This window comes from Yoonia maritima, from assembly GCF_002933395.1.
GTDB lineage: Bacteria > Pseudomonadota > Alphaproteobacteria > Rhodobacterales > Rhodobacteraceae > Yoonia > Yoonia maritima_A.
This window is the reverse complement of the sequence record NZ_PKFN01000010.1, coordinates 1-57,671: the sequence shown is the minus strand read 5'-3', so window position 1 is coordinate 57,671 and position 57,671 is coordinate 1. Positions and strand designations below refer to the sequence as shown.

Annotated in this window: 52 protein-coding genes (1 of these 52 running past the window's edge); 33 read left to right on the top strand and 19 right to left on the bottom strand. The window is 54.0% G+C overall.

Annotated elements, in window-relative coordinates; translation table 11 throughout:
* From CYQ09_RS13505 to CYQ09_RS13450, 12 genes are all read left to right on the top strand, one after another.
* Nucleotides 1-453: the 3' portion of a 3-keto-5-aminohexanoate cleavage protein gene (locus tag CYQ09_RS13505; protein ID WP_106745946.1), read on the top strand. Its footprint begins 387 nt before the window's first position; 453 of the gene's 840 nt are visible here — the last part of the coding sequence; its start codon lies off the left edge, out of view; it ends in the stop codon at nt 451-453.
* 11 nt (nt 454-464) lie between these two features.
* Nucleotides 465-1,247: a 3-oxoadipate enol-lactonase gene (gene pcaD, locus CYQ09_RS13500; protein WP_106745945.1), complete on the top strand. Its 783-nt coding sequence runs from the start codon at nt 465-467 to the stop codon at nt 1,245-1,247.
* Nucleotides 1,240-2,298 carry a 3-carboxy-cis,cis-muconate cycloisomerase gene (locus tag CYQ09_RS13495; protein ID WP_106745944.1) on the top strand — a complete coding sequence of 353 codons (1,059 nt, stop codon included), beginning with the start codon at nt 1,240-1,242 and terminating at the stop codon, nt 2,296-2,298. The genes pcaD and CYQ09_RS13495 overlap by 8 nt, the downstream gene beginning before the upstream one ends.
* 294 nt (nt 2,299-2,592) lie before the next feature.
* A complete protein-coding gene (locus CYQ09_RS13490) occupies nt 2,593-3,357 on the top strand; it encodes an SDR family NAD(P)-dependent oxidoreductase (protein ID WP_106745943.1) in 765 nt (254 codons plus the stop codon).
* A gap of 9 nt (nt 3,358-3,366) precedes the next feature.
* Complete coding sequence (locus tag CYQ09_RS13485; protein WP_275425372.1) at nt 3,367-4,146, top strand: crotonase/enoyl-CoA hydratase family protein; 780 nt, start codon at nt 3,367-3,369, stop codon at nt 4,144-4,146.
* Between the two features lie 45 nt (nt 4,147-4,191).
* Nucleotides 4,192-5,232 (top strand): TRAP transporter substrate-binding protein, encoded by a 1,041-nt coding sequence (locus tag CYQ09_RS13480; RefSeq protein ID WP_239495953.1) that lies wholly within the window; start codon nt 4,192-4,194, stop codon nt 5,230-5,232.
* A gap of 7 nt (nt 5,233-5,239) precedes the next feature.
* Nucleotides 5,240-5,776, top strand: a complete 537-nt coding sequence (locus CYQ09_RS13475; RefSeq protein WP_106745942.1) for a TRAP transporter small permease — start codon at nt 5,240-5,242, stop codon at nt 5,774-5,776.
* On the top strand, nt 5,776-7,098 hold the full coding sequence (locus tag CYQ09_RS13470) for a TRAP transporter large permease (protein WP_106745941.1): 1,323 nt from the start codon (nt 5,776-5,778) through the stop codon (nt 7,096-7,098). The genes CYQ09_RS13475 and CYQ09_RS13470 overlap by 1 nt, the downstream gene beginning before the upstream one ends.
* 9 nt (nt 7,099-7,107) lie before the next feature.
* Nucleotides 7,108-7,587 (top strand): MarR family winged helix-turn-helix transcriptional regulator, encoded by a 480-nt coding sequence (locus tag CYQ09_RS13465; RefSeq protein ID WP_106745940.1) that lies wholly within the window; start codon nt 7,108-7,110, stop codon nt 7,585-7,587.
* 5 nt (nt 7,588-7,592) lie between these two features.
* Nucleotides 7,593-9,407 (top strand): feruloyl-CoA synthase, encoded by a 1,815-nt coding sequence (locus CYQ09_RS13460; protein ID WP_106745939.1) that lies wholly within the window; start codon nt 7,593-7,595, stop codon nt 9,405-9,407.
* Nucleotides 9,408-9,419: 12 nt separating this feature from the next.
* On the top strand, nt 9,420-10,295 hold the full coding sequence (locus CYQ09_RS13455) for an amidohydrolase family protein (RefSeq protein WP_106358441.1): 876 nt from the start codon (nt 9,420-9,422) through the stop codon (nt 10,293-10,295).
* Nucleotides 10,292-11,848: an acyl-CoA dehydrogenase family protein gene (locus tag CYQ09_RS13450; protein ID WP_106745938.1), complete on the top strand. Its 1,557-nt coding sequence runs from the start codon at nt 10,292-10,294 to the stop codon at nt 11,846-11,848. The genes CYQ09_RS13455 and CYQ09_RS13450 overlap by 4 nt, the downstream gene beginning before the upstream one ends.
* Here CYQ09_RS13450 and pcaQ read toward each other — a convergent pair.
* On the bottom strand, nt 11,845-12,753 hold the full coding sequence (gene pcaQ / locus CYQ09_RS13445; RefSeq protein ID WP_106745937.1) for a pca operon transcription factor PcaQ: 909 nt from the start codon (nt 12,751-12,753) through the stop codon (nt 11,845-11,847). The genes CYQ09_RS13450 and pcaQ overlap by 4 nt on opposite strands.
* A 94-nt stretch (nt 12,754-12,847) precedes the next feature.
* On the opposite strand from pcaQ, the gene pobA reads away from it, so the two are divergent.
* The 5 genes from pobA to CYQ09_RS13420 all read left to right on the top strand — a co-directional run bounded on the left by pobA (nt 12,848) and on the right by CYQ09_RS13420 (nt 16,953).
* Entirely contained in the window at nt 12,848-14,017 is a 1,170-nt protein-coding gene (gene pobA / locus CYQ09_RS13440) for a 4-hydroxybenzoate 3-monooxygenase (RefSeq protein WP_106745936.1), read from the top strand.
* A 19-nt stretch (nt 14,018-14,036) separates the two neighbouring features.
* Nucleotides 14,037-14,417, top strand: a complete 381-nt coding sequence (pcaC, locus tag CYQ09_RS13435; RefSeq protein ID WP_106745935.1) for a 4-carboxymuconolactone decarboxylase — start codon at nt 14,037-14,039, stop codon at nt 14,415-14,417.
* On the top strand, nt 14,414-15,151 hold the full coding sequence (gene pcaH, locus CYQ09_RS13430) for a protocatechuate 3,4-dioxygenase subunit beta (RefSeq protein ID WP_106358446.1): 738 nt from the start codon (nt 14,414-14,416) through the stop codon (nt 15,149-15,151). The genes pcaC and pcaH overlap by 4 nt, the downstream gene beginning before the upstream one ends.
* Nucleotides 15,152-15,153: 2 nt before the next feature.
* Complete coding sequence (gene pcaG, locus CYQ09_RS13425) at nt 15,154-15,771, top strand: protocatechuate 3,4-dioxygenase subunit alpha (protein WP_106745934.1); 618 nt, start codon at nt 15,154-15,156, stop codon at nt 15,769-15,771.
* A 129-nt stretch (nt 15,772-15,900) separates the two neighbouring features.
* On the top strand, nt 15,901-16,953 hold the full coding sequence (locus CYQ09_RS13420; protein ID WP_106745933.1) for an NAD(P)-dependent alcohol dehydrogenase: 1,053 nt from the start codon (nt 15,901-15,903) through the stop codon (nt 16,951-16,953).
* 43 nt (nt 16,954-16,996) lie between these two features.
* Here CYQ09_RS13420 and ygiD read toward each other — a convergent pair whose 3' ends face one another.
* Nucleotides 16,997-17,821: a 4,5-DOPA dioxygenase extradiol gene (gene ygiD, locus CYQ09_RS13415; RefSeq protein ID WP_106746172.1), complete on the bottom strand. Its 825-nt coding sequence runs from the start codon at nt 17,819-17,821 to the stop codon at nt 16,997-16,999.
* Between the two features lie 109 nt (nt 17,822-17,930).
* Here ygiD and CYQ09_RS13410 point away from each other — a divergent pair, with 109 nt between their 5' ends.
* From CYQ09_RS13410 to CYQ09_RS13375, 8 genes are all read left to right on the top strand, one after another.
* Nucleotides 17,931-18,833, top strand: coding sequence for a LysR family transcriptional regulator (locus CYQ09_RS13410; RefSeq protein ID WP_106745932.1), 903 nt, complete (start codon nt 17,931-17,933; stop codon nt 18,831-18,833).
* Nucleotides 18,834-18,927: 94 nt separating this feature from the next.
* On the top strand, nt 18,928-19,890 hold the full coding sequence (locus tag CYQ09_RS13405; protein WP_204353960.1) for a GAF domain-containing protein: 963 nt from the start codon (nt 18,928-18,930) through the stop codon (nt 19,888-19,890).
* 73 nt (nt 19,891-19,963) lie between these two features.
* The gene (locus tag CYQ09_RS13400) at nt 19,964-20,719 is read left to right on the top strand and encodes a DeoR/GlpR family DNA-binding transcription regulator (RefSeq protein ID WP_106745931.1); all 756 of its coding nucleotides are present in this window, start codon (nt 19,964-19,966) and stop codon (nt 20,717-20,719) included.
* Nucleotides 20,720-20,754: 35 nt separating this feature from the next.
* Nucleotides 20,755-21,888, top strand: a complete 1,134-nt coding sequence (locus CYQ09_RS13395) for an MFS transporter (protein WP_106745930.1) — start codon at nt 20,755-20,757, stop codon at nt 21,886-21,888.
* A gap of 136 nt (nt 21,889-22,024) precedes the next feature.
* On the top strand, nt 22,025-23,545 hold the full coding sequence (gene adh / locus CYQ09_RS13390; RefSeq protein WP_106745929.1) for an aldehyde dehydrogenase: 1,521 nt from the start codon (nt 22,025-22,027) through the stop codon (nt 23,543-23,545).
* Between the two features lie 125 nt (nt 23,546-23,670).
* Nucleotides 23,671-25,860, top strand: a complete 2,190-nt coding sequence (locus CYQ09_RS13385; protein ID WP_106745928.1) for an NADP-dependent isocitrate dehydrogenase — start codon at nt 23,671-23,673, stop codon at nt 25,858-25,860.
* Nucleotides 25,861-25,997: 137 nt separating this feature from the next.
* Entirely contained in the window at nt 25,998-26,483 is a 486-nt protein-coding gene (locus CYQ09_RS13380) for a GbsR/MarR family transcriptional regulator (RefSeq protein ID WP_106745927.1), read from the top strand.
* Nucleotides 26,484-26,818: 335 nt separating this feature from the next.
* Nucleotides 26,819-27,142, top strand: a complete 324-nt coding sequence (locus tag CYQ09_RS13375; protein WP_204353959.1) for a hypothetical protein — start codon at nt 26,819-26,821, stop codon at nt 27,140-27,142.
* Here the strand turns inward: CYQ09_RS13375 and CYQ09_RS13370 are convergent.
* The 9 genes from CYQ09_RS13370 to CYQ09_RS13330 form a co-directional block, all read right to left on the bottom strand.
* Complete coding sequence (locus CYQ09_RS13370) at nt 27,135-29,030, bottom strand: beta-galactosidase (protein WP_106745926.1); 1,896 nt, start codon at nt 29,028-29,030, stop codon at nt 27,135-27,137. The genes CYQ09_RS13375 and CYQ09_RS13370 overlap by 8 nt on opposite strands.
* Before the next feature lie 18 nt (nt 29,031-29,048).
* On the bottom strand, nt 29,049-29,657 hold the full coding sequence (locus tag CYQ09_RS13365) for a 2-dehydro-3-deoxy-6-phosphogalactonate aldolase (RefSeq protein WP_106745925.1): 609 nt from the start codon (nt 29,655-29,657) through the stop codon (nt 29,049-29,051).
* A complete protein-coding gene (locus tag CYQ09_RS13360; protein WP_106745924.1) occupies nt 29,654-30,562 on the bottom strand; it encodes a 2-dehydro-3-deoxygalactonokinase in 909 nt (302 codons plus the stop codon). The genes CYQ09_RS13365 and CYQ09_RS13360 overlap by 4 nt, the downstream gene beginning before the upstream one ends.
* A complete protein-coding gene (locus tag CYQ09_RS13355) occupies nt 30,559-31,326 on the bottom strand; it encodes an SDR family NAD(P)-dependent oxidoreductase (RefSeq protein WP_106745923.1) in 768 nt (255 codons plus the stop codon). The genes CYQ09_RS13360 and CYQ09_RS13355 overlap by 4 nt, the downstream gene beginning before the upstream one ends.
* Entirely contained in the window at nt 31,326-33,035 is a 1,710-nt protein-coding gene (locus CYQ09_RS13350) for an IlvD/Edd family dehydratase (protein ID WP_106745922.1), read from the bottom strand. The genes CYQ09_RS13355 and CYQ09_RS13350 overlap by 1 nt, the downstream gene beginning before the upstream one ends.
* The gene (locus CYQ09_RS13345; protein ID WP_106745921.1) at nt 33,032-35,116 is read right to left on the bottom strand and encodes an alpha-galactosidase; all 2,085 of its coding nucleotides are present in this window, start codon (nt 35,114-35,116) and stop codon (nt 33,032-33,034) included. Before CYQ09_RS13345 ends, CYQ09_RS13350 begins: the two co-directional genes overlap by 4 nt.
* Nucleotides 35,113-35,961 (bottom strand): carbohydrate ABC transporter permease, encoded by an 849-nt coding sequence (locus tag CYQ09_RS13340; protein WP_106745920.1) that lies wholly within the window; start codon nt 35,959-35,961, stop codon nt 35,113-35,115. Before CYQ09_RS13340 ends, CYQ09_RS13345 begins: the two co-directional genes overlap by 4 nt.
* Before the next feature lies 1 nt (nt 35,962).
* A complete protein-coding gene (locus tag CYQ09_RS13335; RefSeq protein WP_106745919.1) occupies nt 35,963-36,877 on the bottom strand; it encodes a carbohydrate ABC transporter permease in 915 nt (304 codons plus the stop codon).
* Between the two features lie 100 nt (nt 36,878-36,977).
* Entirely contained in the window at nt 36,978-38,231 is a 1,254-nt protein-coding gene (locus CYQ09_RS13330) for an ABC transporter substrate-binding protein (protein ID WP_106745918.1), read from the bottom strand.
* A 148-nt stretch (nt 38,232-38,379) separates the two neighbouring features.
* Between CYQ09_RS13330 and CYQ09_RS13325 the strand changes: the two genes are divergently transcribed.
* Both CYQ09_RS13325 and CYQ09_RS13320 read left to right on the top strand, forming a co-directional pair.
* Entirely contained in the window at nt 38,380-39,168 is a 789-nt protein-coding gene (locus CYQ09_RS13325; protein ID WP_106745917.1) for an IclR family transcriptional regulator, read from the top strand.
* A gap of 10 nt (nt 39,169-39,178) precedes the next feature.
* Nucleotides 39,179-40,234 carry an ABC transporter ATP-binding protein gene (locus CYQ09_RS13320; RefSeq protein WP_106745916.1) on the top strand — a complete coding sequence of 352 codons (1,056 nt, stop codon included), beginning with the start codon at nt 39,179-39,181 and terminating at the stop codon, nt 40,232-40,234.
* Between the two features lie 50 nt (nt 40,235-40,284).
* Here CYQ09_RS13320 and CYQ09_RS13315 read toward each other — a convergent pair whose 3' ends face one another.
* The 5 genes from CYQ09_RS13315 to CYQ09_RS13295 are packed head-to-tail and all read right to left on the bottom strand — an operon-like array spanning nt 40,285 to nt 44,642.
* On the bottom strand, nt 40,285-40,683 hold the full coding sequence (locus tag CYQ09_RS13315; protein WP_106745915.1) for a DUF2177 family protein: 399 nt from the start codon (nt 40,681-40,683) through the stop codon (nt 40,285-40,287).
* Nucleotides 40,684-40,728: 45 nt separating this feature from the next.
* The gene (locus tag CYQ09_RS13310) at nt 40,729-41,460 is read right to left on the bottom strand and encodes an SDR family NAD(P)-dependent oxidoreductase (RefSeq protein ID WP_106745914.1); all 732 of its coding nucleotides are present in this window, start codon (nt 41,458-41,460) and stop codon (nt 40,729-40,731) included.
* Complete coding sequence (locus tag CYQ09_RS13305; RefSeq protein ID WP_106745913.1) at nt 41,453-42,610, bottom strand: SAM-dependent methyltransferase; 1,158 nt, start codon at nt 42,608-42,610, stop codon at nt 41,453-41,455. Before CYQ09_RS13305 ends, CYQ09_RS13310 begins: the two co-directional genes overlap by 8 nt.
* Nucleotides 42,610-43,365, bottom strand: a complete 756-nt coding sequence (locus CYQ09_RS13300; RefSeq protein WP_106745912.1) for a DUF1365 domain-containing protein — start codon at nt 43,363-43,365, stop codon at nt 42,610-42,612. The genes CYQ09_RS13305 and CYQ09_RS13300 overlap by 1 nt, the downstream gene beginning before the upstream one ends.
* A complete protein-coding gene (locus CYQ09_RS13295; RefSeq protein ID WP_106745911.1) occupies nt 43,362-44,642 on the bottom strand; it encodes an NAD(P)/FAD-dependent oxidoreductase in 1,281 nt (426 codons plus the stop codon). The genes CYQ09_RS13300 and CYQ09_RS13295 overlap by 4 nt, the downstream gene beginning before the upstream one ends.
* 213 nt (nt 44,643-44,855) lie before the next feature.
* Here CYQ09_RS13295 and CYQ09_RS13290 point away from each other — a divergent pair, with 213 nt between their 5' ends.
* Nucleotides 44,856-45,371 carry a sigma-70 family RNA polymerase sigma factor gene (locus tag CYQ09_RS13290; RefSeq protein WP_239495961.1) on the top strand — a complete coding sequence of 172 codons (516 nt, stop codon included), beginning with the start codon at nt 44,856-44,858 and terminating at the stop codon, nt 45,369-45,371.
* Between the two features lies 1 nt (nt 45,372).
* Nucleotides 45,373-46,008 (top strand): ChrR family anti-sigma-E factor, encoded by a 636-nt coding sequence (locus tag CYQ09_RS13285; RefSeq protein ID WP_106745909.1) that lies wholly within the window; start codon nt 45,373-45,375, stop codon nt 46,006-46,008.
* A gap of 57 nt (nt 46,009-46,065) precedes the next feature.
* Here CYQ09_RS13285 and CYQ09_RS13280 read toward each other — a convergent pair whose 3' ends face one another.
* From CYQ09_RS13280 to CYQ09_RS13270, 3 genes are all read right to left on the bottom strand, one after another.
* Nucleotides 46,066-47,022, bottom strand: coding sequence for a substrate-binding domain-containing protein (locus CYQ09_RS13280; protein WP_106358478.1), 957 nt, complete (start codon nt 47,020-47,022; stop codon nt 46,066-46,068).
* A gap of 96 nt (nt 47,023-47,118) precedes the next feature.
* Complete coding sequence (locus CYQ09_RS13275; RefSeq protein ID WP_106745908.1) at nt 47,119-48,129, bottom strand: ABC transporter permease; 1,011 nt, start codon at nt 48,127-48,129, stop codon at nt 47,119-47,121.
* Nucleotides 48,122-49,651: a sugar ABC transporter ATP-binding protein gene (locus CYQ09_RS13270; protein WP_106745907.1), complete on the bottom strand. Its 1,530-nt coding sequence runs from the start codon at nt 49,649-49,651 to the stop codon at nt 48,122-48,124. The genes CYQ09_RS13275 and CYQ09_RS13270 overlap by 8 nt, the downstream gene beginning before the upstream one ends.
* A gap of 179 nt (nt 49,652-49,830) precedes the next feature.
* On the opposite strand from CYQ09_RS13270, the gene CYQ09_RS13265 reads away from it, so the two are divergent.
* The 4 genes from CYQ09_RS13265 to CYQ09_RS13245 all read left to right on the top strand — a co-directional run.
* Nucleotides 49,831-50,856 carry a LacI family DNA-binding transcriptional regulator gene (locus tag CYQ09_RS13265; RefSeq protein WP_106745906.1) on the top strand — a complete coding sequence of 342 codons (1,026 nt, stop codon included), beginning with the start codon at nt 49,831-49,833 and terminating at the stop codon, nt 50,854-50,856.
* A 299-nt stretch (nt 50,857-51,155) separates the two neighbouring features.
* Complete coding sequence (locus tag CYQ09_RS13260) at nt 51,156-53,324, top strand: dynamin family protein (protein WP_162617677.1); 2,169 nt, start codon at nt 51,156-51,158, stop codon at nt 53,322-53,324.
* A 58-nt stretch (nt 53,325-53,382) separates the two neighbouring features.
* Nucleotides 53,383-53,739 (top strand): hypothetical protein, encoded by a 357-nt coding sequence (locus CYQ09_RS13255; protein ID WP_106745904.1) that lies wholly within the window; start codon nt 53,383-53,385, stop codon nt 53,737-53,739.
* A gap of 975 nt (nt 53,740-54,714) precedes the next feature.
* On the top strand, nt 54,715-57,671 hold a 2,957-nt coding region (locus CYQ09_RS13245), incomplete at its 3' end, for a DUF7507 domain-containing protein (protein ID WP_430383350.1).

Genomic DNA, 57,671 nt, shown 5'->3' with positions numbered 1-57,671 from the left:
GCGTCTGAAATGCAAACCTATGACGTCAAGCCAGAGATCGAAGCATTCGACCTAAGCCACATCGTGCAGGCGACCCGCATGGCGGCCGATGGGCGGCTCAAGTCGCCATTGTACGTGCAGTTCGTGATGGGCGTGAAGAACGCGATGCCAGCGGACGAGCGGATCTTTGATTTCTATATCGAAACGCTTAAGCGCCTTGCGCCAGACGCGCAGTGGTGTGCTGCAGGGATCGGACAAGCGCAGCTTACGATCAATGAATGGTCTATTGCTAAAGGCGGACATACGCGAACTGGATTGGAAGACAACGTGCGCCTGGATCGCAACACGCTGGCATCGTCCAATGCAGCCTTGGTGCAGCGGGCCGTGGACCTGTGCGAAAAATATGCACGCCCGGTTGCGACCTGGCAGCAAGCCCGCGACATATTGGGTCTGCGCAAAGTCGAAACAGCCTGAGGATCGAACGAATGCCATTCGCTAATGTAAACGATTTGACGCTACACTATCGGTTTCGGGAGGGTTCGGGCCTGCCGGTGGTGTTCCTAAATTCACTCGGAACGGATTTCCGCATTTGGGACGAAGTCATCGCCGATATGGATCCCGACACACCAGTGCTTTGCATGGATAAACGCGGTCATGGCCTTAGCGACGACGCAGAGATCACCATGAATCTTTTGGTCGCTGATGTTGCCGCGTTGATGGACCAGTTGGAGATTAAAAATGCTCTGATTTGTGGGGATTCAGTCGGCGGAATTATCGCGCAGGGATTGGCCGCAACGCGTGCGGATTTGGTCTCGGGGCTGGTTTTGTGCTGCACAGGGGCAAAGATCGGCGATGCCGACGGTTGGAACGCCCGGATCAACGCCGTGCAGTCCGATGGTATCGCGCCCATCGCGGACGCGATCATGGAACGCTGGTTTTCGCCGGGCTATTTTTCGACGCAGCCAGCGGCGCTTGCCGGGTATCGCAACATGTTAGTGCGCACTTCGGCTGCGGGATATGCTGGTGTGTGTACTGCAATCCGCGACACGGACTACCGTGAACAAACCGCTCAGCTTACTGTACCGACCCATTGTGTTGCGGGGACAGCGGATATGTCGACGCCTGTTCCATTGTTGCAAGAGCTTGCCACGATGATCAAAGGTGCCACGCTGGAAGTGATCGAAGGCGTTGGGCATCTGCCGTGTATCGAGGTCCCAACACGGGTGGCGGCAACTGTCACTAACATGCGAGGCGCGCTCAATGACTGACGTTTTTAACCACCCGTGGCTTAGCGGCCTGTTGGGCGACGCAGAGGCAAGCGCGATCTTTGGCCCTGACCGTCAGTTGGCACATATGATGGCCTTCGAAGTCGCGTTTACGCGCGCGCTGGGTCGTGCTGGGGTCGTAGCCGAAGACGTTGCTACAACAGTCGCGGATCAGTTAGCGGACTTTACGCCCGACATTGCTGATCTACAGGTCGGATCAGGCCGCGATGGTTTGCCTGTCCCAGCATTGGTTGCGCAACTGAAAGCACTGGCAGGTGATAACGCCAAGGCGGTGCATAGCGGTGCGACCTCGCAAGACGTGATCGATACTGCGCTGGCCCTTTCAGTGCTGGAATTCAACGCGCTATTGCACGAACGTTTGACTGGTTTGGTCGCTGCGCTGCGCAAATTGATTACCCAGTTTGGTGAAAACCAAATGATGGGCCGTACGCGTATGCAGGCGGCTGTCCCGATCACGGTGGCGGACCGCTTGGAAACATGGGTGCAGCCGCTTGAAGCGCATATCGAGCGACTTGCGCAGATCCAACCGCGTGTTGAGTGTTTGCAGCTTGGCGGTGCCGCCGGAAACCGTGCTGCTTTGGCTGACAATGCGACTGCGATTGCCGCTGATATGGCGCAGCAGTTAGGTCTGCAAAACCCAAAGCGCGCATGGCATGCGATGCGCGATGGCATCGCCGAATACGCGGGGCTTTTGTCACTGATCAGCGGTAGCTTAGGCAAGATGGGTCAAGACGTTTGTCTGATGGCCCAGCAAGGCATCGGCGAGATTGGGATGGATGGCGGCGGCGGTTCATCTGCGATGCCACATAAACAGAACCCGGTACTCGCTGAATTGCTGGTCACGCTCGCGCGCTTTAATACAACCCAAGTCGCCGGAATGCACAATGCGATGGTCCATGAACAAGAACGGTCAGGCGCTGCGTGGACCCTTGAATGGATGATTCTACCGCAGATGGCGCAGGCAACCGCCCGCAGTTTGTCGGCTGCGCAGACACTAAGCGACCAGATCACACGGATCGGTACAGCCGCCTAAGCGGAATCGTGCTGATCAAAGTTGCCGGTGAGTGAGTACCTTTGATCCGCAATTGACGGTTGCATTTTTAGAGGGCGTTGGTCGTTTCTGCACCTGCAATAACCTTTGCTGCACTGCAAAATTTATAATATTTTTGTTGACCTATGCTGAGCGTAAGTTCTTTATAGGAATAGTAAAAATGTGTTTTGCGCTTAGGGGTTGTATCGCTCGCGCTGCCGCGGTCAAAGTATCGAGTTCAATTGTTCATTGACATAACAATTCGGATGATGAAGCTTTCCGGCAGGGAGGACGATAATGACATTAGTGGACACTTGCGTTGTAGTGACCGGTGCGGGCAGCGGCCTAGGCGCTGCGACTGCAAAACGTTTCTCACAACTTGGCGCGAAAGTAGCCTGTCTTGATCTAAGCGGCGACGCGGCCAATGAAATTGCGTCCCAAATTGATGGTGTTGGGTATTCCGTGGATGTTTCCGATAGCGCCGCAGTAGAGGCCGTTTTTGAAAAAATCGGTGTTGAGATCGGCGTGCCGCGCGTCGTCGTCTCCTGTGCCGGGATTGGCACCGCTAGCCGTATTTTGCCGCGCGATGGTAGTCTGACAATTGATAGTTTTGAAAAGACCTTGCGCGTTAATTTATTGGGGACCTACGCGGTAATGAATATCGCAGCGCGCGCGATGGCCGCCGCTGACCCGATCAATGCGGACGGGCAACGGGGCGTGATTATCAATACCGCGTCAGTTGCCTTCGAAGATGGTCAAATCGGCCAAGCCGCCTATTCCGCGTCAAAGGGTGGCATCGCGTCGATGACCTTGCCTGCCGCGCGTGAACTTGCGCGATTTGGTATTCGGGTCATGACGATTGCACCCGGCCTGTTCGAGACCTCAATGAGTGCAGGTTTGCCCGACGACGTGCGTGCCGAAATCCTAAAAGCGGTGCCGTTTCCATCACGGATGGGCGACGCCGATGAATATGCCCGACTGGTGCAAAGCATCGTCGAGAACCCCATGCTCAACGGTACGGTGATCCGTCTTGATGCCGCTGCGCGTATGCCGATTAAGTAAGGAAAGACAGTGTCCAACACGCCTACAGAACCTGTTCTATTGATTGACGTTGATGGCCCGATTGCCACATTGACGATGAACCGTCCCGCCAAGCGGAACGCGATGTGCGATGAATTGCTTGATGACATCGATGCGTTCTTTGCAAAGCCGCCCGAAGGTGTGCGTGTTGTGATTATGGTCGGGACTGCGGGGCACTATTGTTCTGGTCTGGACCTTTCTGAACATGTTGCGCGCGACGCCGAAGGCACGATGCGCCATTCGCGTAACTGGCACCGGGTCATGGATACGATCCAGTTCTCGGGCTTGCCAGTTGTGTCGGCCATGTTTGGTGCTGTGATTGGTGGCGGGCTTGAGATGGCTGCCTCGACGCATGTGCGTATTGCTGAACCGTCTACCATTTTCCAGCTGCCCGAAGGGCGGCGTGGCATTTACGTTGGTGGCGGAGCTTCGGTTCGGATCGGTCGCATTCTGGGTGCTGACCGGATGTGTGAAATGATGCTGACTGGGCGTAAATATAACGCCCAAGAAGGTCTAGCGATGGGTCTGACCCATTATGCCGTAGGTGAGGGCGAGGCGCTGCCTTTGGCCCGTGAACTTGCTGGAAAGATCGCGCGAAATGCGCAACTTTCAAATTATATGATGATTCAGGCGATTAGCCGGATTTCAGATATGTCTCGTAGTGATGGATTGTTTACCGAAAGTCTTGCTGCAGCGGTCTCTCAGACCAGTGCGGATGCCGAAGAAGGGCTCAAGGCGTTCTTAGAAAAAAGAAAACCTGTTTTCCGGTAATCCGGGAAACCAAGAAGCTATCTTTTCCAAAACAGGGGAATCTAAATGACAACAATGACACGCCGTACGGCACTTGCTTCGATGGGGGCCGCGCTTGCGACACCCGCGCTTGTTTCTAATCTGAACGCCGCCGAAGTGACGCTGCGCCTGCACCACTTTCTGCCACCGGTCGCACCCATGCAAAAACAGTTCTTCGAGGTTTGGTCTTCTGAACTGTCCGAAGCCACAAACGGCGCTGTAGAAGTACAGATTTTCCCAGCGATGCAGTTGGGTGGTAAGCCGCCACAGCTTGCTGATCAGGTTCGTCAGGGCATCTGCGATATCGCATGGACACTGCCAGTTTACACGCCTGACCGTTTCCCAATCGCTGAAACAATGTCGAACCCATTCATGGTGACCAACGCTGAAAAGTCTTCAGTTGCGATGCACACATTGATGGATGAATTCGGCCAAGGCGAATACCGCGGCATCAAGCCGCTTGCGTTCCACACACACGATGGCGGCAAGCTGCACACACGTAACGCCCCTGTACTTAGCAAAGCGGACCTGCAAGGTCTGAAACTGCGCGCACCGAACCAATCTACTGGTGACATGCTGACTGCACTTGGTGCAGAGGTCGTGTTCTTCCCGGTCACTGACATGGTTGTTGGTCTGTCCAACGGCGTGATCGACGGTTGCTGCCTACCATACGAAGTTGTGCCTGCGTTCAAGTTACAGGAACTGACATCTTACACCGCTGCTCCGGCACCTGCGTCGCGCGGTCTGTATTCGAACACCTTTGCATTCATCATGAACGAAGCAAAATACGAAGGCATGTCTGACGATATCCGTGCGGCGGTTGATGCTGCATCTGGTATCCAGTTGTCACAGCGTTTGGGCGCCCAGTTCGACGTATTCGAAGCTGGCGGTAAAGCTGCTGTCGAAGCACAGGGCAACGAAATCGTTGAAATTCCAGCCGAAGAAATCGCGTCTTGGCAGGAAGAAGCAGTACCAGTTCACGAAGCGTGGATCGAAAAGCTGAACGGCATGGGCCACGATGGTGCTGCTGTGATGGCACGCGCAAACGAACTGCTGGACGCAGGCTGATCTGATCATGTCTGAACCGATTGTTCACCAGACAGGAGAGAGTAACTCTCTCCTGTACCGGCTTTTGCATGCCGTCTGCATCTCTAGCGCTGCGATTGGCGGGCTGGTGATTTTCGGAGCGGCGTTTGTTGTTACGTATTCGGTGCTGTCTAGCACCGTTGGATTCGGCGCTGTGCGCGGCGAATTCGAACTTGTTGAATTGGCCTGTGCCGCGAGCGCATCACTGTTTTTGCCGTTGTGCCAACTGACAAAAGGGCACGTCATGGTCGACGTGTTCACAAGCAAACTACCGGGGGCAATCAACACGACCGTTGATGCCGTCTGGACGCTGTTTTTCGCTTTGGGCTGGGCTTATCTTGCTTGGCGGTTAAGCGTCGGGCTCGAAGAAATCCACGGTTACGGTGACAAGACCATGCTTTTGCGTGCGCCTGTTTGGTGGGTTTACGTTCCGGCCGTATTTGGCACCGGACTATCCGCAATCGTTGCCGCACTTATGGGCCTGTCGGTGTTCATGCCGCGCCTTATCCCGATGGAGGCCGAATAATGGACCCGTTTACACTTGCCCTTCTTCTTGTTGTTGGGTTGTTCATTCTTATCTTCTTGCGGGTTCCAATTGCGCTCGCGATGGCGCTGGTCGGTGTCTTTGGCTATATACAGCTTAGTTCGCTCGCAGGGCTAAAGGCCTATCTCAGTACGGCGTGGGTCGACAAATTCATGTCATATGATCTGTCGGTTGTGCCGCTGTTCATCTTGATGGGGCACTTGGCAACCAACTCTGGAATTTCCGCATCGATCTTTAACGCCGCACGGGCGTGGATCGGCCATCTTCGTGGCGGTTTGGCCATGGCTGCGGTCGCGGGTTGCGCCTTGTTTGGGTCTATTTCAGGTTCTTCACTGGCAACTGCTTCTACGATGACGCGGGTTGCGATGCCTGAAATGCGCAAGCACGGGTTCTCTGGTGCGCTTTCGTCTGGTTCGCTGGCTGCGGGTGGTACCTTGGGTATTCTGATCCCGCCATCTGTGGTGTTGATCATCTACGCGCTGTTGACCGAACAAAACATCGTCAAACTGTTCCTTGCAGCCACGGTGCCAGGCATTTTGGCTGTCGTTGGCTTTATCATCGCAATTTCTATTTACGTCCACCTGTTCCCTGAAGAGGGTCCAACAAGCGAACGGTCAAACATGAAGGAACGCTTTCGTGCGCTTGCCGATATCTGGCACGTGATGGTGATCTTTGTTGTGGTTTTAGGCGGTATCTATGGCGGGTTCTTTACACCTGCACAGGGTGCTGCAGTTGGCGTTGTTCTGACGCTGGTGCTGGGCACAATCAAAGGCGGCCTGACGCCAAAGACGATACTGAACAGTCTGATCGACACGGCAGGTTCAACCGCAATGATCTTTGCGATTGTGTTTGGGGCCGACCTATTCAACGTCGCGCTAGCGCTTAGCCGGATGCCGATGGAAGTCGCGCAATACTTTGCGACCTCGGACATCGCCCCGATGGTGGTCTTGTTGGGTATCGTCGTGTTCTATCTGGTCATGGGGTGTCTGATGGACAGCCTTTCGATGATCTTGCTGACTGTGCCGGTGTTCTTTCCGACCGTCATGGCGCTTGATTTCGGGATGACCTTTGAGCAGCAGGCGATGTGGTTCGGAATCATCTCGCTTGTGGTGGTGGAAATGGGGCTGATTACGCCGCCGGTGGGGATGAACCTATTCGTCATTTCCGCGATGGCCAAAGACATCCCAATGACGCAAATTTTCCGCGGTACAATTCCATTCATCATGGCCGAATTTATCCGCATAGCCATCCTTATCGCCTTCCCAGTGCTCAGTTACTGGCTGGTCGATTTGGTCGCCAATTAAGGGGGAAAGATGTCCGATACGCCTAAGGACCAAGTTTCCGGAGATACTGCTGCAGATCGGTTTCTGCAGCAGTTTACCGGATACCGGATCAAACGTGCGTTGTTGGTTGTACATGAAGACATGACCGAAACTCTTGTGCCGCTTGGGCTTCGGGTTGGTACATTTGCACCGTTGGCAGTTGTGGCTGCTAACCCCGGTATATCGCAAACAAAGCTATCGGACGTGTTGAAAATCAAACGATCCGGCGTTGTTGCTGTCGTGGATGAGCTGGAACGGATCGGTGCGATTGAACGCAAGCCAGTCGCGGGGGATCGCCGCACCAATGCGCTGTTTATGACGACAGCCGGCGGCAAGCTTTGGCAGCAGGCCGAGGCTGCAATTCAAGCACACGAAGACCGCCTTTTTACTGATTTAACTGACGAAGAGAATGATCAAATTCGTGATCTCCTATCTCGGGTCATACTGCGCGCCGAACGGGCCAAGGAGTAAACACCATGACGGACAAGATAACTGGCCTGAATTTACGCGCTCATGCGGTGGAAATGACGCAGGCGGGTGATAACCTGATCTTAACGTCAAAAATTCCGTTGGATCCAGTCGTGGATCGGACAGCCGATTGGCTGCACAAGTGGGCGAGTGAGACCCCCGACGTGGTATTTTTAGCCGAACGTACAGGCGACGCGTGGCGCGAAGTCACCTATGCGCAGGCACTTACCGCGGTCCGCGCGATTGCCACGTCGCTGGCGGGTCGTGGCATGGGACAGGAAACCCCAATTGTGATCATGTCCGGTAACTCGATTGATCACGCACTGCTATCTTTCGGTGCGCAATATGCGGGTGTTCCGACCGTACCACTGGCCGAGCAATATTCGCTGATCCCCGAGGCGCACGGCCGCTTGATCTATGTTTTGGACAAGGTCAAACCGGCGATGGCATTCGTCGATGATGCAGGACGATATGCTGCTGCATTGGCATTGTCTCAGCTGGACGAGGTTGAGATTGTTGCGTCAAAAACTGACGGGGCGCCGGGCAAAGTTACTAGCTTTGACGCACTGCTTGCAGGGGATGACAGTCACGACGCCGATGCGCTGTTGGCGACGACTGGGCCCGATACGGTAGCAAAAATTCTGTTTACGTCTGGGTCGTCCTCTGACCCCAAAGGTGTTTTGACCACGCAGCGTATGATGTGTGCAAACCAATCGCAGATGGCCTCGGTTCTGCCGTTTATCAAAGAACGTGCACCGCGCATCTGTGACTGGCTGCCGTGGAACCATGTGTTCGGCGGATCGCATAACGTAAACATGATGCTTGCCCATGGTGGTACGCTGACCATCGATGCTGGCAAGCCGACCAAAAAACTGTTCGCCGAGACCGCGCGCAGCATCATCGAGCGCCCCGGCACGTTGTCGTTCAACGTCCCTGTTGGCTTTGCGATGCTGGTTGCCGAAATGGAAACCAACCACGCCCTGCGCGAGGCATATTTCAAAGACCTCGACATGATTTTCTATGCGGGCGCATCGCTGCCCCAAGATGTCTGGACCCGGCTCGAGGAAATGGCGTTAGAGGTACGTGGTAAGTTGCCTTTGATGATTTCCAGCTGGGGCATGACCGAAACTGCGCCTGCCACGATCATGCTGCACGAACCCATCGGGCGTTCGGGTGTTGTTGGCGTCCCGCTGCCGGGCACCGAAGTAAAACTGCTGCCGGATGATGAAATGCGCTGCGAGGTGCGCGTCAAAGGGCAGAACATTATGCCAGGTTATTTCGCGGATAATGTCAAAACAGCGGAGGCATTTGACGAAGATGGTTTCTTGCTGACTGGCGACGCGATGCGCTTTGTCGACAATGACGATCCTGAACGCGGTCTAAAATTTGACGGTCGCGTGTCCGAGGATTTCAAACTGCTGACAGGTACATGGGTGCAGGCGGGTAAGCTGCGGCTGGATGCACTTGATGGGCTTCGCGGTCTTGTCCAAGATGTTGTCATTTGCGGCCACGACCGCGATGCGATTGGGCTGTTCATTTTCCCGCGTCCCGATCAAGTACATGGCGACAATACGTCCGATGGTGCGGTCATTGATCCAGCCTTGCAGGCGCAGATCGAGGAACGTTTGCGCAACATGGCAAAGGCCGCGACGGGGTCCGCGAAACGGATCAGCCGCGCGATGATCTTGGCCGAACCACCATCATTGAAGGACGCCGAAGTCACCGACAAAGGGTCGCTGAACGTCCGCAAAATCATGACGCGCCGTGCGACCTTGCTTGAGCGTTTGTACGATAACGAAGACCCCGCGCTGATCCGCGTTTAAAGGAGCAAACAGATGGTCGATTTTTCCAAAGTCCGCGCGATTGATTTTCATACCCACGCAGAAGAATCCTGCGGCTGCCACGATGATGATGGCTATGACGAACTACAATCGACGATGGCGAAATACTTTGGTGCGCCTTGGGCACATCCGCCAACGATTGATGAAACCGCGGCGCACTACCGTGAAAAGAACATCGCCGCCGTGATCTTTCCTGTCGATGCAGAGCGCGAGACTGGCTACCGCCGTTACGACAACTACGAAGTTGCCGATGCCTGCGCTAAAAATGACGATATCCTGATCCCGTTCGCTTCGATTGACCCGGCAAAGGGTAAGATCGGCGCACGCGAGGCGCGTGATCTGGTTGAAAACCACGGCATTCAGGGGTTCAAATTTCATCCCACGATGCAGGGTTTTTATCCCAATGATCGCAGCGCCTATGTGCTGTACGAGGCGATCGCGGAATCGGGTAAGCCTGCATTGTTTCATACCGGGCAAACCGGTGTTGGATCAGGGATGCGCGGCGGCAACGGGATGCGGCTGAAATATTCCAACCCGATGTATATGGATGATATCGCCGTGGATTTCCCTGACATGCCAATCATCCTCGCGCACCCGTCATTCCCGTGGCAGGAAGAGGCGCTTTCGGTCGCGACCCACAAGCCTAACGTTTACATCGATCTGTCTGGCTGGTCGCCCAAGTACTTTCCTCCGATCCTTGTTCGCTATGCCAATACGCTTTTGAAAAAGAAGATGTTGTTCGGGTCGGATTGGCCAATGATTGCCCCGGAAAAATGGCTTGATGCCTTTGATAAGGCAGAGTTCAAAGACGAGGTTCGCCCCTTGATCTTAAAAGAAAACGCGATGCGGCTGCTTGGGGTGTCAAAATGACCCCATTCTCTGCGCCAGTTGATGACATCTTGTTTTCGCTGCGCAGTGTTGCTGGCGCTGCCAGCGTTGCTGATTGGGATGATGGACTTGCCGAAGGGATCATCACCCATTTCGCGTCTTTCGCCGAAGGTGTGATCGCCCCGCTTAACGAAAGCGGCGACCGTCAGGGTTGTCGGTTTGATAACGGCCGGGTGACGATGCCCGATGGATTTGTCGCAGCGTTCGCGGAATTGGCCGAAGGCGGCTGGCAGGGCCTAAGCGCCCCCGAGGAATTCGGCGGAATGGCGCAAAACCATCTGATTGCCGCTGCGGTGTCAGAGGTGTTTTCCGGTGCGAACCACGCCATGCAAATGGTCTGTAATCTGGTGCCCGGCGCAATTGCGACGTTGATGCGGTTTGGAACGGACGATCAAAAATCGACATGGGTTCCAAAGCTTGCAAGTGGCGAGGCACTATCGACGATGTGCCTCACGGAACCGGGAGCGGGGTCTGACCTGTCGCGGATCCGGACCAAGGCGACCCGCGACGGCAACAGCTGGCGTATTGATGGCGAAAAGATATTCATCTCGGGCGGCGATCAGGACATGTCGGATGACATCCTGCATCTGATCCTTGCCCGGACGGGGGATGCCAATTCGGGCGTAAAGGGTTTGTCGCTATTCATCGCCAACAAAGCTGCTGCACGCAATACGATCAAAGTTACACGGATCGAAGACAAGTTGGGGCTGCATGCATCGCCCACCTGTCAGATGGTGTTTGAGGGTGCGTTCGCCGAATTGGTTGGGCAAGAAGGTACCGGGCTGGCCGCGATGTTCACCCTGATGAACCACGCACGGATTGATGTCGCGCTTCAAGGCGTAGCCCATGCTAGTCGCGCCCATGCGATTGCCGCTGCATATGCCGCCGAACGAAAACAGGGGCGGCGTCGTGACACGTCAGATGCCGTTCTGGCCGATCATGCCGACGTGCAGCGCATGCTGGATGACCAACGCGCCCTGACGATGGGCGCACGCGTGATGGCGCATCTTGCCTTGGTGGAACTTGAAAAGGGCGACCGTCCTGGCCTCGTCGATTTTCTGACGCCTCTTTGCAAAGTGTTTTGCACCGAAGCGGGGATTACCTCGGCTGATCTAGGTATGCAGGTTTTGGGTGGATACGGTTATCTGACCGAATACCGAGTATCGCAAACATGGCGCGATGCGCGGATCACGTCGATCTACGAAGGGGCGAATGGCATTCATTCTCTGGCGACCGCGACACGTGGTTTGCGCCTTGGTGACGGCGCGGATGCGTTTGATGCCTTGATCGGCGAATTGACAGACCATCCTGCCGTTATGACATTGCGCGATACTTGGCGTGCCGCACGCACTCACGTGACGCATTCCTACGACCCAGCTGCACTTGCTCATGATTTCATGCAGCTGACGATGCAGCTATATTACCGTGCTGTTTGGTGCCGGATTGCTGAGTGTGATGCGCAATACACTCGGCTGCGTGATGTGGTGTTGTCACGTCCAATCCCCGTGGCACCTGCCATGATGGCATTGGGCTAAGGGCACTGCACGTAGTCTAACAGGCTTTGCCGGAATAGATGGGCGATTGCGCTGGGGACTTCTTCGGACCTTGCCATGACCCCGATGGCGCCTGTCGTGGCCGACATGTCGATATCGATTGCCACCAATCGCCCGCTTTCCAGATCATTGGCGACGACGCCGCGTGAGATGAACCATATTGCTTGCGCCTTGCCCAAGGCCATTGCACGTCCGAATTCGCCGGATGCGCTTTCGATCCGGTTGTTGAACAGCGGAAGGCCCGAGGCGATCAGTTTGCCTGCTACCAAGGGTCGGATCGCCGCTGCTTGCGGTGGATAGATGATTGGGAATCCATCAAGCTGTTCAAGCTGCGTTGCACCGGCCAACGGATGGTTTGGGGCAACAACAATCGCGACTTCTTCGGAATAGAGTTGTGTGAAGGATAGGCCGACCATACTTTCGGGCCGTCCCAAACGCCCAACCGCGAGATCAAGAGCGCCCGCGCGCAGGCGGTCAGTCATATATTCGTGGGGTCCTTCAAGCAATTGCACGACCGTACCCGGTGACTTTTGCCGAAAATCCTGAACCGCCCACGGAAGCAGTTGGCTTGCCACACTGGGCAGGGCGCCCACGGTCAATGTGGGATTGCCGCCAGCCCCAATGCTGGCCACGCTGCTTAATCCAGTTTGCAGCGCTTGCATGCTTTGTTCGGCAAAGGTCAAGAATACTTCGCCCTCGGGCGTCAGCCGCACACCAGCACGGCCGCGATCCATCAGCTGCTTGCCGATGATCACCTCAAGGTCCTTGAGCGTTTTTGAAATCGCGGGTTGCGTCAGATGTAGCTGCTCAGCCGCGCGTTTCAGGCTTTTGGCCCGAGCAATGTGGGTGAACGCCTCTAGGTGACGAAATTTAATTCTGCGGTCCACAGTTGCCTATTTGGAAAGTAAAACGATCTAAATGTCATTTTACATATCTAAAAATGATAGGCAAATTGCATAGGTAAGAGAGTCGGAGACACACATGAAAACGCAAGTCCTCATCATTGGGGGCGGGCCATCGGGCCTGCTTTTGTCGCAGCTATTGTACACACGTGGGATCGACAGTGTCGTTCTGGAACGCAAGACAAAGGACTATGTTCTGGGTCGTATCCGGGCGGGCGTGTTGGAACGCGGGCTGCTTGATCTGATGCGCGAGGCAGGTGTTTCCGAACGGATGGATAAAGAAGGATATCTGCACGATGGCACGCTGATTTCATATGACGACGAAATTTTCCGCGTCGATTTCAGCGAACACACTGGGCACGCGGTGATGGTTTACGGCCAAACCGAGGTTACCCGCGATCTGTACGAGGCCCGTGAAAAGGCCAACGGTAAGATCGAATTTAATGTTGAAAACGTCGTTATCCACGATGCTGACAGCGACGCGCCTTATGTGACCTATGATGTCGCAGGCGAGGCCCGTCGCGTTGATTGCGATTTCATTGCGGGCTGTGACGGTTTTCATGGCGTCAGCCGTCAGGCAATTCCGTTGGACGTGCGCAAAGAATACGAAAAGATTTATCCGTTTGGTTGGCTTGGCATTTTGTCAGAAACACCGCCAGTGAACCACGAACTGATCTATGCGAATTCATCACGTGGCTTTGCACTGTGTTCGATGCGGAACGAAAAACTAAGCCGCTATTACATCCAGTGTTCGCTGTCAGACAGCCCAGACGATTGGACCGACGATGCATTCTGGGAAGAACTAAAGCGCCGCATCCCTGCGGATCAGGCCGAACAGCTGGTCACAGGGCCGTCGATTGAAAAATCCATTGCGCCGCTGCGGTCATTTGTGACCGAACCTATGCGTTGGGGCCGGTTGTTCCTTTGCGGTGATGCCGCCCATATCGTGCCGCCAACAGGTGCCAAGGGGCTGAACACCGCCGCGTCTGATGTGCATTACCTATATAACGGTCTGCGTGATTTTTATGAGAACAACAGTTCCGAAGGTATCGATACCTATTCACAAAAGGCGCTTGCCCGCGTTTGGAAAGCGGAACGGTTTAGCTGGTGGTTCTCGTCCCTAATGCACCGTTTCCCGGACCAGACGGATTTCGACTATAAAATCCAACTCGCAGAGCTTGAGTTCCTGCGCGAAAATAAAGCCGCGCAGCAAGCGATGGCCGAAAACTATGTGGGCTTGCCCTATTGATTGCTGAAAGGCCAAACAGATGACCAACCGATACGACACAGGCATGAAAACCCGCCGAGAGGTTCTGGGAGACGCGCATGTCGACCGTGCAGAGGCGAACAAATCGACCTTTGACGTGCCGTTCCAGTCGATGATCACCGAAGGCGCATGGGGCACCTTGTGGTCTGACGACACGATCAGCCGCCGCGAACGGTCTATGTTGACGCTTGCCTTACTGGCCGCGACTGGGAATTTCGAAGAAATCCCGATGCATATCCGCGCCAGTCAGAACACGGGCGCAAGCCCCGAAGATATTCTTCAGGCCTTTATGCATGTGGCGGTTTATGCCGGGGTGCCTAAGGCCAATCATGCGATCAAACTTGCTAAACAAACCTTCGCCGAATTGGGAGTCGAGGTATGACAATCATCAAAAACACAGGGGGCTTTGTTCCTCGTGACCGCAATTGGCAGCCCGCCGCGCTGACGCCGCAATATAAGACTTCGGTCAAGCGCAGCCCGCAAGCCGCCCTGCTTTCATTCCCAACGACCCTTAGCGAAGAAACCAACCCGGTTTTTGGCCACAACATGCTGGGCGATTTGGATAACGACCTGATCCACAACTACGCCGCCTCGGGTGAAAGCGCGATTGGTCCGCGTATCATCGTGCATGGCCGTGTGTTGGATGAAATGGGCCGTCCTGTTCCCGGTGCGCTGCTGGAATTCTGGCAGGCCAACGCGGGTGGCCGTTACCGCCACAAGAAAGAAAGCTATCTTGCGCCGCTTGACCCCAACTTTGGTGGTTGCGGGCGTACGATCACGGGCGAAGACGGATCATATGAATTCCGCACCATTCAGCCCGGTCCGTACCCATGGCCCAATGGCATGAATGATTGGCGCCCTGCGCATATCCACTTTAGCGTCTTTGGTCATGGTTTTGCCCAGCGCCTGATTACGCAGATGTATTTCGAAGGTGACCCGCATATCTGGCTGTGCCCCATCGTTGATACCATCGACGACAAAGCTGCTGTTGAATCGCTGATCGCACCTTTGGATATGCACCGCACTGTGCCAATGGATTCACGTGCCTATAAGTTTGACATCGTCCTGCGCGGCCGTCGTCAGACGTTCTTTGAAAACCGTGTTGAGGGAATGTAATTATGGTTCAGAAACTTGATGAATACCTCAAAGAAAGCCCCAGCCAGACGGCTGGCCCATATGTTCATATCGGATGCACCCCGAAATTCACGGGAATCGATATTTACGGCGAAGACCTAGGCGCGTCCATGAAGACCGGCCCGGTCAAAGGTCAGGAAATCATGATCAAAGGGACAGTGTTTGACGGCACTGGAACGCCACTGCGCGATGCTATGATCGAAATCTGGCAGCCAGACGGTGAGGGCCTGTTCAATTCTGCCAATGAAACGCGCGGACAGGCAGACCCAAACTTTACGGGGTGGGGCCGGTCACCAGGTGATATGAATACGGGTGAATTTACCTTTGACACCGTGAAGCCGGGCACGGTCCCGTTCCCTGATGGCCGGATGCAGGCCCCGCATGTGACCTTTTGGGTTGTTGCGCGCGGGATCAACATCGGTCTGCACACACGCATGTATTTCGAAGACGAGGCGGACGCGAACGCGGCCGACCCGATCCTAACTCGGATCGAACACCAAAACCGGGTGCCGACACTGCTGGCCAAGAAAGAAGCCGACGGTGTTTACCGGTTCGACATCCGCCTGCAAGGCGAAGGCGAGACGATCTTTTTCGATATTTGATCTGACATCATACAGACAATTTGAAAGGGGCGCGGCAACATGCTTGCGCCCCTTTTTGTGACTGGCGCTTGATCTTTGGCGGCGGATGGGCACTGGTGTTGCACAATGACAAGTGTGGAGGCATGTCTCATGAAATCGCTGGTTCTTGAACGTCAAGACGAACTGTCGCTGCGCGACTTTCCCGAAATATCAAAAGCAGAAGAAACGCTTGGGCCGCGCGATGTACGGATAAAATTGCATACTGTGGGAATCTGTGGGTCGGATGTGCATTACTATACGCATGGTCGCATTGGTCCCTTTGTCGTGAACGCGCCGATGGTACTTGGGCACGAGGCTTCCGGCACAGTGATTGAGCTGGGAGCAGAGGTAACGAACCTTTCAATCGGTGATCGTGTGTGCATGGAACCCGGCATCCCGGACCCTACATCAAAAGCTGCACGGTTGGGGATGTATAACATCGATCCGGCGGTTCGGTTTTGGGCGACCCCACCAGTGCATGGAATTTTACGACCGACCTGCGTGCACCCCGCTGATTTTACGTTTCGCTTGCCTGATAACGTTAGCTTTGCTGAGGCGGCGATGGTTGAACCATTGGCGGTCGGCGTGCATGCCGCGACTAAGGCGCGGATCAAACCTGGCGACGTTGCCGTCGTTATGGGTGCTGGGCCAATCGGATTGGTCACGGCGCTGTCGGCAATCGCAGCAGGCTGCGCGCGCGTGTTTGTCAGTGACTTAGCTGAGAAAAAACTGGAAATTGCGGCTGGGCTGTCGCAAGCGATCACACCGGTAAACGTATCACAGCAAAACCTTGTCGATATTGTTCTTACCGCAACTGATTGTTGGGGGGCCGACGTTGTGTTCGAGGCAACAGGATCACCCCAAGCCGCCGCGCAGGTTTTTCAACCACTTGCCCCAGGCGGTTGTGTCGTCATGATCGGTGGCCAGCCAGAGCCGATTTCATACGATGCAGGCGCTGCAATGGTCCGCGAGGCGCGTGTCGAAAATATTTTCCGCTATGCCCATGTTTTCCCGCGCTGTGTTGGAATGCTGAGTTCCGGTGCGATTGATGTAAAGCCACTTATCACGCGCACATTTGCGTTCGAAGATAGCGTCCACGCGTTCGATGTTGCTGCGTCTGCTTCGCCAGAGGATGTGAAGCTGCAAATCGAACTGCCACAGTAACTTACAAAGGGTCAGCGGTATTTAACCACTGACCCTTTAGGGTTTAGCTGTCGTGAAAGACAAACGATCGCATCGATACAGACCCCAGATCGATGGCATCGGTCATGAACGTTAACTGGTCTTTTTCTGTCGATGCCCCTGCAATTGTGAGGGCAGGTAGATAGTGATCGACGGACGGGTGTGCCATTTGCAGTAACGACCCCAATGATTGACGATCCGCGAGCGCGCTAAAATCTCTTTCCGTTAAACGATTTGCTACAAGGCTGTCGAACTCTAATGCAAAATCTTGTGGTTTACCGCCATGTTGTACCGCACGTAAATTGTGCACCACATTGCCAGAACCAAGGATCAGTACGCCGCGATCACGCAATTCTGACAGGGTTTTCCCGATCTCAAGCTGATAGCTAAGGTCACGTGTCATATCTATTGAGATTTGAAAGACCGGAACATCGGCATTCGGATACAGGAACTTTAGAACGGTCCATGCGCCGTGGTCTAAACCCCATGTGTCGTCCTCTTGGGCGTGGTGGCTTGCTAGGATCGATACGACTTCGCGTGCAAGATTGGGCGCGCCGGGGGCCGGGTATTGCTGCGCGAACAGGGCGTCGGGGAAGCCGCGAAAATCGTGTATTGTGCGGGGTAGGGCTGATACATCGACCAATGTGGTTCCTTGCGTCATCCAATGTGCCGAAACCACAAGAATCGCATTCGGTCGCGGTAGCGCGTGTCCTAATTTGGTCCATGCTTGGCTGTATTCCGTGTCTTCGATGGCGTTCATTGGGCTTCCGTGACCCAAAAAGACCAGAGGCATACGTTCGCTTGGTGCTAGGCTTTCGCGCAAATTGCGCAGGGAATGTGCAGTGCTCATTTTCAGGGTCCTTTCATGGATTGAGGTGAACATAAGTCTTGATTGGCATCCACGAAATGGCGAAGCTATGGATTGAATTACCACAATTTGTTCTTAATTGGATTTTGCTATGGATATGCTTGATCAACTGCGCGCATTTGTTGCGACGGCGCAGAGCGGGTCGTTCACGGCGGCCGCAGAACAGTTAGGCGTATCAAATCGTCTGACCTCAAAATATGTGGGAGAGCTTGAAACACAGTTGGGGGTGCGCTTGTTTCAGCGCACGACGCGGCGCGTGGGTATGACCCCCGCAGGCGAGGATCTGTTGGCAAGGGCGCCAGCATTACTGGAAGAACTAGATGATCTGCTTGGGGACGTGTCAGAAGGTTCGCGTGGGTTTTCTGGGGTTATTCGTGTGTCAGCACCCGTCACATTCGGAGAATCCTATATTGCCCCAATGCTGGGTCGTTTTGCCATGCAGCATCCGAACCTGACATTTGATATGCGGCTTAGCGATCATTACGTCGATTTGGCCTCAGAAGGGATTGATGTCGCATTTCGTTTGGGTGCGACGGATATGTTGTCAATAAAAACGCGCAAACTGGGTATGATCCGTAGTGTGGTCGCCGCTAGCCCTGCGTATCTTGCAAAATACGGCATGCCACAATCCGTTGCAGCGCTGTCCGACCATGCCTGTATTGTCGACACCAACCGTCGCAATGCGCGCCGCTGGACGTTCCAAAACGAAACGAAAGAAACTGCCGTGACGGTAGCCGGACGGTTTCATGTGAACTCTGCTCGGGCGGCGTGTGATTTGGCGGTTGCTGGGCAGGGTATCGTGTATTCGCCGCATTTCGCTGTGGTTGACGCGCTTAAGTCGGGTGCCCTAGTCCCGCTGTTTCCGGACTTCACATGCGAAGAGATCCCGCTTAGAGCAGTGTACCTTGAGGGGCGTGCTCTCCCACGGAAAATCCGAACGCTGATCGACTTTTCTGTGCAGGATATTCGCAGTTCCCAAAACGCCCAAAGTTGAAGACTTGCCTGTGATGAACACAAGCCGAGACATTTGCACTGTCTCAGGCTATTGTGCCCGACGGGAGGAAGATCAGTAACCACGGGAGGGGGGAATGGTCATTTCGGAAAAGAAGCTGCACATTGATAAAATCATGGGTGCCGTGAACTCGGGATCCGCCGCTGCGCGTTCGTCGCTTGCGGCGTCTTGGCGACGGTCTGTCGAACGCCATGGGTTAGACCCGGCCGATGATATCACGGTCAACCTTGTTAATGCGTCTGAACTTCATGATCGGCGCAATAAACACGACCGTTTTATGATGGTTGCTGCGCCTAAACTGGACCACCTTTTTGGACTGGTTGGGAATTCTGGGTGCGGCGTTTTGCTGACGGACGAAGTTGGGATTGTGCTAGATCAACGCTGTACTGACGCTGATACTGATACCTTTCAGGAATGGGGGCTGTGTCTGGGTGCAGATTGGAGCGAGGCTGCCGAAGGCACAAATGGTATTGGCACCTGCCTGACTGAAAAGCGCCAAGTGACGATCCATCGCAATGACCATTTTCTTGCCCGAAATATTGGAATGAGCTGCATGGACGCCCCGATTTTTGGGATCGATGGCCGTTTGCTTGCGGCACTAGATGTCTCATCCGCGCGTGCGGATCAAACCGAAAGCTATAATCAGTTGATCGGGGCTATGGTCGCGCAAACGGCGAAGTCCATTGAATCCGATTTTTTCCGCGCATCATTCCCGAAGGCGCGCATCGTTGTTGCAGATAGCGGGGATGCCGACATTGCAACATTGCTGGCCATAGATGCCGATGACATCGTAATTGGCGCAACGCGGAATGCGCGCAAAGTGTTTGATTTGGAACTGTTGGGCGCAATCAAGCCACGCCCAGCCTCTGATATCTTTGGCCGCGAAGATGGCCCGACAGGGTTTGTCAAAGCAGAACGGGCCGCCGTGGTGCGAGCATTGGCCCGTGCTAGCGGCAACGTGTCCGAAGCCGCCCGTGCGCTGGGCGTCGGACGCGCTACGCTATACCGGCGCATGAAGCGTCTTGGGCTTGGTGACTAGGCACAATCCACGACATTGACGGTTTCGGGAAATCAACATATGCATGATTCTGCAATAATTTGCAGGATTATGCATGAACTTAAATATACCCGATACACGCCAACGTATTCTTGCTCGACGATTGGACGATGGTTTAGAAATTGTCGCTGCCGATGCTGCAACGGAATTTGATGTGTCCTTGGATACCATTCGCCGTGATATTCTTGCGCTTGAGGCAGAGGGAAAGGCGCACCGCGTTCGTGGTGGCGCGGTGCCTATTTCGAAACCGGTTGCTCCGCTCCACTCGCGTTTGGCTGGCGCAGGCGGGATCAACCCAAACATCGCCCACGCGACGATTTCTCAAATTGGCGATGCTTCTACGTTGTTGGTTGACGGTGGATCGACCACGCTCGGGCTCATTGCGCATCTTTCCAACTTCACAGGTCGGCTGGTGATGACGCCGTCACCGTGGGTCGCGATTGCCTGTCAAGAAAATGATATCGACGTTTTTTTGTTAGGTGGAAAACTAAGCGCGCGTGGTGGAATTGCGGTCGGTGGTCTTGCATTGGGTAAGGTTGCTGATGTGACCGCGGATATCGCAATTCTAGGAGCCTGTGGTATCGACGCCGAATTCGGTCTTAGCACAGACGACTATGAAGAAGCCCAGATGAAAGCTGCAATGCATTCGGCGGCTGCCCGGACCTTTGTTGTAACTGGGGCTGAAAAGATCGGGAAACGCGCGCGGCACCACACGCTTCACATGAATCAAATTGATCTGTTGATCACTGATGCCGACCAAGGCGCGACTGAACTGTTAACGCGGTCTGGCGACAGGGTCATCACGGTCTGACCTAATTTCGAAACTTAACAAAGCAAGGGAAGCCTTTGACCGATTTTTCTACGACTGCACCAGCGCGTCTTGCGACGCGGTTGGCATTTTTTGCGGCTGGTTTTTCAATGGCGTGTTGTGCGCCGCTTTTTCCATTTATCAAAACGAATATCGAAGCAGATGAAGGTCAATTTGGTTTAGTTTTGCTGTGTCTTGGGCTGGGGTCTATTGTCGCGATGCCCGTGACTGGGATCATTGCTGCGCGCCGGGGTGCTCGGCCGATGGTTTTACTCGGGGGGATTGGGTTGGTTGCATTCTTGCCGGTGTTGGCGTTTGCTACGACGCCACTCGCGCTTGGTGTTGCACTGTTCATGTTTGGCGCGTCGTTAGGCACGATTGATGTGGCAATGAATGTTCACGGCGCTGAAGTTGAGAGCAAAGAAGGCCGTGCATTGATGTCTAACTTTCATGCACAGTTTAGCATTGGCGGTTTCTTCGGTGCTGGGCTGATGACCATACTTTTATCGTTGGGGGTGTCAGCTGTGATTTCAGCGCTGATCGGTGCAACTGTTGCACTTGTGGCGATACTCTTGGCTGGGTCGCGGCTGCTAGCGGTGAGCGGCAGTGACCCCGAACCTTATGTCATTCCGCATGGGATTGTGTTGTTGCTTGCGATTATTGCGGGGGTGACGTTTCTGGTCGAAGGCGCAATTTTGGACTGGGGGGCGCTACTGATTATTGATCGTCAGATCACGGCCGCCCAGACAGCAGGTATCGGATACATTTTGTTTTCGGTCGCGATGGTGGCTGCGCGGCTGGCGGGTGATCGGATCGTTATGGCTTTGGGCGAATTCCGCGTTTTGGTATTTGGTGGGATTGCTGCCATAGTTGGTATCGCAGTTGTGCTTGTGTCGCCTTGGCCAACCGTGGCGTTGTCAGGGTTCATACTGGTCGGTCTTGGTGCTGCGAATTTGGTACCGATCGTGTTTAGCGCGGCAGGGCGTCAAACGATCATGCCACCCAGCCTTGCAGTCGCTTCGGTTACAACGACTGGATATGCAGGGGTTCTGCTGGGGCCTGCGTTGGTTGGGTTTGTTGCAGATGCGACCAGTCTAACAGTAGCATTTGCCACACTGGCATTTCTTATGGCGTTGGTGCCTCTGACGGCAGGCCTTGTTGTCCGCGCTTGATGGGTTTTTGGCGCGGCGTGTCTCACTTCTGAGACAGATCAAGTCGCGCTTTTTTGTGGGGGCATTTACGGCATGAACTGAAGATCGCTAGCCTCTTCTAACCCGGGTGGAGGACCTGGTCAGGAGGAGAATAATTATGAATGAGATGACACAAACGGAGCAGCAATTTAGCTCTCCGTTCAAAAGCCGCTATGATAACTTTATTGGCGGAAAATTCGTTGCCCCAGTCGGTGGGCGCTATTTCGATAATATCACCCCAATCAACGGCAGCGTGGTTTGCGAGGTCGCCCGCTCCGACGCGGCAGATGTTGAACTGGCACTGGATGCCGCCCACGCTGCCAAAGATGCTTGGGGAAAGACATCCGCGACAGAGCGGTCTAACATTTTGCTGAAAATCGCAGATGTGATCGAGGCAAACCTTGAACTGATCGCGACAGCGGAAACATGGGATAACGGCAAACCAATCCGCGAAACCATGGCTGCGGATATCCCGCTGTCGGCTGACCATTTTCGGTATTTCGCGGGGGTTCTACGTGGCCAAGAAGGGTCGATGTCCGAAATCGACGCGGATACCGTTGCCTACCACTATCATGAACCGCTTGGTGTGGTTGGTCAGATCATCCCTTGGAACTTCTCTGTTCTGATGGCGGCTTGGAAACTGGCACCGGCGCTTGCGGCTGGGAACTGCGTGGTTCTGAAACCTGCCGAACAGACACCAGCTGCGATCATGGTGTTTGCTGAATTGATCGCTGACCTGCTTCCTGCTGGGACGTTGAACATCGTAAACGGCTATGGTGCAGAAGTCGGCGCGGCGCTGGCGACATCTTCGCGGATCGCGAAAATTGCCTTTACAGGGTCTACTGCGACTGGTCGCAAGATCATGCAAGCTGCGACCGAAAACCTGATCCCAGTTACGCTGGAATTGGGCGGCAAGTCACCGAACATCTTCTTTTCCGATGTGATGGCAAAGGATGATGCGTTCCTAGACAAAGCTGTCGAAGGCTTTGTGCTGTTTGCCTTTAACCAAGGCGAGGTCTGCACCTGCCCAAGCCGCGCACTGATCCAAGAAGATATCTATGAAGAGTTCATCGCACGCGCGATTGCACGGGTAAAAGCCATCAAGCAGGGTGATCCGCGTCTGCCTGACACGATGGTTGGCGCACAAGCAAGCCGTGAACAGCAGGATAAGATTCTGTCCTATCTTCAGATCGGTGTTGAAGAAGGCGCACAGGTTCTGGCCGGTGGTGCAGCGGCCGAGATGGGTGGCGAACTTGAGAACGGGTTCTACATCCAGCCAACGATCCTGAAAGGCCACAACAAGATGCGGGTCTTCCAAGAGGAAATCTTTGGCCCGGTTGTGTCTGTGACAACCTTTAAGGACGAAGCCGAAGCCCTAGAGCTGGCAAACGACACGATGTACGGCCTTGGCGCCGGCGTTTGGTCGCGCGATATGAATACCTGCTATCGCTTTGGCCGCGGGATCGAGGCAGGCCGTGTGTGGGTGAACAACTATCATGCCTATCCTGCACATGCTGCATTTGGTGGTTACAAGCAGTCCGGTGTTGGCCGTGAAAACCACAAAATGATGTTGGATCATTATCAGCAGACCAAAAACATGTTGGTCAGCTATAATCCAAATAAACTGGGCTTCTTTTAAACCCAGCGAGGGCGGCGGCGACCACTCGGCTGCCGCCCGCCTTTCGTTCGTATGCATCGGTATACTGTGGACGATTGTGGCAGCATCCGCTATGGACCTAGGCAACTAATCTCAAGAGGTTTCCTATGTCAGATATCATCTACACAAAAGTCGACGAAGCACCTGAACTGGCGTCTGCGTCATTCCTGCCAATTATTCAGAAGTTTGCCGCCGCTGCGGGCGTATCTGTTGGAACTAAGGACATTAGCCTTGCCGGTCGTATTCTTGCGACATTCCCAGATTACCTGACAGAAGCACAGCGTCAGACCGATGATCTGGCCGAGCTGGGTCAACTGGTTAAAACCCCTGATGCGAACGTGATCAAACTGCCGAATATCTCGGCTTCGGTCCCGCAGTTGGTTGCTGCTGTGAAAGAACTGCAATCGCAAGGCTACGCTTTGCCAGACTATCCAGAGGCCCCAAGCACCGACGAAGAAAAAGCTGTCCGCGCGAAATACGATGGCCTGAAAGGTTCCGCTGTGAACCCTGTGCTACGCGAAGGTAACTCTGACCGTCGTGCGGCCAAAGCTGTGAAAAGCTTTGCCCAAAAGAACCCACATCGCATGGGCGAATGGACTGCCGACAGCAAAACACGTGTGGCCTCTATGTCTGGCGGCGATTTCTTCTCAAACGAAGTGTCTGCGACGCTGGCAAAGGAAGCGACTGCAAAGATCGTTCTGGAAACAGCTGATGGTGAAACTGTCCTAAAGGACGGCGTCACATACCCTGCAGGTACCGTCGTTGACGCGACATTCATGAGCGCCGCAGCGCTTGATGCGTTCCTTGCTGACGAAATCGAAAAGACCAAAGCCGAGGGGACATTGTTCTCTTTGCATATGAAGGCGACAATGATGAAGGTCTCTGACCCGATCATCTTTGGTCACGCAGTTAAAGCGTGGTTGGCACCTGTATTCGACAAATTCGGCGACAAGTTGGACGCGCTGGGCGTGACTGGTAACGCTGGTCTGGGTACGCTTCTTGAAAAGGTAAAAGGCGAGCCTGAGATCGTAGCCGCGATTGAAGAAATCACTGCGCAGCGTCCGCCGATGTACATGGTCGACAGCGACAAAGGTATCACCAACCTGCACGTTCCATCCGACGTGATCATCGACGCGTCAATGCCTGCGCTGATCCGCGCTGGTGGTAAAGGTTGGGGGCCAGACGGCAAAGAATCTGATGCAAACTGCGTGATCCCTGACAATTCATATGCGCCAGTTTATGACGAATCCATCAAGTTCTTTAAAGAGAACGGTAAGCTGAACCCAGCGACTGCTGGTACAGTTCAGAACATCGGTCTGATGGCGCAAAAAGCCGAAGAATACGGTTCACACCCAACCACGTTTGAAATCCCCGCCGCTGGCACCGTTAAGATGATCCTTGATGATGGCACAGTTCTGCACAGCCATAACGTAGAAGTTGGCGACATCTGGCGCTCAGCCTCTGCGCGCAAGGCCCCAATCGAAGACTGGGTGAACCTTGCCATTGATCGCCAAAAGGCCGAAGGCACACGCGCAATTTTCTGGCTGGACGCAGACCGCGCCCACGATGCAGAGCTGATCGCCTATGTGAAACCAATCCTCGAAGCCAAAGGTGTTGCTGACAAGTTTGAGATCATGGCGCCACGCGAAGCAACACGCGCATCGCTTGAGACGATCACAAAGGGTGAAAACACAATCGCGATCACCGGCAATGTCCTGCGCGACTATCTGACCGATTTGTTCCCGATCCTGGAACTCGCGACATCTGCCAAGATGCTCTCTATCGTGAAGCTGATGAATGGCGGCGGCCTGTTTGAAACGGGTGCTGGCGGTTCCGCACCAAAGCACGTGCAGCAGTTGGTCGAAGAAAACCACCTGCGTTGGGACAGCCTTGGTGAGTTCTGCGCGCTTGGCGAAAGCCTGACATTCCTTGCGGATGCCAAAGGCAATGAAAAGGCACGTGTTCTGGGTGCTGCGGTTGATGCCGCCACTCAAGGTATCTTGGACAACGGCAATTCACCGTCACGTAAAGTCGGCGAGCCTGACAACCGCGACAGCCACTACTGGTTCGCGCGCTACTGGGCAGAAGCACTGGCAGCACAGTCAACTGACTCAGAGCTTGCCGCGCATTTTGCGCCAATTGCAGAAGCGCTGGTGTCCAATGAAGCTAAAATCACATCGGAGATCGCAGCAGCGCAAGGTGCCGCCGCTGATCTTGGTGGTTACTTCCACACTGACGACGCGAAAACGGCTGCAGTGATGCGCCCATCGGCAACATTGAACGCCATCATCGGTTAAGCAATCACCGACTAGACAACATGGGGCCGTGCAATCGTGTGATTGTGCGGCCCTTTTTTGTTAAAACCACAGCCAATCAGTAGACTTGCGAATCTAACGTTCAGTATGTACTGAACGTATTAAATGAAAGAAATGACATGACGCAGACACCGGAAGACAAGTTTATCGAAACGCTCGGCTTGATTTCTCAGGCGGATGGGTCGCCGCGTATTTCAGGGCAAATCACGGCATACCTTGTACTCGCGGGCGAGGCTTGTTCTTTGACCCAAATCGCCGAAGATCTTGATGTATCTAAGGCGTCTGTTTCGACCAATGTGCGCCTGCTAGAGGTCCGAGGCATTGTTGTCCGCGAAAGCCGTAAGGGGTCGCGCCAAGACCTGTGGCGCGCGTTGCCGCGCCCACATCAGAGCATTCTTTCAACGATGTCAGAACGGTTTAAACGTAACGCTGCGCAGATCGATGAAATCGCGGCCAGCTTTCCTGCCGACAAAGAACACAAACGCGAACCTGTGTCAGAGCTCGCAGATTTTTATCGCCAGTCTGCCGACTTTCTAAAGTCGTGGGCAGATGCACTGGCTCAAAATGATACAATTTCGATGTCGAAAGATGTGTCGGACGAATAGATGGAACGTTGATGTGAATAAGCCGACCCAAGACGCGCCCAATCCAGACTGGGCGTTAACAAACCGCGAAAAGAAGGTTGAGAAAGCTACAGCATAAGGGCGCAAACCACCGCGGCGACGCTGGCCTTGGGTGGTTTTGGCAATATTTGTTGTCGGTGGACTCACGTTGAAAAGCAGCGCTTTGACGGGGGGCACGGAGCCCGCGGAAACAGCCGTTGTCATGACGGACGAAAAACCTCGCGATGTCGTCATGCAAATCTTGCCGAGCGAACTGACCAAGATTGCGCTGCTCAGGCTCTAACTCAGGGGAAAACAGTGCTGCTATCGTTGTGCGTATGACCCCACCGACAGAACGCGACTTGAACCTGACAACGATCACCCCATGTGTTCGAGACGCATTATCAGCTGTTCCCGGTGCAAAGTTTCGCGTCGGCCCACCTGATTCATTCGGGAGCGGGGTTGCCACACCTGTCGCTATCAAAATCTTTGGGCCGGACTTGGATACATTGACGCGTCTGTCGCGCGACCTTGCCGATCGTTTGGCTGCGATTGATGGATTTGCTGATCTACATCGACTCGTTTACGAGACTAATTCAACCTTTGTTGCCCGCAGCACCTCACGATGTACATGCATGATATGTAACACGCCGATCAGATGATCCGGCGTGTTACCGATGCAGGCGCGAGCCTCCCGATTTCCGTTTCGACCGCCCCGGCGCAGTGGTTAAACCAGAATTCTTCGGTCACAGTGCGTCGAATGCGGATGCCATTTGGCAGTGCCCGTGTCGCGATGTTGGCTGTTTCGCAAAGCTGTGCGACCAGTCGGTCCATTCCGGCGTCGTCTAGCCAGCCGCCGTTGTAGGTCCGGTTTCCGTCTGTCACTGTGATTGACTGCCCGTCTTCGCGTGTGAACATCGGTGTCGCGGTGGTTTCGAGTTCTTCGAGATAGCCTTGCACCGCACCGCCGCCTTTCAATGGGGTTGGGCTGTCGGGGCGCAGGCTCTCTAACCTTTCGACCGTGACATCCAGTCCGGCAATCGCGGGCGGTAACGGGATAGGCATTTTGAAATCTGCATCGCGCGCCCCGGTGCGTGGGCCATAGACAACATGCGCTTCGGTCTGTGCCAATGCGGCCCGCAGTTCGTCGGTTAGATGCATTAAACCGGGTGCGAGCACGATTTTGTACCCGCTGAAATCCTGCGTGTCTGGCGACAGAATATCCACGTTCAACGCCGCACGCCGCAGCGCGCGGTAGTGGTCGAGCACCAGTCCGAAATAACTCAGCTCCGCGCCGTGCGGCTGCACCGACCATGCCCAATCTGCGTCGTAGTCAAAGATAAGCCCCACATCGGCACGCGGGATGCTGACATCGGGGGCGTCTTGGATTTCACTCGCGACTTGGCGGGCCTCAAGCATTGCTGGCGCCTCTGCGCTGTCGGGGCGTAGCAGGCCGGAATGTAGCTGTTCTTGGGCGAATGGGGCCTGACGCCAGCGGAAATAACAGACGGCTTCGGCACCGTGCGCCAATGCCTCCCACGTCCAAAGACGGACCATGCCGGGTAGGGGCGCTGGGTTGTGCGGTGCCCAGTTCACGGGGCCGGGTTGCTGTTCCATCACCCACCAACGGCCTCGGCCGACAGCGCGGTATAGGTCGTGGTGAAACGCCTGAAAATCCGGGTCACCTTGTCGGGCAAAGGCGCGTTGATGTTCGAGGCTTGCCCCCACGCGGTCTTCGAGAAACCCAAGCGGGTAACTGTCCCATGTCGCGATCTCGAGGTCTTTGCCAACTTCGAAATGGTCAAAGTCTGTGACGCGCCCCATGTAGTTGTGGCTGATCGGCGCGGTTGAGTGCGCACGAATTTCGTCGACCTGTTCACGGTTGAACGCGACGACCTGATCCGAACTAAACCTACGGAATGCCTGCGCGTGGGCCGGGTTAGGTTCTGTGACGGTTAGGTTGGGCAAACCGATTTGGTCGAAACGGTCATAGTCCATTGACCAAAATGCGTTACCCCAAGCAGCGTTCAGCGCATCGACTGTGCCATATCGGGCCTGTAGCCAGTCCTGAAACGCAACGCGAGCCGCGTCTGAATAGCTGATCACCGTGTCGTGGCATCCGTATTCGTTGTCGGTCTGCCATGCCGCAACTTTGTACCCAAACCGTTCGGCGATAATCCGTGTGATCCGTTGCGATTCAGCGCGAAACCCAGCGTGGCTAAAGCAATAATGCCGTCGCGATCCAAACCCGCGCGGTTTGCCGTCAGCGTCCAGCGCGATCATGTCGGGGTGCTTATCCAGCATCCAGCGTGGGGGTGTGGCTGTTGGCGTACCCAGCACCACAGAAAGCCCCGCGTCATTCAGCACATCAATCGTGCGATCCAGCCAATCTAGCTGTAGATCACCGGGCGATGGTTCTAGCCGCGACCATGCAAATTCCCCGATCCGCACCCATGTCAGACCAAGATCGGCCATGCGCCGGGCGTCTTCTGCCCAGATTTCTTCGTCCCAATGTTCGGGGTAGTAGCAGGTGCCAAGGGTGCGTTTCATCGGGTGATCTTTCGTTTCTTAGGCAGGCATCGCCGCGTCGTAGGCGGCAACGATTTTATCGGCGCGTGTGCGCACGTCTTGGGCGGTTATCCCGGCGTTATAAATGGCCGATCCGATGCCAAACCCGGTGATCCCGACCTTGGCCCAATCGGCAAAGTTCGATGCATCTGCGCCCCCCACAGCATAGCTGCGTGTGCCTTTGGGTAGGACAGCTGAGACGGCCTTGAACCCATCAACGCCGACAAGTGATCCGGGAAAGAATTTGAGCCCATCCGCGCCGTTGCGCAGTGCAGCAAAGCATTCAGTTGGCGTCATGACGCCCGGGTAGCTGGCCAATCCGGCGGCTTTGGTCGCGCGGATCACATCTGGATTGCAGTCAGGTGACACGATCAGTTTGCCACCAACGCTTGCGACATCCGCCACGTCTTTGGTCGTTAGAACGGTGCCTGCACCAATCAGCGCCACATCACCAAACGCGTCCGCGAGAATGCCGATGCTTTCCAATGGATTAGGCGAATTCAGCGGGACTTCGATTTGGTCGATACCTGCGTCGATCAATGTTTGACCTATTTCAAGGACCTCTGTCGGCGTGACCCCACGCAGAATAGCGATGATATTGCGGCTCATGATTTTACCTGTTGTGTATAGGCGGCAGATAGGCCGGACAGAACCATGTCTTCACCAGAAACAGCAGGCGCGGTGATCCCCTGTTGCGCAAGGGCGCGCTGATAAAGGGCGGTCAGTTTGCCAGCACCGATCAGTGCAATGTCGCGGCCCAGCCAATAGGGGCGTGCGCCCGCAAGTTCTGTGCCGATCAGTAGGCCAGACAAACGCCCCCGTGCCGCGCTTTCGCTAAGCGTCGCCAGTAGGGTGCCCGCACGCAGCGCAAATAGCTCTGCGCCGATTGTTTCAGGGCGGCTAAGCGCATCACCGACAGCGGCATCAAAGGCATCCAGATCCAGTTCTGCCTGAACCGAAAAGCGCAGCACGGATTGTTCGGCCAACAGCGCGAACATTTCACCGGTCATGAAGGTGCGAAAGCTAACGATCTCTTTCGCGCTGATATGAACCCATTTCGAATGGGTGCCGGGTAGACACAAAACACCGTCAAAATCGGGTTTTTGCGCCAGAAAGCCAGCGATTTGGGTTTCTTCGCCACGCATCACGTCGGCAGGTTTGGCCTGCTTGACCCCCGGTAGAATTGACACCGAAATACGCGGGTCATTGACCTTTACCTTCACGGCTTCTGCAATGGACGGCGGGTTGCAGGGCGTCGCGATATAGGGAGCCTCTGCCCAGCCTTGACGCGATCCGGCCATGCCGCAGATGACCACAGGGGTCACGCCAGTGCCAAGGTGATCGTTGATCATCGCTAAAAGTGCGGGTTCAAATGCGTCCGGGCTTAGCCCGCTCATGCCTTGGTCAGATGTCAGGCATTGTGTCGTGCCGTCGTCAAACATCAGGGCAACGCGTAGGTTGGATGTACCCCAGTCAACGCCGATCCAATTCGGTTTTTTGGTGTTGTTGGTCATCCTGTCACCACTACGCCGCCATCTGCGGCGATCAGTTGGCCGGTGATTGCCCGGCTTATGTTTGACGCTAAGAACAGGACCGGACCGACCATGTCGTCTGGTTCTAGTTCGGTCTTGACGCATTGTCGGTCAAGATGCCCGGCGAGAGCTTCGGGCGTCACCCACATGTCTTTTTGCTTTTGTGTCATCACCCAACCCGGCGCGATTGCGTTTACGCGAACACCGTCAGGGCCGAATTCACGGGCCAGCGACCGGGTCATGCCCGTGATCCCGGCATTTGCCGTTGTATAAAGCGCATATCCTGCGTTTCCCATCATATAGCTGATCGAGGACATGTTGATGATTGTTCCGCCTCCAGCCGATTTCATCGCGGGCAGGACGGCCTGACAAGCAAAGAAATATGCCTTGAGATTAATCGCCATGGACCATTCCCAGAAGGCCTCGTCGACTTCTTCGGTGGCATGGCGTTTGTCGTTGGCTGCGTTGTTGATCAACGCAGTGACCGGCCCGTGGGCCGCCGCGGCCTTATCAATTGCGGCCTGTAGTGCGCTGGTGTCGGTAATGTCGCATTGGATAAACAGCGGGCGGTTACCTGTCGCAGTTTCCATCTGATCGACAAAAGCTGACGCATCAGATTGCCCGACAAAGGCAACCTTAGCGCCTTGGCGCAGGAACCCTTCGGTCAGTGCGGCCCCGATGCCCGATCCACCGCCGGTGATGAATACCGATGCTGATTTGAGGTCAGGAAAAATTGGGTGGCTCATTAGTGGCTCTCCCTTGTGACGGGGCGGGTGTCTTTGCCCACCAAGAAATCTAGATCTGCGCCTTTATCAGCCTGAAGCACGGTATCAACATAAAGCTTGGCATAGCCACGCGTGTAATGCGGTTCGGGCGCGACCCAAGCTGCGCGGCGTTTTTCAAGTTCGGCTTCATCGACCTGAAGATCAAGCACACCAGTGCTTGCCGATACCCGAATGATATCGCCAGTTTGCACAAGCCCAAGCGGGCCGCCTGCATTTGCTTCGGGTGCGACGTGCAAGATTACGGTGCCAAAGGCCGTACCGGACATGCGGGCATCCGAAACCCGAACCATATCGCGCACGCCTTGTTTCACCAACACTGCCGGGATCGGCATATCGCCGACCTCTGGCATGCCGGGGTACCCTTTGGGGCCGCAGCCCTTGAGCACCAAAATAGTATCTTTGGTGACAGGTAAGTCAGGACGGTCGATGTTGGCTTTTAGGTCTTCGATGGTTTCAAACACATAGGCCGGTCCAGTGTGTTCCAACAGATGATCAGACGCCGCCGATGGTTTTACGATGGCACCATTGGGCGCAAGGTTCCCGCGTAACACGCGTAGACCAGCGGCAGGTTTGATCGGGTCGTTAAACGGACGGATTACATCGGAATTATAGCATTCGGCACCGTCGTGATAGGCGCTGATGTCACCACCAAGCACCGTTTTCGATGGGCGCAGGATGTCTTTGAGTTCATTCAACACGGCAGGCACGCCGCCCGCATAACAAAAGTCCTCCATCAGGTATTTGCCCGATGGCATGCAGTTGACCAGTAATGGGATTTCACCACCGATTTCGATGTCCTCAAGCGTCAGGTCCACCCCCACGCGCCCGGCGAGCGCGAGCAGGTGCACAACGGCGTTTGTCGATCCGCCGACGGCGGCATTGGTCAAGATTGCGTTTTCAAACGCCGCTTTGGTCAGGATGTCGGATGGTTTTAGGTCTTCGTCGACCATTTCAACGATCCGCTTACCGGTCATATGGGCCAGTGCTGCGCGGCGGGCGTCAACGGCGGGGAGGGCGGCGTTGGTTGGCAGGGCCATTCCCATTGCCTCGACCAATGACGCCATCGTGGACGCGGTGCCCATGGTCATGCAGACACCCTTGGATCTGCTCATACCGGATTCAGTTGCCATGAAGTCCTGCAATGTCATTTCGCCCGCTTTCACAGCGGTCGCGAATTTGCGGACGTCAGTGCCGGACCCCAAATCGCGGCCCTTCCATTTACCGTTTAGCATCGGACCAGAGGACACAACGATTGATGGCAAATCTACCGATGCAGCACCCATCAACTGGCCGGGGGTGGTTTTGTCACAACCGCCCAGCAACACGACACCATCAATGCCGTAGGCGCGAATGGATTCTTCAACATCCATTGCTAACAGATTGCGGAACAACATTGCTGTGGGTTTCATCTGGGTTTCGCCCAGCGACATCACCGGGAATTCGACCGGGAAACCGCCTGCCTCCCAGACGCCGCGCTTTACGGCCTCGGCTAGATCGCGCAGCCCACTGTTGCAGGGCGTCAGTTCTGACCAAGTGTTACAAATCCCGATAACAGGGCGGCCATCAAAGGCGTGATCCGGGAAGCCTTGGTTCTTCATCCAGGACCGACGGGTAAACCCGTCTTTGTCCATCATTCCGTACCAATTACTGCTGCGGCGTGGTTTCTTCATATTTTGTGGCCCTCGATAACCCACATGGTTTCTGGAAAGCTCCACGGGAGAGTGATCCCGTGATGCATCAAATATTGGCCACTGACCTTTATCGCGTTTGTTTTCAAGAGGGACTGTCCGCGTGACAGCGCCTTGCGAGTGAGTTCATCGCGGTTCGCTAGATCAATGCGGTAGGTTGCGTTGGCGTCAAGCCCGGTCAGGCGCAGCGGACGTGGCGCGATTTGCGTGGATGTGTCGGCCTTGCCCGCAAAGACGACGAACTGATCCTGATGTAGATGTTGTTCAGCCAGAACTGCCGGATCCGCCGCATCAAGCCGCAAAATATCGGCGTGGCGCATCCAGTTGCGGTTGTCTTTCCACCACTGGGTGACACGGCGCAGCACATCGGCTTCGTCGCCGGTCAGTTCACGCGGGTCCATCTCGAACCCCATGTGGCGTTGGGCAGCGACCCAAGCGCGGAACCGGATATCCAAGATGCGCCCAGATGTATGGCAAACGCGCGGGCCAACATGGCTGCCTGTCACGCATTGGGGCAGGAATAGTGCTGCGTTGTGTTGAATTTTCAACCGCTCTAGCGCGTCGTTGCTGTCGGACAGCCAGACACGTTGGGTATGTTCCATGATCCCAAAATCAATCCGGCCACCACCCGAGGCGCAGCTTTCAATCTCGACCTGTGGAAACGCGGTGCGCAACCGATCAAGCAGGGCATATGTGCCGCGTGTTTGATCCGCATCAGGGGTCGGCAGAACCCGGTTATGATCCCATTTTATGTAATCGATATCGTAGTCGGTCAGCACTTTGGCGATCCGATCAAATAGGTAATCGCGGACCGCTGGCAGTGCCATATTCAGCACCTTTTGGTGGCGGCCCAGAATCTGATCTTCATCCCCCAATGCCCAATCGGGATGGGCGCGGTAGGTGTCGCTATCTGGGTTGATCATCTCTGGTTCGAACCAGATGCCAAAGGTCATGCCAAGCCCATGAATGTGGTCAATCAGCGGGGTTAATCCATCGGGATATTTGCGCGTATCAATGAACCAATCACCAAGCGATGTCGTGTCGTCATCGCGTTTTCCGAACCAGCCATCATCCAGCACGAAACGTTCTGCGCCTAGATTGGCTGCATGTGTGGCGATCTCCTGAAGCTCTGGAATGTCGTGATCGAAATAGATGGCTTCCCAGCAGTTATAATGCACTGGGCGCGGGCGGTCAGGATGCGGCCAAGTTACCACGCGGTCGCGCAGGTGCCGTTGAAACGCGATTGCGCAGCCGTTTAGTCCAGTACCCGAATATGTCGCGAAAAGCGGCGCAGTTTTGAAATGGGTCAGCGGGGTCAGTTCAGTGTCTGACGCGTTGCCAAATTGGATTTGGCGGCGGCCATCGGGCAGTTCTTCGGCCACCATTTTGTGTCCACCGGACCAACCATAGTGGAAGCCATATGCCGCGCCTTGGGTGTTGGTCGCGCCACGACAAGGGACGATCAGGCCCGGAAAATGTTCATGCCCGGACCGACCCGTGCGGTTGTCGCGCATGCGCATTCCGGCAGACCACGGCGTGCGGTTCATCTGGAATTCGCCACACCAGCGCCCGGCAAAGTCTATCATCTCATCCGATAGCTGCGGCGCAGGTAACACGGGTGCGGCAAGCCATTGCAGGTTGATGGGCTGCTCTGTTTCCAGTTCCGCCGACATGGTGATCAGATGGGTTTCGGGATCAATCGCGAAATGGGCGCGATAGGTTAGGCCAATGGATTGATCCGTGTACGTTAGGCAAAGCGCGTCTGTCGTCGCCTTGGCGCTTTCGAACGCCAGCTTTGGTAACAGCGGTTTGCCTGCCGTGTCACGCAACGCCATGCCTGCGTGACCCTGAAACGTACGCGTTGCGGCAGGGCAAATCGACAGCTCTGGGTGTTGGTCCAGCATGCCGCCAGCGACGTCGATGCCATGGATCGCGTAAAGGTTTTCCAGATTTTCGCTATCAGGCAGGCGCGGTCCCCAATAGATCGCCTCGGCCAATTGTTTATCGCGCACGCCCAAAACAAGCGTCTGTCGGGCATCGTCTAGTCGCCAGCATTGGATCATTTGACCGCCCCAAGTGTAAGGCCCGCGATAAAGTGGCGTTGCATCAAGAAGAACATCAACACAGGGGGAAGGGCCGCAACGATCGAGCCCGCCGACAGCATGTGATAGGCCACGCCAAACTGTGCGTTAAAGCTGGTGATACCTGCGGTCACGGGCTGTGCTTGTGGACCTTGGGTCAGGACGACCGCCCAAAAATAGTCGTTCCAGATGAAGGTAAAGATCAGCACGGACAGCGCGGCAATCGCGGGCTTCATCAAGGGCAGGACGATGTGCCAGAAAATCTGGAATTCTGTGATACCTTCTACGCGGGCCGCCTCGATCAGTTCAAAGGGCAGGGCGCGGATAAAGTTACGCATGAAGAGCGTGCAAAACCCCGTTTGGAACGCGATGTGGAACAGGACCAACCCCAGCTTGGTATTATAAAGCCCGGCATCAATCGTCAGATCGCGCACTGGGATCATCAGGATTTGGAACGGCACAAAGTTCCCCGCGATGAAAAGAAAGAACACCACCAAGTTAAAGCGGAACCGATACACGCCGAGCGCAAAGCCAGTCATGCAGGACAGTGCAACCGCGCCGATTACCGTTGGAATGGTGATCATGAAGGAATTCAGAATGTAGCGGGGCATTGGGCTGTCGGTGAAAACACGGCCGTAGTTTTCGAAACCCGCAAAGCGTGATGGCCACGACCAATAGTCACCACCTGTGAAATCAGAGCTTGGCTTGACCGAGAACATCGCGACGGCGAGCAAAGGCAGCAACCATGCGATAACCGCAACGGGCAGCAGTGACTGATAGCCAATCTGCCACGACCGGGATGTTCGCTCGAGTGGGGTAGGGAACATCTTAGCGACCTTTCTCGTCTTGGTACATCGACCACAGGAAATAAGCGATGAAGAACAGCATGATAAAGAACAGAACAACCGCGATGGCAGCGCCATAACCCATGCGGAACCCGTATTCGGACAGCGCTTTTTCGAACATGTAGAATGACAGCACGCGGGTTGATCCGAACGGACCACCATTGGTCATGATCGAGATCAGATCGAAGGACCGCAGCGCACCGATGATGGTCACAACAAAGGCGATGAACGTCGCGGGCTTTAGCTGTGGAACGATGATGTGCCAAAGCATCCGCCACCCTTTTGCGCCATCAAGGCGGGCGGCTTCGATTTGTTCGGGATCAACGGCGTTTAGTCCTGTCAGATACAAGATCATGCAATATGCGGTTTGCGGCCAAAGGCCCGCAGCGATGATGCCATAGGTGGCCAGCGCAGGGTCACCCAGCACGTTGATTGGACCAAGCCCGACAGCACCTAAGATACCGTTCAAAAGCCCAAAGTTTGGATCGTAGAACCATGTAAAAACAAGGCCCACGACGACTTGGGAGATCACAAAGGGAAAGAAGAACAGCGATTTGTAAATCCGAATGCCGCGCACGGTTTGATTTAGAAATAGCGCAATAAACAGACCCGCCGGGATCGCCAACAGATACAGCAACAGCCATTTCATGTTGTTGAACAGGGACACGGTGAATGCCCGGTCACTTGCCAAACGTTCATAGTTGGCTGTGCCGACATATGTCGCTTCGCCTAGGCCATCCCATTTATAGAACGACAGGCTGATGCTTTGGATGATCGGGTAGACTACATATAGCGTGAAAAACAGAATGCCCGGCAGCAAAAACAGCCAAGGCGTAATGGTCTGCCGGTTGCGATGGAACCAACTGTGGTGCGGCGCAGCAGCCGTCGTGTCAGTCATTTTCTACTCCTCAAGTCCCAAGTGCAAAAACCCGCAGCGCAGGTGCTTGCAGTTAGGTCGAAAAAGCGGGGCGGCATAAGCCACCCCGCATTTGTTGTGATTATTCAGCAGTATCCTGACGGACGAATTCAAGACGCTCTAGGATGTCGTCTAGGTTATCAGGGTAAACCATGAATTCCTGAAGGCCTTCCATGCCAGCCTTTGCCATCTCAGCCGAGAAGTCGCGGTCAAAGAACTGTGCCACGCCGCCCGGTGCGTCGTTGGACAGCATGCTAAAGCCAGCTTTGAGGAACTTGTCATCATCAACCGAAGACCCAGCGTTGACAGGCAATTGACCCAGCGCGTCACCCGCGTTGATCATTGTCTGGTTGTCCGCAGAAACGATGAAGCGCAGGAATTCACGTGCTGCTTCTTTGTTTTGCGCGTTCGCAGGAATATGGAACGTGTCTGTTGGCGCGTCTTCCGCCATTGCCACATCTGGGTTGATCACTGGGAACTGATAGAAACCAAGCTGGTCATCAGTCAGGCCACCATCACGGAAATGCGGCACCGCAAAGTTACCCATCAGATAAGCAGTCGCATCACCATTGATCATAAATGGCAGGGCTTCTTGCCAGCTGTATGTCTGGTGGTCTTCGATGAAACCGCCCATGTCGATCAGCTTGCGCCAGTTTGCGAATGTCTCGCGAACGCGGTCATCTGTCCATTCGATTTCGCCACGTGCAAGCTGCATGTGGAAATCATAACCATTGGTACGCATGTTCAGGTAGTCGAACCAACCGCCAGCAGTCCAAAGGAATTTGGAACCGATGGTGTAGCAAGCACGGCCAGACGCCACGATCTTTTCGCAGTTCGCTAGCTCTTCTTCAAAGGTCGCAGGTGCTGTTAGGCCCAGCTCTTCGAAAATGTCCTGACGGTAGTAAACACCCCATTGGTAGTAAGTATAGGGAACGCCCCACTGCTTATCATCAATAGTCATCGCGCCTTTGGTGGATGCAAGCGCTGCGAATTCTGGCTCTGCCCATAGGTCAGAGATGTCTTCGAAAAGACCAGCGTTCACATATGGACCCATACGGTTCGCAGCATACCAGTTCGCAACGTCAGGCGCGTCAGCGGTCAAAAAGTTGCGGATCTGTGTTTTGTAGGCTTCGCGGTCGATGACCGTCAGTTCGATGTCCAGATCAGGGTGCATCGCGCCAAAGCGTTCAACCATGCCTTCCATTACGGCACGCGGCGCCGGGTTCGACATGTCAGAAAATACGCGCAGTTCGCCTGATAGGCCTTCTGCAAACGCAGAACTGCTTAGCATTGTGGCGGCCAAACCGGCCAGCATCAGCTTCTTCATGGAACGCATAGTGTCCTCCCTATTTATGCTCCCAACGATCCCGTCAAAACATTTTAGTTTCATATAGTGGAACCGTATTTCTAATATTGAAACCTTAACGCGGATCGGTATAGGCTTGTCAATAGGTTCCTCGGATAACTCGGGGTAGGGAGGCCACATGCAATCGAAGGCAGACGGAACGGTAGGCAAGGCGCTCGCGGTGTTAGAACTGGTCGCGGGCTTTGAACGGCCCGTGCGCTTTAGCGAGCTGCAAGGCACCAGCGATTACCCCAAGGCAACGCTATACCGGCTGCTGCAAACGCTGACCAAACAACGGATGCTGTCGTATGATCCTGATAGTGGGACATATACACTGGGTGTACGTCTTGTCTGTTTGGCACACGCCGCCTGGAAGACCAGTTCACTGGCACCTATCGCACGGCCATATATGGATAAACTGTCTGAAAAGACGGGCGAAACCGTGCACCTTGCGCAGCTAGATCATGCGCAGGTGATCTACGTCGATAAACGCAACGCGTCCCAACCGCTGCCCATGTATTCCGAGGCTGGCAAGGTTGGTCCCGCCTATTGCACAGGCGTCGGCAAGGCGATGATGGCTTATCTACCCGAAGACCAGCTAGCAGATGTTCTGGCACAGCAATCATGGCACCGATTCACCGATGGCACATTGGCGGAAGAGGACGCTTTGCGTGCTGAGCTTGTTGCAATTCGTGAACGTGGGCACGCCTATGATCGCGAAGAACACGAGCCGGGGATCATCTGTGTGGCTGTACCGATTCGGAACGACTCTGGCCGTGTGCTGGGGGCGTTGTCGATCACGTCATCAACATTGCGCTCGTCCTTGGACAAGCTGGACAGCTTTGTCCCACTGATCCGAGATACCACTAATCAAATCGCGCGAGAGACCCAGAATTGGCGTTTCCCCGAAACCAAAGCCACCGCCTAGGGAGGGTCCAATGACCGGTGTTACGCTAAATAATGTGATCAAGAAATACGGCGACGTTCAGGTGATCCACGGGGTCGATCTGGAAATCGAAGACGGTGAATTCTGCGTGTTTGTCGGCCCATCAGGTTGCGGTAAGTCTACCCTGCTGCGGATGGTCGCCGGGTTAGAAGAAACCACAAGCGGTAAGATTGAGATCGGTGATCGTGACGTGACCCGCATGGAACCTGCCGACCGCGGTGTCGCGATGGTGTTCCAGACCTACGCGCTTTATCCGCATATGACCGTCAAACAGAACATGGGGTTCGGCCTAAAGATGAACGGCTACCCCAAGGCCGAAATCGAAGCCAAAGTTGCCGAAGCCAGCCGTATTCTAAAACTGGATGACTACCTGAAACGCAAACCCGCCGCGCTTTCGGGCGGTCAGCGCCAGCGGGTGTCTATTGGCCGCGCGATTGTGCGGGGACCCGAAGTATTCTTGTTCGACGAACCACTGTCGAACCTTGACGCGGAACTGCGCGTTGAAATGCGCGTCGAAATCGCTCGTCTCCATAAAGAAATCGGCGCAACGATGATCTATGTTACGCACGATCAGGTTGAAGCCATGACATTGGCCGATAAGATCGTCGTGCTGCGTGCCGGCAAAATCGAACAATTTGGCGCGCCGCTCGACCTGTACCGCGACCCCGACAACAAATTCGTTGCTGGCTTTATCGGGTCGCCATCGATGAATTTCCTCTCGGGCACCGTGACAAATGGCCATGTGCAGATCCCATCGCTTGACCGGACGATCGAAGTACCAATGAACCTTCCGGCTGACGGAACAGAGGTGTGGGTCGGCATCCGCCCCGAACACTGCCGGGCAGTCAAAGGTGGCGCACAAAAAGTCGAACTCTCCGAAGCGTTAGGCGGCGTCAGCCACACCCACATGGTCACGAACACCGGCGAAAAAATCGTCATCGAAGAACGCGGACTAGAGCGGATGAAAGAAGGCGAGATGGTCACTCTTGATTTCGACGCAAACGACGTCATGCTGTTTGATGCGCAAACTGAATTACGTTTACGGTGAAACGATACCGATACTCGTGTCATTCGCATGAGTATCGGTTGTTTGATGCGTCAACCAATCGCACGGACGACGCTGACACCAACCCATGCTGATATTCCAGTCAACACGCCACCCCACAGGGTATCAATGACAAGCTGTTGAACAGACCAATCGCGAAGCGTTGCGTAATTCGTGAACTCATAGGTTCCATAGGCTAACAGCCCTAGCAGCACGCCATTGATGAGCGCGGCCATCGGATCGCCTGCGCGCAATGCAGGCACGGACACGAACCACAGAACCCCAGCCACATAGCCGAGATAAAAAAGTGCTGCGGGAACGATGCGAAATGGATCTGCAAAAAGATGATCGATATGACGTTCAAAGACAGGTTTTATGAGAAGACGTAGGCCAACGGCATCAGCAGCAAAAAACATGCACGCGGTTGAAAGGTAAAGAATAATGGTCTGCATGATTTTTGTTCTTTCTGGTTGGGATGCGCAGCATCGTGGCAATGATTAACGGGTTAGGTGCCGCAACAGCGGCAATGATGCCCAGTAGGGCAGGATACTGATAAGCTTGAGGCTGTAGGTCAGGCGGCGGGGAAAATGGATTTCGAACCGTCTGGAACGAAGCCCTTTGATAATCGCGTTTGCTGCCTTTTGTGGTGTGACCATTGCCGGCATCGTGAAATCGTTACGCTGTGTCAGGCGCGTATCGACAAAACCGGGGTTGATCAGGCGTACATCGGTCACGCCTGACAATTCACTGCGCAGAGTTTGGGCTATATTGATCACACCCGCTTTGGACGCTGAATAGATTTGTCCTTGCGGTAGCCCGATATATCCAGCGACGGAGCCACATAGCGCGAGCTGACCACCGTCTTTCAGCAAAGGTTGGGCCAGTTGCGCAATATGGAAACTGCCGGTCAGATTGACGTTGACAATTTGCGCAGCCTTTTCAGCATCGATTTCCAACACCTTTCCCGGATCATAAAGCGCTGCAAGATGGACTACGCGATCCAATGGACCGATTTTTGATATCTGATCCGCTGCTGCCACGATTGTCGATCTGTCGCCAACGTCTAACGGCAGAGCAATATGCTGCGCGCCGAGTTCCGACACGAGTTGATCCAATTTTTGGGTGGACCGCGCCGAAAGAATGAGCCGCGCACCACGCGCTGCCCACTCCCGCGCGAGAGCCTCGCCGATCCCTTCAGTTGCGCCGATAATCCAAATGAGTTCAGGCATGGGCGAGTTCCACCTGAACAACATCAGTTTGCCCCGTTTTGAACGAAGCAGCGCAGATATTTAGGTAAAACCGCCAGTTCCGTAGGAAGCTTTCATCATAGCCAAGGCGTTTGATGCGATCAGACACTTGGTCAAGGCGATCGTACCATGCAGTACAGGTCGCGGCATAGTCCGCGCCAAATGCGTGATTGTCGCGCACGATTAATCCGGCCTTGGTTGCCTGATCTGCAATCACAGCATCTGACAGCAACATCCCACCTGGGAATGTGTATTGCCGGATATAGTCTGAACTACGCCGATATGTGTCAAAGTAACTATCGGGCACTGTAATCGCTTGGATCATGGCGCTACCGTGATCGGCAAGCCGTGCCTTGATTGTTGCAAAATATGTTGGCCAGTAGTTTTCTCCGACGGCTTCGATCATTTCAATCGAGACGATGCTATCGTATTTTCCACTGCTTTTGCGGTAGTCTTGCAAACGGATGTCGGCACGCCCGTCAAGGCGCGCATCAGCATAGCCCTTTTGACTGGGTGAAATTGTCAGCCCTGTGACATGCCGCCCTGTATCGGTTGCGCGCTCTGCAAATCCGCCCCAACCGCAACCGATTTCAAGCACACGTTCGGCGTTATTCAGTCGGTTTAGGATGCGGTCGTATTTACGGTTTTGCGCACGCACAAGGTCTTTGTCATCAGCAGTAAACATGGCCGAGGAATATGTCATGCCTTCGTCCAACCATAGTTGGTAGAATTCGTTCCCGACATCATAGTGCGCGCGAATGTTGCGTGCTGAGCCCTTTAAAGAATTTGAGCGCATCAAGCGATTTACGACCCGAAATTTAAGAGTTTGCCAAAATCCCGCGTAAGCGTATCCGCTAAATTGATCGAGATTCTTAAGCGCGACTTCGGCCAAATCCGCGATTGATGGGGTGTCCCAGAGGCCGGCAACATAGGTTTCGCCAAGCCCAATATCGCCACGTGCCGCAATTGCCGTTACGACAGACCAGTCTGAAATCTGCATCTCGGCTGCGGGGTTTCCGTGTCCGAAATCGAACACTTCTCCTTCGGGGGTGCGCAGGCGCAGGCTACCAGTTTCAATCTGCGCGCAGGTATCAAGAAAATCGTGTTTTACGCGTTTTGTCAGAACTAACATTATGTAACCTCGGTGTTGGGTGGTGTTGGGCGGTTTCGGTATTTCGCGCCTTTCAGGCGAAGCCGAAGCGCTTGCCAATAGATCAGAGCCTTCGTGCGCAAGCCGCCAAATGGACGGCGGAGTGCGGCACGCGCCAATCCAGTGTTTGTCATCGGCAGACGTGCGCCGGACAGCGTTGCGACGACCCCCTCATCGCCATTTTTATGAATAATGCGGATCGCAATCTGATCATGGCGCAGATCAAATCCAAATTCGTATCCGCCAGCAATCTGTTGAAACGGCGAAACATGAAGCGACTTTGGTTTTGTTATGCGCGTTTCACCGGTGATCGGCGCAAAGTCGGGTTGGTGGCATAGATACGAATGGCGGTCGCCGAATGGGGTTGAAACCTCGGCTATGACCGCGACCAGTGCATCGTTTTGCAGTGCGAGCCAGAAGCTGACCGGGTTGAACACATGTCCTAAGAACCGCGGCTGTGTCAGCAGCAATAATTGTGTTTTCCACGCTGTGAGGCCTTGAGACGCAAGTACATCACGTGCCCAGCGTGGGCCGCGACCTTTATGTAGTGCGCCGCCATGATCGCAGTCGTGCACGGATGCAAGGTTGAACCGATTACGCGAAAATAGCTGCGGCCCAGTGAAAGACGACTCTGGGTCGATCAGCACAAAATCCACGCCGTACCGAAATCCATGCCGGATTGCTCCGCGTCGCGTGTGAGTTGTCACGCCCGCGATATGTTCAGGGTTAAATGTCATGCGATTTGCCTGTCTAAAGCACGGGCGATGCGCGCCGCGCTCGCAAAACCGTCTTCGTGAAATCCGTGGCGCGTATAAGCGCCGGCAAACCAAGTGTTGTTTTCACCTTGCATCGTTTTTAACTGGGCCTGAGCGGCAAGTGCAGGCGCGTCAAACACAGGATGGCGAAAGGTCTTTTGATCATAGATCATCTGTTCGTTGATCGGCGCAGATGGGTTGAGCGAAACAAAAAGCGGGTCATCGTTGGATATGTTTTGCAGCTTGTTCATCCAGTAGGTCACACCGATTGTGGGTTCTGGCTTTGTGGTGTCGGCTTTGTAGACCCAGCTTGACCAGACTGCCTTGCGCTTTGGCATTTGGGCGGTGTCACGGTGCAAGAACATTTGATTATCCTGAAACCTAATGGAAGATAGTGCAGATTGTTCTTGTGGGGTTGGTTGTGCAATAAGCCGCAATGCCTGATCCGAGTGGCAAGCAAAAATGACCTGATCGAACCGTTGTTCTGGATGCGCTTTGGTGTGAACTGTGACGCCTTCGCTGTCGCGCGTTACGTTTTCAACAGCAGTATTCGTATGTATTGCAACGCCGTGTCCTCGCAAATGATGTTCAAGCCTACGGACGTATTCGATGCTGCCGCCATCCACAGTCCACCATTGGTGCTGACCTGACGTGCTTAGCAGGGCGTGATTACGGAAAAATTGTACCAGTGCGCGTGCGGGAAACGAACGTATCTCGGCTGGGGGCGTAGACCAGATCGCGCCACACAGTGGCATTAAGTAAAACCGTTGGAACCAATCACCCAACTGTAAGTCATTCATTAACTCGCCGATCGTCGCATTTGAACCCTCGGACATTGCTTCGGCTTGTCCATTAAACCGAAGTATGTCGCGGACCATGCGGTAAAATCCGGGGCGCAGCAGATTGCGCGGTTGGGCGGTAAGTGATGCCAACCCACGAAGCCCATATTCGATCTGTCCGTCATTGATTGACGCGCCAAAGCTCATGTCGCTTTTCACAACAGGCACATCAAGATCTTTGAACATACGGGTGAGGTGCGGATAGTTTGCGTAGTTAAAGACGATAAACCCAGTATCAACAGGCTGGTCACCGTTGCGTCCAGCGACGACAGTCCGTGCGTGCCCGCCAAGCTGTGGGGCAGCTTCAAACACTGTCACCGAATGGTTCGGCGCCAATAGATATGCAGCAGATAGGCCAGAAATACCGCCACCAATGACGGCAATGCGTTGTTCGCGATGTGGTAGTGCGTCGAGTGACATTCTGGATCCCTGCTTTATGATTCAAAAAATAATACGTCTCCAAAGAAATTTTGGATCAAAAATGATCCAACTTTCATGTAGCCCCGTAATGAGGTTATGTTGCACGTGAGCCTCGACATTGAACCAGCGGACCGAAGCTCTTTTTTAGGGCTTCAAAAGGATGTGCCAAAGGTGACGCCACCGTCCCCCAAGATTTCACCCCAGACATTATGGATGTTGGCAGTGCGCGATCAGCGTGACAAGGCTGCGTTTGCATCGTTGTTTGACCATTTTGCACCCCGATTAAAGGGGTTCATCATGCGGTCAGGGACAGGGTCAGGCCAGGCCGAGGAAATCGTCCAAGACGTTATGTTGACGGTTTGGCGTAAGGCGAGCCAATTCGATCCTGCCCGTGCGCAGGTTTCGGCTTGGGTCTACCAAATCGCCCGCAATCGTCAGATTGACATGATCCGAAAAGAAGGGCGTCCGCTGCCCGACGAATTGAACGAAAACCCAGAAACAGAACCAGATGCGAGCCAGATTGTCGCGTTAGAGCAAGAAGCAGGGCATCTAAAAAGTGCGCTTACGAAGCTCGCGCCAGATCAACGTGAGGTTATCGAAAAGGCTTATCTGGGTGAACTTACCCATCAGGAAATCAGCTCTCAGATGGGCTTACCACTGGGTACTATTAAATCTCGAATCCGGCTTGGTTTGCAGCGATTGCGCCACGAGCTGAAGGACATGCGCTAAGATGAAAGATATCTCATACCACACACCTGACGCACTTTTGGCTGCGTATGCTGCTGGTAACCTGCCGCACCCTTATGCGTTAGTTGTCGCTGCACATATTTCGCTATGTGTTGAATGTCGCGTATCATTTGAAGCCCACCAAGCCGCAGGCGGCGTTGTACTGGACTCGACCGAAGCAGTAGGTGTGTCTGATACACTGAAAACGGATATCATGGCGTTGCTTGACGCACCCGTGATATCCAAGCCTGTTCACAAGCGGTCAGGTATCTATCCGGGCCCGGTGATGGAAGCGTTGAACGGTAAACCACCCCGATGGAAGTCACTGGGGTTAGGCGTTCGGCAAAGCATTATCGCCGGTGGTGCAGACGGGAATGTGCGTCTTCTATACATCCCACCAGGGCAGGCCGTACCTGATCATAGTCACAATGGGCTAGAATTGACGCTTGTTCTGCAGGGTAGTTTTAGCGACGAAACGGGGTGTTATGGTGCTGGCGACCTTGAGGTCGCTGATCAAGATTTGCAACATACGCCGATTGCGGACGCGGGTTTGCCGTGTATCTGTCTTGCCGCGACTGATGCGCCACTGCGATTTACATCGCTTGTCCCACGTATGTTGCAGCCGTTGTTTCGGATTTAACCCCGACCTATGTGGACACAAGAGCGGAGGTTCTGTTCCGCTCTCGTTTATGCGCTCTTAAAAAGGTGAATCAGGGAAATAGAATGCTTCTGCATTTTCTGGCGTGATAAGTGTCGCGCCTAGAATATACCGTCCTGCGACTGGCCCGTTGGATTTGAACGCGGCGACAGTGACATCCATTGCAGTCGCAATCATCGATGGTGGGTACAGCACGTCAACGGGAACTAGTTCGTTGCCGTCCATGATGCCGCGAATGGTTTCCTTCATGCCTGCGCCACCCACGACGAACATGCCGTCACCGGTACGCCCTGCCTGTTCAAGTGCAGCTACAACGCCAATGGCGATGTCATCATCTTGGGCCCAAACAGCGTCGATATCAGGAAAGCGGCTCAGGAAATCTTGCATCACTTCGAACCCATCATCGCGGTTCCAGTTCGCATGTTTGTGATCCAGAACGTTGATCCCAGTCCCTTCGATTTCGGCCATAAAACCATCAAAGCGCTCGTTATCGATTACCGTAGGGATGCCGCGCAGGATGACGATATTATCGCCGGATTCTAAGCGGGTTTTCATGTATTGTGCAGACACACGGCCCAGTTCAGGATTGTTGCCTGCGACATAAATGTCTTCGATGCCCGGCTGGCTTAGGCCGCGATCAACAACGGTAATCAAGGCACCGCTTTCTTTTACGTTCAGGACTGGATCGGTCAGAGGTTCTGATTCAAACGGCAACACGACAAGCGCATCAATCGCGTGAATTGACACTAAATCCTCTAACGCGCTTGCTTGCGACGCTGGATCAGGTGAGTTGATAAGGATCAGGTCGATATCTGGATATAGCGCCTCGAGCCTGGCTTCGGCTTGTTCTGCGTGCCAGTTCATACCAGCCGCCCACGCGTGTGTTGGCGTCGGATATGAGACGCCGATCTTGATCGTGTCCTGCGCCGAAGCAGCGCTGGCAACCGCCATGACGCCACCGACCAAACCTGCGAAAATTGTTTTTCCGAAATGCATTTTATCCCTCCCATGAGATTTCTGCTGATGAAGCCCGCACCAAATTGCTGAAGGCTGTATTGCGTATCAGGTTCCTCTCCCGATGCGCTGGTTGATTTAGGTCTTGGACTTGCTTCCCCAGTCGGCGCGCTGCAACCAAACCGCGGTGATAATGATCAGGCCCTGCATTGTGCCGTTGAGGTAGTTGGAAACGAGATCGGTGAAATTCAGAATATTCCCGATGGTTGTTAGGATAAGCGCACCTAAGATCGTGCCGCCAATGCGCCCATACCCACCCTTAAGAACAGTGCCGCCGATAATGACCGCAGCGATTGCTTCTAGCTCCCACAGCACACCGGTGGATGATGATGCAGAGCCCAGCCTTGGAACATATATGACGGTTGCGAGAGCCACGCACAGACCTTGGATCACATAGGTCCATGTCTTTATTTTATTGACGTTTATGGCCGAATATTGGGCGACATGTTCGTTTGATCCGATGGCGGTGCAATAGCGTCCGAATGTAGTGCGGTTCATTAGGAACCATCCAGAAATCGCGACCATTATGAACACCCAAACTGGGATCGGTACACCCAGAATGCTTTCGTAATAAACGGGTCGATAAGTGCCGCGAATTTCAAAGCTAAGCGATAGTGTGCCACCGTCCGCGAAATAGGTCACAAGCGATCTGAAGATACCCATTGTGCCAAGCGTGACGATAAACGCCTCGATCTTACCTTTGGTGGTTAGTAGACCATTCGCAAGCCCGGCCAGCGCGCCAAGCATGATCGCACTAGCCGCCCCGATCACCACTGTCAGCGTGCCAGTGCCCAGCACATCTATCAGTGAATTCATCAGAATAATCATGACGCCAGCGATTGCGGCGGCCATGGAGCCGACCGACAAATCGATGCCTCCAGCGGTGATCACGAACGTGGCACCAACGGCGATAATCCCGATAAATGCGGAACGTGTCAGAAGGTTCGTTATGTTTCCTTCGCTTAGAAATGCGGTGTTTAGTGAAAATCCGAGGATGCATAACAATACCAAGGCAATGGCAGGGCCATACATTTTAAGGTCTATCTTTGGTTTATTGGACGCTGGTTGTGTCTGGGCGGTGTCAGGCATGCATCTTTTCCTCGTTCAGCCCTGCGGCGTATCGTACAATTTGTGTTTCGTTGATTGCGTCACCGGTAAGAGTGCCTGCAATTTGACCATCTCGCATGACGATCACACGATGACTTATCCCAATGACCTCGGGCATCTCGGATGAAATCACGACAATCGACACACCTTCGGCAGCGAGCGCCGCGATGAAGTGATAGATTTGCTGTTTTGTACCCACGTCAATTCCGCGGGTCGGTTCATCAATGATGACGATCTTTGGGTCGGCTTCCATCACCTTGGCAAGCAGTAGCTTTTGTTGATTGCCACCCGACATGTCCTTGGCCAACACATTCGGATCTCGCGCCCTGATATCGAAACGACGCACCGCACGGGCAAGCGCTGCCGTTTCTTGTTTTTTGTTAAGCATCAGGCGATTTGCGAACCGGGGCAGGGCAAGAAGCGTTAGGTTCGCCTGCATCCCTTCTTGAAGTAGTAGACCTTTACCTTTGCGGTCTTTTGTCAGGTAAACAATCCCGGCATCGCGGGCCTGCGCAACCGTTGCAAAGCGACCAGCGTGACCAAAGGTCGTGATCGCCCCATTCTGCATTGGCACTAGTCCGCATATTGCCTCGAACAGTTCGGTGCGGCCTGATCCTACCAGCCCTGAAAATCCTAAAATTTCGCCGGACCGTAGTTCAAACGACACGTTATGCACATTCTGTGTGCTTAGCCCTTCGACGCTTAACGCGACATCGGCATCAATGTCGGCTTCGGCAATTGGTGGGTAAAGATCGGAAAGTTCGCGCCCCACCATCATCCGTGCCATTTCATCTAGCCCGAGGCCCTTGGTCGGGCGAGTTGCGATCCACTGACCATCGCGCAAGATAGTCACGCGGTCTGAAATTTCACTGACTTCATGCAGCTTGTGGCTGACAAACATGATCGCGACGCCTTGCTTGCGCAGTCGATCAACCTGAGCAAACAATATACGTGTTTCTGCTTCGGTCAGCACCGCGGTTGGTTCGTCCATGATCAGAACGCGGGCGTTGCGGCTCATCGCTTTGGCGATTTCGACCATCTGTTTTTGGGCAATGGATAACTGCGAAATCCGCGTATCTGGCGAAATGTCTAAACCGACGCTGACCAAAATCTGAACCACACGTTTATGCATAGCCGATTTGTCTAAAATACCATTCTTGGCGATCTCCCGTCCAAGAAAAATATTCTCGGTGACGGTCATCTGTTCGGCCAAATTCAGTTCTTGGTGGATAAGTACGATCCCCAGCGCCTCGGCCTGACCGTTTCGGGGCAGGGTAACAGGTGCGCCATCGTAAAATATGCGGCCTGACGTTGGGCTATGAAAGCCCGACATGATTTTCATCAATGTCGATTTTCCCGCACCATTTTCTCCGATAAGCGCGTGAACTTCGCCGGCCTTTAAATCAAAACTAACACTGAATAGAACGGGTACCGTTCCGAATGATTTGCTAAGCGACTCCGCGCGAAGCAACACATCCGACGTTATCGGATTTTTGACCAACATAGACCCTCCCCGATCCATTACTGCCTCCCGCAGCGAATCTCATGTAAACCTTTACATCGACTTATGTAAAGGTTTTCATTGGGCGGTTACTTCGCTATCCTGTCGATAATTGGACAGGGAATGTGAAGTTGCGAAGCCGCAGACAAACCCCTGCATGAGGCAAACGGTAACAATCAAACGTGCACAATCACCCCAAAAAACCGGCAACAATCGAAGACGTCGCACGCTTGGCCGAAGTTTCAATTGCGACCGTTAGCAGGGCGATTTCAAAACCTGAAAAAGTCGCGGAAAGTACCCGGAAAAAAGTGAACGCTGCGATTGCTCGGACGGGATACACTGCCAATGCTATGGCGCAAAATCTACGCCGCCAGCGATCCCATATGGTTCTTGTTTTGGCGGAATCCATATCAGACCCCAATTTCCCGGGGATACTAACAGGACTGGAAAAGGTGGCCAATGCGCGCGGCTATGGTGTGCTTATTGGGAACACCGACGGTGATGTTGCATTAGAAGAAAAATATCTACGTTTTCTATCCGCCGGAACCGCAGATGGGTTGATTTTGCTAACAGGTCACTTGCCAGTTGCAGGTTGGCCCGAACAATCAAAGACGCTCATTCCGCCAGCGGTCGCGGCAGCTACGCCTGTCCAGCATGACAATATTAGCTATGTCTGTACCGATGACCGGGCAGCGGCGCGGATTGCGACCGAATATTTGATGTCGTTGGGCCATAAGAGGATCGTTTATGTCGCTGGCCCAAAGGGGAACGTGCTGTCTGAGCGTCGCCTTCAAGGGTACTGTGATGCGCTTAGCCAAGCGTCAGAGCCGATGTCGATTTGGAAGATCGACGGTGATGGAACCAGTTTGGGTGGGCGGGCAGCTGTTGAACGGCTGTTTATTAGGGACACCCTGCCAACTGCATTCTTTTGCTTTAATGACAACACTGCAATTGGTGTGATTGGTGCGCTTCAGGATCGCGGGTATGATGTGCCTGATGATATGTCGGTCGTCGGATTCGATGACATCCCCTTTGCCAGTAACATCACACCTGGGCTTACGACCATCCGGCAGCCGCGCAGCCAGATCGGCGAATATGCGATGACCGCGCTGTTGGATAGACTAGCACAACCTAACGCGCCGACCGAGGGCAAAGAACTACATGGCGATCTTATTGTAAGAAGTTCGTGCTCAGTGCCAAAAGCGTAATGCTTGCGGTGAAAGCGCATTCTGCTTTCGGCGCTATTTAATTGTCAGTCTAATTACACCCTGCATTGTTTTGGCAACTTTGGAGCGCGAATTCAACATAAAACCAGTGTTGGGAAAAGTAAGCGGAAGGCTTTGAAGTGCAAACCTGTTGATTGTCTGCATTAAATAAATACACGTCAGGGTGGAAAAAATATTGCCTTAACCAAAAAGCTATGTGTGAATGGAGTGGTGTTCGATTGAACAACGCCTGAAGCTTTGGGCGTCTGTTTAAGAGGGCACAAGATTAGTGAGGTAAGTCTGTGCATTCCCAAAAAACGTCTGAAGATATGCAGTCTGAGGTTGAGAGCCTTTTGAAGTTTTGTTTATCTGACGGGTACTTTAACGGCGAAAAGGCGTTAAGCCATGGCGATGGTAAACTGCATTTCAATTATAATCGGGAATATCTTGGCAATTTGTTGGCGCGCCTAAGAGAGGCCGTTGCATTACTATCGCATGACCGGGTTTTGGCTTTGATTGAAGAGCTAGACAATTTGTCGATAGGTGTATCGCTTATTGGGCAAGTGAAAGCAGGTAAAACTGCGCTGACCAATGCGCTGATAGGCAAGCCTGAAATGTTACCCTCGGATGTTAATCCTTGGACTTCGGTCGTAACGTCTGTCCACATCAATACCCCAAAGCCTGCTGGTAAAGCGGCGGTGTTCAATTTCTTCACGACCCAAGAATGGCTGAATATGGTCGAGGTCGGAGGTACTTTGGGGGAAACGGCCACGCGCAGTGGCTTTGATGAAGAAGTGGATGAAATGCATGCGCAAATACGTGAGATGCAACAGCGGACCGAGTTGCGGCTAGGTCATAACTTTGCATTGCTTATGGGGGGAAAACATAGCTTTGTGGGTTTTTCGTCCGAGATGCTTCGGAAGTATGTGTGCCTTGGCGACGAGGGGAGCGCCACGATACCCGATGGTCGTTACGCCGACGTGACAAAATCAGCTGATATTTATATTGATAGCGCCAGCTATCGGGTGCCCACGATTATCCACGACACACCCGGCGTAAATGATCCTTTCCTGATGCGAGAGGCAATTACTCTTGATAGTCTAACCGGGACAGATATTTGCGTGCTGGTACTAAGTGCGCAGCAGTCATTCAGTACCGTCGATGTGGCGTTATTGCGCACGATCCGATCCATGAAAAAAAGCAGTATAATCTTTTTTGTGAACCGCATCGATGCATTAGACAATCCGACAGAACAGATACCTGAAATCGATAGCTTTATTCGTGACGTTTTGCGTACCGAAGAATTATCACCTGATATACCGATTATTTTCGGCAGCGCAGCTTGGGCTGAGATGGCCGTGTTCGGAATGTCTGAGACCGTCGGCGCCGCGTCGATTGATTGTTTAACCGATCTTGCCGCCGCGCGTTTGGACAATCAGAATGACGTCAATAGCAGCCCAGATCCTATAGGTACATTGGCGCACACGGTGTCAAAAACGAGAGACCTATCGGGGCTGTTTGAACTGCGGAAGTTAGTCGAAACAAAGAGCATCAGTGATATCGCTGTTCCTCACATGGCAGGGATTGCACGTCGGGCTCTTGATATTGCGCGCACCTCGAAAGTATTCCTTCAGCAAGTTGATGAAACAAACTGGGTGACGCCTCCTAGCTTTGACATGGACGCTGCAATTGCCCGGCTTGAGACCATACAAGACGAAGTGACCGAAGCTGTCGCAGCGGAAACCGAGGCTGCATCGAATGCGATGACCGAAAAGATGTCTAATGCATATCAAGCATTCTGTGACCGGGAACAGGCTGCGCTTGAAGCCGAGCTTTCTGAGACCAAACGCGCGGATGGCTGGACGCCACAAATCGAAGGTTTAAGGCGATCGCTTATTGCGACTTATTCTGATTTCGCACGTGAAACACCGCCTAAGGTCGATGCGATCTTGGCAGATGCAGTCCAGCAAGTGCAAAGCCTATATAACAGTGCACTTGGGAATTCGGTTCAGCTTATTGCTGTGGAGCCACTCGAGACACAGAGTCTCAAAAACCCGGCCTGCTTAATGCGGACAATGCCGTTAGATATTACGTCGAATTGGCTGCGCGGGTGGCTGTCAAAAAGAGCGAAGCGCCCGTCCTATATCCGTAAACTTCGGCAGCTTGTGGCGGCAGAACAGCGGCAGACGCTGGAAGAAATTCAAACAGCGAATGTTGCGGACTTTATGTCCGAAAACAACATGCTGATCGACGGGTTTTTCGAAGAGCACATGCATGGTCTTCGAACCATCGCGATGTTGAATGATCAGCAAAAGCGTGACGAGGCGCTGCACGCGCTTGGCATGGAAGAAAAGATAAAACTGCGAATAGAAAAGCTGAGGGAGATCATAGACGAACTGACTACGACTTTAGAGCGCTTAGCGCTGGCGACTTCAGGTGATCTCACCGGTCGCGAGCAGGCGGGCGAATAAACGATGTGACACCACTCACAGAACGAACTGTCATCGTGAAACCAAGAAGGGAAATATTATGGCGAATGTGGATATCTCTAAACTTACCGAGGTCGGCGGCTTTATCGGTGCTTGCCTTGTTGATAGTGAAACCGGTTTGATGATGGCATCCGAAGGGGGCGGTGCGCTTGATCTCGAGGCGGCTGGCGCCGCGAACACAGAGGTCGTAAAGGCCAAGTTGTCTGCGATCGAAATGCTGGGCTTGGATGATCATATCGACGATATATTGATCACATTGGGCAAGCAGTTTCATTTGATCCGGCCATTGGATCAGACCCCGACTGTTTTTCTGTACGTCGCGTTAGATAAAAAACTGGCCAATCTAGGTATGGCGCGTGTGCAGGTGAAAAACGTGGAAAAAACACTAAACTTGTAAGCCAAGAGACCAGCGTGATTATCGCAGGGCGCAATTAAACCGTTGCGCGCTGCGTTTCTTGATCGCGCGTTGTATCGAGTGCTTGGAAGTGTCGTTTTTGCAGCCTGCTTCATGGAGGCACCATGAAAAAATCCCTTTTTTTAACGTAGTTTTGAGAACTGACGTCTTTGAACCGTCTAGGGTGTGGGTGGCAGAAACCCGCGCAAATAGTGATGATGACTATTTAGTATTGCATCCTATCCGTTCGGGTAGGGGGTGGCGCTTTAGATACCATGTAGGGTTGCGTGTCGTGGGCTGTTTTTGAGAGGTCCGTCGTTATTTTTTTCATGTACATATTTTAGCTAAGTTGTTTATTTTTAAACATGTTTTTGAGATCTATCGTATCTAGGTATTTCGACTTTGAGACGGATTTGATTAAAAGTGTCGCCAAGCTTTTGACATATTTGCCTAAATTTTGCCCTTTGCTGTAAAGAATTCGATCTGCGATAACTCTCCCAAGGGGCGAGCGCGTTTGGCTTTCGGTGACTAGCTTTGCTGTTTGCGTCTTAGAGGGGTTTTCGACACGGAATTTAGCGTTTTGGGACGCGATAGGTACGGGTTGAAAAACGTCTCGCTTTTTTAACGAGTTCTTGAATGGCGATGTCATTCTTGAAGTAATGAGGACGTGCTGATGTTATGCGCCCGCTTCGCTAGCAACGATACATTTGTGTCTGGTTTCCGGATGGCAGTCTGGGATTTGGCATTTGCTAAGCCTTCCCGCTTTCACGCGTCGGTTGGCAAAACCATGCGTCTGCGCGAATTTTACACGTCTCTTAACTGTCGTTTTGTGTTGGGCGCGCTCCGGCGTATTGCCCGATCTGGCATGCCTCTGCATGAACATCTACGCCGATGTCGACCTACTTACCTGCCACTCACCGCCACTACTAAAACAACGAGCCAGTTTTCCAGTTTGAAGTTCCTGAACGAGGGCGCATTATGATACAGCAAAATATTTCCCTGAACCTTCTATCACTGGTCGGTCTCGTTCTTCAAACGACCCGCTCCGCCTTCATGGCGGTTTTCGTGTTTGTTCTGGCGACCATGCTCTCTGTATCGGTGCCCACGTCATCAAATGGATGGTTAAGCGGATTTAGTTCTGCGGCGCATGCGCAGAACGCGGATGGTGACGCTCTGACTGATATTTTCGACACTGATGATGACAACGATGGTATCCGCGATGGCGACGAAGGCGGCACTGCCACATCATACGTCTACGCCCCGACTGATGGTGATATTCAGGCGATCCGCAATACTAACGCGAACGGCTCCCCTGTCCTGTTGCCTTTGACAATCGGTGGCAGCTCATCTTTGCCATTTGGCGGCGTAAACCTTCGCTGGACAAGCGGCGGCGGCGGGTCTGCAAATGGTTGGGGGCGCTTTTCGCCCCCAGTGAACCCGATGAACGTGAACCTTCTGGGGGTGGATACAACGGTTCAAACGCCTTATATTGATATTGTTGGTAACATCCCACGTACATTTTCGCTTGATTTTGGCGCATCTGCACAGGGTATTAGCACAGCAACAAGCCAATATGTTTTCGTGCTTGGCGTTGCCGGTCTTTCTGGCGAGGACGGCGGCCCAACTGAATTTGTTACCGATGTTCAACTGACAACTGTTGCCTCAGGCGTTGCATTCAACTGGGTCGCGCCTCCACATCAGTATTCATTGCTAAATGGCGTAGAAAGCGACCAAACTGGGCTAACTGGGAATGTCATTGCGACAAACACAGCAAACACCACAGGCGATATTCGCGACAGTCCGGTGGATCAGTACACATTCTATGCGATCCCTTCGACCAGCAGCTTGGTGAATGTCACAATCAACCAACCAAACCCGGCAAGCCGTGATCAATTTGGTTTTATCTTTGGTGTAATCGAACTGAGTGCGCCGGATACCGACGGTGACAATGTTGCCGATACGCGCGATCTTGACTCTGATAACGATGGTATCAGTGATATTTACGAGGCGGGTTCTGCTGCTGTACGTGCGCTTGACACAAACGGCGACGGTACGATTTCTACATCTGAAAGCGCGGACACGGATAACGATGGTCTGTCGAATGGCGTCGAAGCAATTTTTGGTGAAGACACAGGTGTTACTCCCGTCAATAATGACACTGATGGTATTGCGGACTTCCGTGATCTTGACAGTGATGATGACGGCATTCCAGACGCCGTCGAGGGCCGAGCAACGACCGGTTATGTCGCGTACACAACCCCGGTTGGCGATGCGAGCGATAGCGATAATGATGGTGTTGTCGACATTTTTGATACGTCACTTGGGTTTGGCGGAACCATTGCGACGTTTAATGCACCGTATGATGATGGCGATGATACAGACGGAACGCCCGACTTCCTTGATGATGATAGTGATGGGGATACGATCCTTGATAGCGCTGAATCAGGAACAATTTCTGCACCATCATACGCAGACCCTGATGGGGGCGTAACAACAACTTATGCTGACCTTCAAAACGACCAAGGTAACCTGACAGAAGTAGACTTCCGTGCGATCGAAGATGCCGGAATTACCGTGACGAAAACGGCGACGCTTAATGATGGCGGAGACGGTCGTGTAGACGAAAATGACACGATCACCTATAGCTTTGTTGTTAGAAACGTGGGTAGTTCAAACCTGACAAATATCACGGTTAGCGATCCAAAGGCCACGATGTCTGGTGGCCCAATTGCACTGCTAACACCTGGTCAATCTGACACCGGCACCTTCACGGCAAGCTATTCAATTCAGGTCGCTGATATCGATGCAGGTAGCTTCGCGAACACAGCAACTGTTTCAGCAACAACGCCGTCCGGTGGGACGATTAGCAGTCTGTCGGATGATCCAAACAACGCAGATGACATCGATGGTGACCTTGATGGGTATCCGGACGATGAAACCGTTGTGACGCTCACGGCAGCGCCTGCGATCAGCCTTGTTCTGACGGATGATACCTCTGCACTCTCGAGCCCTGTGGCTGCGGGTGATGTGGTGTCTTATACCTACACGGCGACCAACGACGGCAATGTGACGCTGACGGGTGTTGCGCTTGATCCGACGATCACGGATGCGGATGGGAACACGCTGGTGCTGACCTCTGGTCCGACCTTTGTGAGCGCGGATGCGGGTTCAGCGGATGGCACATTGCTGCCGGGCGAAGCCGGGACCTACACGGCGACCTACGAGCTGACGCAATCTGACATTGACGCGGGCGGCATCAGCCAGACGGCGGATGTGGATGGCACAGCGCCTGATGGGACAACTGTGGTCAGCGATACGTCGGATGACCCTGCGGATGCGACCGGTGCGGATGACGCGACAGCGACTGCGATCACGGCAGCGCCTGCGATTAGCCTTGTTCTGACGGATGATACCTCTGCACTCTCGAGCCCTGTGGCAGCGGGTGATGTGGTGTCTTATACCTACACGGCGACCAACGACGGCAATGTGACGCTGACGGGTGTTGCGCTTGATCCGACGATCACGGATGCGGATGGGAACACGCTGGTGCTGACCTCTGGTCCGACCTTTGTGAGCGCGGATGCGGGTTCAGCGGATGGCACGTTGCTGCCGGGCGAAGCCGGGACATACACGGCGACCTACGAGCTGACGCAATCTGACATTGACGCGGGCGGCATCAGCCAGACGGCGGATGTGGATGGCACAGCGCCTGATGGGATCACTGTGGTCAGCGATACGTCGGATGACCCTGCGGATGCGACCGGTGCGGATGACGCGACAGCGACTGCGATCACGGCAGCGCCTGCGATTAGCCTTGTTCTGACGGATGATACCTCTGCACTCTCGAGCCCTGTGGCTGCGGGTGATGTGGTGTCTTATACCTACACGGCGACCAACGACGGCAATGTGACGCTGACGGGTGTTGCGCTTGATCC

What these genes read in the sequence shown, in the direction of transcription:
- CYQ09_RS13280 (WP_106358478.1), bottom strand. Translation starts at nt 47,022, where the DNA reads ATGCATTTCGGAAAAACAATTTTCGCAGGTTTGGTCGGTGGCGTCATG.
- CYQ09_RS13405 (WP_204353960.1), top strand. Translation starts at nt 18,928, where the DNA reads ATGGTCATTTCGGAAAAGAAGCTGCACATTGATAAAATCATGGGTGCC.
- CYQ09_RS13330 (WP_106745918.1), bottom strand. Translation starts at nt 38,231, where the DNA reads ATGCGTTCCATGAAGAAGCTGATGCTGGCCGGTTTGGCCGCCACAATG.
- CYQ09_RS13305 (WP_106745913.1), bottom strand. Translation starts at nt 42,610, where the DNA reads ATGTTAGTTCTGACAAAACGCGTAAAACACGATTTTCTTGATACCTGC.
- CYQ09_RS13350 (WP_106745922.1), bottom strand. Translation starts at nt 33,035, where the DNA reads ATGAAGAAACCACGCCGCAGCAGTAATTGGTACGGAATGATGGACAAA.
- CYQ09_RS13370 (WP_106745926.1), bottom strand. Translation starts at nt 29,030, where the DNA reads ATGAAACGCACCCTTGGCACCTGCTACTACCCCGAACATTGGGACGAA.
- ygiD (WP_106746172.1), bottom strand. Translation starts at nt 17,821, where the DNA reads ATGAGCACTGCACATTCCCTGCGCAATTTGCGCGAAAGCCTAGCACCA.
- pcaG (WP_106745934.1), top strand. Translation starts at nt 15,154, where the DNA reads ATGGTTCAGAAACTTGATGAATACCTCAAAGAAAGCCCCAGCCAGACG.
- CYQ09_RS13340 (WP_106745920.1), bottom strand. Translation starts at nt 35,961, where the DNA reads ATGTTCCCTACCCCACTCGAGCGAACATCCCGGTCGTGGCAGATTGGC.
- CYQ09_RS13465 (WP_106745940.1), top strand. Translation starts at nt 7,108, where the DNA reads ATGTCCGATACGCCTAAGGACCAAGTTTCCGGAGATACTGCTGCAGAT.
- CYQ09_RS13375 (WP_204353959.1), top strand. Translation starts at nt 26,819, where the DNA reads ATGACCCCACCGACAGAACGCGACTTGAACCTGACAACGATCACCCCA.
- CYQ09_RS13360 (WP_106745924.1), bottom strand. Translation starts at nt 30,562, where the DNA reads ATGACCAACAACACCAAAAAACCGAATTGGATCGGCGTTGACTGGGGT.
- CYQ09_RS13460 (WP_106745939.1), top strand. Translation starts at nt 7,593, where the DNA reads ATGACGGACAAGATAACTGGCCTGAATTTACGCGCTCATGCGGTGGAA.
- CYQ09_RS13295 (WP_106745911.1), bottom strand. Translation starts at nt 44,642, where the DNA reads ATGTCACTCGACGCACTACCACATCGCGAACAACGCATTGCCGTCATT.
- pcaH (WP_106358446.1), top strand. Translation starts at nt 14,414, where the DNA reads ATGACAATCATCAAAAACACAGGGGGCTTTGTTCCTCGTGACCGCAAT.
- CYQ09_RS13450 (WP_106745938.1), top strand. Translation starts at nt 10,292, where the DNA reads ATGACCCCATTCTCTGCGCCAGTTGATGACATCTTGTTTTCGCTGCGC.
- pobA (WP_106745936.1), top strand. Translation starts at nt 12,848, where the DNA reads ATGAAAACGCAAGTCCTCATCATTGGGGGCGGGCCATCGGGCCTGCTT.
- CYQ09_RS13290 (WP_239495961.1), top strand. Translation starts at nt 44,856, where the DNA reads ATGTTGGCAGTGCGCGATCAGCGTGACAAGGCTGCGTTTGCATCGTTG.
- CYQ09_RS13255 (WP_106745904.1), top strand. Translation starts at nt 53,383, where the DNA reads ATGGCGAATGTGGATATCTCTAAACTTACCGAGGTCGGCGGCTTTATC.
- CYQ09_RS13365 (WP_106745925.1), bottom strand. Translation starts at nt 29,657, where the DNA reads ATGAGCCGCAATATCATCGCTATTCTGCGTGGGGTCACGCCGACAGAG.
- CYQ09_RS13495 (WP_106745944.1), top strand. Translation starts at nt 1,240, where the DNA reads ATGACTGACGTTTTTAACCACCCGTGGCTTAGCGGCCTGTTGGGCGAC.
- CYQ09_RS13275 (WP_106745908.1), bottom strand. Translation starts at nt 48,129, where the DNA reads ATGCCTGACACCGCCCAGACACAACCAGCGTCCAATAAACCAAAGATA.
- pcaD (WP_106745945.1), top strand. Translation starts at nt 465, where the DNA reads ATGCCATTCGCTAATGTAAACGATTTGACGCTACACTATCGGTTTCGG.
- CYQ09_RS13320 (WP_106745916.1), top strand. Translation starts at nt 39,179, where the DNA reads ATGACCGGTGTTACGCTAAATAATGTGATCAAGAAATACGGCGACGTT.
- CYQ09_RS13325 (WP_106745917.1), top strand. Translation starts at nt 38,380, where the DNA reads ATGCAATCGAAGGCAGACGGAACGGTAGGCAAGGCGCTCGCGGTGTTA.
- CYQ09_RS13470 (WP_106745941.1), top strand. Translation starts at nt 5,776, where the DNA reads ATGGACCCGTTTACACTTGCCCTTCTTCTTGTTGTTGGGTTGTTCATT.
- CYQ09_RS13380 (WP_106745927.1), top strand. Translation starts at nt 25,998, where the DNA reads ATGACGCAGACACCGGAAGACAAGTTTATCGAAACGCTCGGCTTGATT.
- CYQ09_RS13300 (WP_106745912.1), bottom strand. Translation starts at nt 43,365, where the DNA reads ATGACATTTAACCCTGAACATATCGCGGGCGTGACAACTCACACGCGA.
- CYQ09_RS13315 (WP_106745915.1), bottom strand. Translation starts at nt 40,683, where the DNA reads ATGCAGACCATTATTCTTTACCTTTCAACCGCGTGCATGTTTTTTGCT.
- CYQ09_RS13490 (WP_106745943.1), top strand. Translation starts at nt 2,593, where the DNA reads ATGACATTAGTGGACACTTGCGTTGTAGTGACCGGTGCGGGCAGCGGC.
- CYQ09_RS13475 (WP_106745942.1), top strand. Translation starts at nt 5,240, where the DNA reads ATGTCTGAACCGATTGTTCACCAGACAGGAGAGAGTAACTCTCTCCTG.
- CYQ09_RS13270 (WP_106745907.1), bottom strand. Translation starts at nt 49,651, where the DNA reads ATGTTGGTCAAAAATCCGATAACGTCGGATGTGTTGCTTCGCGCGGAG.
- CYQ09_RS13335 (WP_106745919.1), bottom strand. Translation starts at nt 36,877, where the DNA reads ATGACTGACACGACGGCTGCTGCGCCGCACCACAGTTGGTTCCATCGC.
- CYQ09_RS13285 (WP_106745909.1), top strand. Translation starts at nt 45,373, where the DNA reads ATGAAAGATATCTCATACCACACACCTGACGCACTTTTGGCTGCGTAT.
- CYQ09_RS13345 (WP_106745921.1), bottom strand. Translation starts at nt 35,116, where the DNA reads ATGATCCAATGCTGGCGACTAGACGATGCCCGACAGACGCTTGTTTTG.
- CYQ09_RS13355 (WP_106745923.1), bottom strand. Translation starts at nt 31,326, where the DNA reads ATGAGCCACCCAATTTTTCCTGACCTCAAATCAGCATCGGTATTCATC.
- CYQ09_RS13400 (WP_106745931.1), top strand. Translation starts at nt 19,964, where the DNA reads ATGAACTTAAATATACCCGATACACGCCAACGTATTCTTGCTCGACGA.
- CYQ09_RS13480 (WP_239495953.1), top strand. Translation starts at nt 4,192, where the DNA reads ATGACAACAATGACACGCCGTACGGCACTTGCTTCGATGGGGGCCGCG.
- adh (WP_106745929.1), top strand. Translation starts at nt 22,025, where the DNA reads ATGAATGAGATGACACAAACGGAGCAGCAATTTAGCTCTCCGTTCAAA.
- CYQ09_RS13420 (WP_106745933.1), top strand. Translation starts at nt 15,901, where the DNA reads ATGAAATCGCTGGTTCTTGAACGTCAAGACGAACTGTCGCTGCGCGAC.
- CYQ09_RS13385 (WP_106745928.1), top strand. Translation starts at nt 23,671, where the DNA reads ATGTCAGATATCATCTACACAAAAGTCGACGAAGCACCTGAACTGGCG.
- pcaC (WP_106745935.1), top strand. Translation starts at nt 14,037, where the DNA reads ATGACCAACCGATACGACACAGGCATGAAAACCCGCCGAGAGGTTCTG.
- CYQ09_RS13410 (WP_106745932.1), top strand. Translation starts at nt 17,931, where the DNA reads ATGGATATGCTTGATCAACTGCGCGCATTTGTTGCGACGGCGCAGAGC.
- CYQ09_RS13310 (WP_106745914.1), bottom strand. Translation starts at nt 41,460, where the DNA reads ATGCCTGAACTCATTTGGATTATCGGCGCAACTGAAGGGATCGGCGAG.
- CYQ09_RS13455 (WP_106358441.1), top strand. Translation starts at nt 9,420, where the DNA reads ATGGTCGATTTTTCCAAAGTCCGCGCGATTGATTTTCATACCCACGCA.